The sequence below is a fragment of the Microcoleus sp. LAD1_D3 genome, from assembly GCF_036702135.1.
In the GTDB taxonomy this organism is placed as follows: Bacteria; Cyanobacteriota; Cyanobacteriia; order Cyanobacteriales; family Microcoleaceae; genus Microcoleus.
On record NZ_JAUBSB010000028.1, the window covers coordinates 1 to 57,671 of the forward strand.

The following is a 57,671-nucleotide window of genomic DNA, read 5'->3' on the forward strand; positions in this document are numbered from 1 at the left end:
TACTTGAACGGGTTAATTGGAAATCAGGGAAAAGCTACATAAGTATAATTACTCACTACAAAAGTGACATACTCCCGTTTGTAACTTCCGGTTCCCGGTTGAATCACCACCATTGACGGAGACGGTGACGACCATTCCGGTTCGCGGAGAATGTCAGCCAATTGCTCAACTGTTGGCGATTGGAAAATAGCAGACAGCGGCAGCTTTTTGTCGAAGACTTTTTCAATTTCAGCTAACAGGCGCGCTGCTAGCAGGGAATGTCCTCCCACCTCGAAGAAATTGTCCCTGATTCCCATTGAATTGATGCCTAAAACTTGTTGCCAAATTTCTGTCACTTGGAGCTCTAATTGGTCGCGCGGGGCAACAGCAATTGTTTCATTGGGCGCAGCGTCGCTAGATTGCCACTTTTGAGTTGCCAAAGCGCGGCGGTCAACTTTGCCGTTGGGGTTTAAGGGCAAAGCGTCGAGGAACACAAACCCAGCAGGTATCATATAGTCTGGTAGTCTCTCCTGCAGGAAGCTACGCAGGGTAGCGGCTGCGAGAATTTGACCTGGGCGGGAAACTGCATAAGCTGCGAGACATTTGTTCCCCGAAGCATCTAACTGAACTGCGATCGCCGCTTGGCTGATATCTGGATGTCCGGCGAGCACTGCCTCAATTTCTCCCACTTCTATGCGGAAGCCGCGAATCTTTACCTGATTGTCGGTGCGTCCGAGGTACTCGATGTTACCGTCAGGCAGGTAGCGGGCTAAATCCCCTGTTTTATAAAGGCGATTTGATTTGGGATGATTAGATGCTTCTGGGCTTTGGGCAATCTCTAGTTTCTCACCAGCATTCCCCAATCTAAAATCTAAAATCGGCAATCTAAAATCGTTGAAGGGATTGGGAATGAACCTTTCGGCTGTCAAATCGGGGCGGTTGAGGTAGCCTCTGGCCAAGCCGGCGCCGCCTGTATACAATTCGCCCGGAACGCCGATCGGCACTGGCTGCAAATACTGATCGAGTATGTAAACTTGAGTATTTGCGATCGCCCGCCCGATAGGAACGGAATTGCTAATTTGACTGGCAGAGTCGATCGGCGCGCAGCAAGTAAAAGTCGTATTTTCGGTCGGCCCGTAACCGTTAATTAAGTTGCAGTTTGGAACTTCTCGCAGCAACTTCTGGACGTGGGGAACAGATAAAACGTCACCGCCTGCCAACAGTTGGCGCACACCCTTTAAATCCTCAATGCGATCGTCCACCATCAAGTGAAACAGTCCGGCTGTCAGCCACAATATGGTCACATTGTATAAGCGAATCGCCTCTCCCAACTCTGCCAAAGATGGGCTGCCGTCCGGGAATACCGCCAGTTGCGCGCCGTTGAGCAGCGCTCCCCAAATTTCCAAGGTCGAGGCGTCGAAGGAAATCGGAGCCAGTTGCAGGAAGACTTCTGCTGCGGTGAGGCTGGCATAGTTAGTGTCTTTGACTAACCGCACTACGCCCCGGTGGACGACGCAAACGCCTTTGGGCTTGCCTGTCGAACCTGAAGTATACATTACATAAGCTAGATGGTCGGCATTAGCAAGATTGGTAGGATTTATCTCACTTTGTTCGTCTATTTCCTCCCGCGCCGCCTCCAGGCAAATTACTTTTGCTCCGCAGTCGGGAAGTCTTTCTACTAGATGATTTTGAGTCAAAAGCACCGATATTTGGGCGTCTGACAGCATGAAATCCAGCCGCTCTTTGGGATAAGCTGGGTCTAAGGGCAGGTAAGCCGATCCGGCTTTGAGAACAGCCAAAAGCGAGACGATCGCCTCGATCGAGCGATCCAAACAAATGCCCACTAAAACTTCTGGGCCAGCCCCCAAAGTTTGCAAGTAATGTGCGAGTTGGTTGGCGCGACAATTTAACTGTTGGTAGGTTAATTGTTGCTCTCCAAAAACTACGGCTACAGCGTCGGGAGTTTGTTCTGCTTGAACTTCAAATAGTTGATGAATGCAGGCTGAGTCGGGATAATTTGTTTGAGTGTTGTTCCACTCAACTAATAGCTGTTGCCGTTCCGCTGCCGTCAAAATTGGCAAGTTTTTCAGCGGGCACTGAGGATTAGCAACTATCCCCTCTAACAGCACTTCAAATTCAGCCATGCGGCGGCGGATTGTCGCAGCATCAAATAAGTTGGTATTGTACTGGCACTCCAGCACGAGTTTGGTTTTTGTTTCGCTGGCATTTACTGCCCATTCAAAATTTTCATAAGTTCTCGGATTCGAGAATACTTCTGCTTTAAAACCTTCAAAATTAAGCTGATCTTCCGTAAGTTGCACATCCAAATTAAAAGTTACAGGCACTAGCGGAATGCGGCTGAAATCCCGCGGCACTCCTAGTTTTTTTACCAGAGTACCGAAGGTAATCTGCTGGCAGTCGAGAGCATCTAAAATTGCCGTGCGGCGTGATCGCAAATAATCTATAAAAGATTGTTCCTCGTTAATGCGGGTGCGGAGCGGCAACAAGCTCACGCAGTGTCCCGCAAGCTTGTCTTTTCCCCCAACCAGTTGTCCCGCCGCCGGCATTCCGACAACCAAATCCTCTTGCCCGCACAAGCGGTACATAAAAGCTTCAAATCCAGCAAAGAGAGTTGTAAAAAAACTGCACCCTGCTTTTTTTCCCAGGCGTTTGAGGTGAGCAACCAAATCTGGATTGAGTTCCCAATCTTCCCGCGAACCCTGGTAAGTTCTCAAAGCAGGTCGCGCTCTGTCTGTCGGCAAATCTAGCACCGGAATTGTGCCTGAAAACTGTTCTAACCAATACTTTTCAGCCTCAATATTTTCGGCTGTTGTTGAGTTTTCTTCTTGTGAAATTGCGTATTCTATAAAACTTTCTGGCTGTGGAAGATGGGCAGCTAACCCTTGCTGTCTGGTAGAATAAATAGCACCTAAATCCGGGAATAGTATGCCCCAAGACCAGCCATCGCAAATGATGTGGTGGCCGGTGAGAATAACGATGTGTTCCTGTTCTTGCAGCTTAATAATTTGAGTGCGAAACAGCGGCCCGCGCACTAGATTGAAAGGTCGATCGACTTCTTCACGGCGCAAATAAGCTAATTTCGATTCGCGATGGCGATCGTCCAAAATTGACAAATCTATCAAAGGAATATCAATCTCGAGCGACGACGCAATGCAGAGAGTCGATCCGTCCGGGCTAAATGTTGTCCGCAGCGCCTCGTGCCGCTGCACTAATTCCTGAAGGGAAAATCCGAGAGATTCAATGTCGAGGTTTCCTTGCAACCGCAGACACATCGACTCGTTATAAGCGCAATTTGCCTCGTCTCCCATTTGCACGGCAATCCAGATTTCTTTCTGCGATTCCGTCGCGGGTACGCAAGCAAAAAGTTCTCCGCCGGCGAAAGGATCGAAGTCTACAGCAGTTAGTTTTGGTTGTAAATCTGCGGCTATTTTCATTGGCTATTAACAGTAGTGCAACTAAATAAATTAAATTGTCTTTGTTGTAGGGGAGATTTGTTTGAAAGAGGTAGATTGGGATTTACCGTTGGGTGGGGGCGGGTTTATAAAATTATTGGTCTGAGGCAATTATTGTTTGTAAAACCCGCCCCTACAGGATTTAATTACCAACCCTAACCGTCAATTTGATAAACTATCTCCTACTTGTAAATGTTTTCCCGGCCGCTCTGGATCTGCGATGTACCAAGCTGGATTGCCATTAGGATCTCGCCCTAATTTGGCACCGGGTACGGGAGAATTGTTTGCGAAAGCAATTGACGATTTCAATCCATTGGTATTGCCATTTTTGTTGAAATCGATCGCCTTAACAGTGCTGCCAGACGGAGCGGCCAAAATCCGGCTGACTGCAATTCGGCAATGCTGTTTTTAAATGCTTCCTTTGCAAAAGCAATATCTGCGTCGGAATGCGCTAGCGTCAGAAAACACGGGCGGTGATCCCAAATGTGAATTCCTTTTTCCCGCAGCGAGTAAAACAGCAGTTCTCCATGAGTAAAATCTTGCGGGTAGGTGATTTTGAACAGGGAACCAAAGTTTTTAACAGTGAAAGGTGCTTGCTCTCGATCGAACATGGCGTTCAATTCTGCAACGAATTTGTCGGTTTTGGCATTGAGATCGCGCTGCAATTTCGGCCCGCCGCGCTTCAAATATTCGAGAGATGCCTTGGCGGCTGCTAAAGTCAGCGGGTGGCGCACAAAAGTCCCTGCAAAATAAGTGACGCCAACTTCCGGGAACGAGTCGTCGCCGAACTGCCAAAAACCGCCGTCTAAAGCGTCCATCCAGGCGGACTTGCCCGCGATTACCCCGATCGACATCCCGCCGCCGACTACTTTGCCGTAGGTTCCGATATCCGCTTGTACGCCGAAATATTCTTGGGCCCCGCCCGGTGCAATGCGGAATCCGGTAATCACTTCGTCCATAATGAAGGCGCAACCGGCTTGTTCGGTAATCCGGCGCACTTCGTGGAGGAATTCTCGCGGTTGCCACTCGGGACGGCGACTTTGTACCGGTTCTACCATGATGGCTGCAAACTCGCCCGCCCGCGCTTTTAGGATTTCCAGGGATTCTGGTTCGCCGTAGTCGAGGATCAGGGTATTGTCAACGGCGGATTGGGGAATGCCTGGTGCGGCGGGGAGCGATCGCAGTTTTTTGGTGCCGCGCACGATCACTTCATCGAAAATCCCGTGATAGTCTCCGGTAAACATGACGATCGTACTGTTGCCCGTGACGGTGCGGGCCAGGCGCATTGCGCCCAAAACTGCTTCAGAACCGGTGTTGCAGAAGGCGGCGCGATCGTGTTTTGTCATCTCGCACACGAGTTCGGCAACTTCCCCTGCTAGCGGTGTTTGCGGGCCGATTTCATACCCGCACTGCATTTGAGCTGCGATCGCTTCTGTAATAAATGGAGGCGAATATCCGAAAAAGTTCGATCCGAAACCGTTGGTTAAATCCACGTACTCGTTGCCGTCTTCATCCCAAATTTTAGAACCCGACGATCGCACCGCCACAATTGGATCAACCAACTCTTTCATCGTCCGGTTAAACCCCGAAACTACCCGCGGATCGGCGAGGTGGTGGCGGTGAGTCTGAGTGTACTGTTTGGATTTCTGAGTTCGCGCCGTATATCGCTTGACAAATGTTTCTAAATATGCTGCTTGCGACTGAGTTAATCCATCGCGATCGGATGTGTCGATGCGGGCGGCGGCACCGAACACCTTTTTTGGTTCTGCTGTTGGTTCTGCTTTTGGTGCTGCTGTGGGTGCGATCGTGCTGCCGTTAGTCTGGGATTGCGGGGTATTTTGAGTTGGTGCCGGCGGCTGCGGCATAACTTGACCGTTAGTTGTCGGTGCCGGCTGTGCGGGAACCAAACCAGCGCCGCCTAACAGTTCTAGCTGTCGCGACATAATTTGCAACTGCTGCCCGATCAGGTATTCGAGATTGCCAGACTGTACGGGATTCAAAATTTGAGGCCCAGGGCTGGGTAACGGCAGATTTACAGGGGCGCTGACTGCAACGGGAGTGGCAATGGGCGCAGGAGGTGCTGCTGTCGGTGCGATCGCCGGTGCGGGTGCTGGTACGGGCGCGGCTTGTTGGACGGCAGGAGTTGCAGGCAAAACCTCCGGCGGCAGAGCACCATCGATAAATTCAGATAAAGTGCCGAGAGTGGGGAAAGTTTCTAATAGCTGGCGAAAGGTAATTTTGATGCTAAATTCTTTTTGCAAATTCAGCGCTACTTGAGTTAAAGATAGAGAATCTAAACCCATTTCTAGGAAAGTTAAGTCCTCATCAACACTGCCTAAATCCTCGCCCGAAGTTTCTTCTAGGATGTTTTTTAGTACAGGGATAAGTCTGTACTTGCGCGCTGCCGTTTGGGTTTCAACCTGTGAATTTGGCATCAGTAATTGGGAATTGGTAGTTGGTAATTGGGAATTGGTAATTGGGAATTGAGAAGCGGGCAATTCCTCCACTATTTCAATCTTGCCCTCTGACACTTTCGGTTCGATCCAGAAACGCTTGCTCTCGAAGGGATAAGTCGGCAAGGGAAGGCGATCGCGCGTTTCCTCTTGATAAAAGCTCTGCCAGTCGATCGATACTCCGCAGAGCCAAAGCTGTCCGACGGCACTCAACAAAGCAGTCCATTCAGTTTGATTTTCATGGCTGTCGCTGAGGGAAGAAATGGCAACTTGTTTTTTCAAATCTTTGGCTGGTTTGCGAGCTAAAGTAGCAGCCGTGGTTCTCGGCCCGACTTCCAAAAGTATCCGGTTCGGATCTTGCCAAAGCTCTTTTATCCCGTCGGCAAAACGCACTGTCGCCCGCAAGTGCCGCGCCCAATACATCGGATCAGTTGCTTGTTCCGCTGTTATCCAACTAGCAGTTACAGTCGAAACAAAGGGGATAGTTGGCGCTGACAACTGCACTTTTTTGACATATTCGGCGAAAGGTTCGACGATCGAATCTACCATCGGCGAATGAAAAGCGTGGGAAGTGTGCAGTTGTTTGCAGACAACGCTTTCGCTTTCTAGTTGCTGCTGAAAAAGTGCGATCGCCTCCGTCGGCCCGGAAACCACGCACAAATCAGGCGCATTCACCGCCGCCACTGCCAAATCCGCACTTAACCGCCCTTCTACTTGCGCCGCGGGCAAACGCACCGACAGCATCGAACCCCCCGGCAAATCTTGCATCAAGCGCCCCCTCGCTGCTACCAGCATCAAGGCATCTTCTAGGGAAAACACGCCTGCGATCGTTGCCGCTACAAATTCGCCGATGCTGTGTCCGATCGCACCTTGGGGAATGACGCCCCAACTCTGCCACAGCTTAGAAAGCGCGTATTCTACGGTAAATATCGCAGGCTGAGTCAAGAAAGTTTGGCGGAGGGATTCGGCGGCTGTCGCTTCATCGCTGCCGGGATACAGGACTTTCCGCAAATCTCGGCCGAGGTGCGGCTGCAAAATTTCGGCGCAGCGATCGACTGTTTCGCGGAATAAAGGCTCGGATTCGTACAAATTCAAGCCCATATTGACGTATTGCGACCCTTGTCCCGGAAACATGAAGATTACTGCCGGATTTCTCGATTCGGTGCAGCGGGTTGCAGTACGCAGCGGTGGCAGGGATTCGAGTACCTGCACGGCATCGGTGCGATCGCTGCAAACAGCGAAACGGCGGTAATTGAAGGCTTGCCGTCCGGTTTGCAGGGTGTAAGCAGCATCGGCGAGATCGATCTCCGGGTTTTGGGCGAGGTGCGATCGCAAATTTGCGGTAGCTGCGTCCAAAGCAGATGGAGTTTTCGCCGACAGCAGCAGCAACTGCCGCGGGCGAGAAGGGCTGGACGGTTCCAGTGCGGGCGCTTCTTCGAGGACGACGTGAGCGTTGGTGCCGCCGACACCAAACGAACTGACACCCGCTCTTCTGGGCGTTTTGCCAGCTTTCCATTCCGAGAGTTCCGCGTTGACGTAGAAGGGACTGTTGGCAAAATCAATGGCTGGATTCGGTTGCTCGAAGTGCAGAGTGGCGGGTATTTGCTGGTGTTTGAGGGCTAAAGCTGTTTTGATCAGCCCTGTGACTCCCGCCGCGGCGATCGTGTGTCCGAAGTTGCTTTTGACGGAGCCGATCGCGCAAAATTGTTTGGCTGCGGTTTTTAAGGAAAAAGCCTGAGTCAGCGCTTCTATTTCGATCGGATCGCCCAGGGGGGTTGCCGTGCCGTGGGTTTCGATGTAGGATATCGTTTCGGGATGCACGTCTGCCATCGCGTGGGCCATCGCGATCGCGTCTGCTTGCCCGTCTACGCTGGGTGCCGCAAAGCTGACTTTGGCTGCCCCGTCGTTATTCAAACCGACTCCGCGAATTACGGCATAGATTGTATCTCTGTCCGCTATCGCTTCTTCTAAACGCTTGAGTACAACAGCCCCGGCAGCGTTGCCGAACACGGTTCCTTCAGCCTTGGCGTCGAAAGGTTTGCAGTGTCCGTCGCTTGAGAACATCCCCCCTTCTTGATACAAATAACCGCTATTTTGGGGAACCGTAATTGATATCCCGCCGGCCAGGGCTAAATCGCATTGATAGCTCATCAAAGCATAAAAAGCTTGACAAACTGCAACTAATGATGTAGAGCAAGCGGTATGCACGCTGACGCTCGGCCCTTTGAGATTCAGCTTGTAGGAGGTGCGGGTAGCAATGTAGTCTTTTTCATTGGCTACCATCACCTGAAACTCGCCCGCGCGGGAAATTACATCCGATCGTCCGGCGATGTTGTTGGGAAAATAAGTATTGTTGCCCGTGCCGGCGTAGACTCCGATCGAGCCGTTGAAAGTATTCGGATCGCAGCCTGCATTTTCTAGGGCGGCCCAAGCTATTTCTAAAAAAACGCGCTGCTGCGGGTCTGTAATTTCGGCTTCGCGGGGACTCACGCCGAAAAATGCTGCATCAAAGCGATCGGCACCGTCAATAATTCCTCTAGCTTTGACGTAATTCGGATCTTGTCTGAGATTGGGGTCAATACTGGGGTCTAGTTGCGCGTCGCTGAAAAACGCTGTGGACTCCACCCCGCCGCACAAATTCTGCCACAATTCATCGACACTGGTAGCACCGGGAAAGCGACCCGCCATGCCAATAATCGCAATGCCGTCAAGTTCTGGGTTTTCCTGGGAATTAGTCATTAAGTTAACGTTTTTTGGTAGATGGCTTGTGCCGGTTAAAAGCAGCTTTTTGTCGATCGGCCCTGTCTTGAAATTTGTTGTTGGACGGACTCGCGCTTTTTCCCTCGTTTAAATATTTTGCCAATTGGGCGATCGTCGGGTGCTGGAACAATTTCACCACCGGCAAGTCTTTAGCTAACAGAGTCCGAACTTGGACTGCGACTTGCAGCGTCATCAAAGAATTGCCTCCTATCTCGAAGAAATTGTCGTGAATGCCGACGCGATCGATCTTGAGCAGCTTAGACCAAACACCCGCCAGCAAAAGCTCCAACTCGCTTTGGGGTGCAGCGTAACCCTGGGACTGTTCTTGTCGCTGCGAGTCAGGTGCCGGCAGGGCGCGGCGGTCAATTTTCCCGCTGGGCGTCTTCGGCATCGCCTCAACATTTACAAACACCGCAGGCACCATGTAATCTGGGAGTTGCCCTTGCAGGTAACGGCGGAGGTCGGCTATTGCCAATTGCTCCTCTGGATTCGCCACTATGTATGCAACCAGTCGTTTGTCCCCCGGTGCGTCTTCCCGCGCCAGCACCACAGCTTGTTTGACGGCGCGATGTTTTGCTAGTGCGGTTTCGATTTCTCCTAGCTCTATGCGGAAGCCGCGAATTTTGACTTGGCCGTCAATCCGCCCGATGTACTCGATGTTACCGTCGGGCAGGTAGCGAGCTAAATCTCCTGTTTTGTAAAGACGATCTTCTTCATCCTCGATCGTGAGTATTTTATTTTGTCGAAAAGGATTGGGAATAAATTTTTCAGCAGTCAAGTCCGGGCGGTTGAGATAACCCCGGGCCAAACAGATGCCCCCGATGTACAGTTCACCCGCTACTCCTAAAGGTATAGGCTCACCATCTGTTTGTAACAAATATATCTGCGTGTTGGCAAGAGGGCGGCCGATCGGAGGCAGTGCGGGCCAATCTCCGGGCGGGCCTGCGAGGGTATAAGCTGTTACCACGTGGCTCTCGGAGGGACCGTATTGATTGTGCAGGGTACAATTTTCTAGCTGCTGAAAGAAATTTGCGATGTAACGGTTGACTTGCAACTGTTCGCCGGCGGTGACTACTTCGCGCAGCGATTTGGGTACTAGCTGATAGGTATCGGCTGCTTCGGCTAAGTGTTGCAGAGCGATGAAAGGCAGAAATAGTCTTTGAATCTTTTCTTGGTCGATTAGCTGCAACAAACTCTGGGCATCTCGCCGGATTTCTTCTGTGATGAAAACGAGGGTGCCGCCGGCACACCAAGTACAGAACATTTCTTGAAATGAGACATCGAAGCTGAGAGATGCAAACTGCAGGGTTTTGGCTGGGCCCTCAAGGGTCGAGTTTTGCAGTTGCCACGCAATTAGGTTGACTAGGGCGCGGTGCGGGAGGGGAACTCCTTTGGGTTTGCCTGTGGAACCGGATGTATATATTGTATAAGTTAAATTTAGGGGAGAGACGCTGCTAGCTGGGTTTTCCCTGCTGTGACTGCTGATTGTTTCCCAGTCTGCGTCCAAACAAACGGCGCGGGCTTGATGTGCGGGCAAACCCGATACTAAGTGAGATTGAGTGAGGATAACGGGAGCTTGGGTGTCGGCTAACATGAAGGTCAGCCGTTCTTGGGGGTAGGCTGGATCGAGGGGAACGTAAGCTGCGCCTGCTTTGAGAACGCCTAAAACGGCGATCGCAATTTCTAAGGAACGTTCCATGCAAATAGCTACTAGAACATCGGACCCGACGCCTAATTGCTGCAAGTAATGGGCTAGTTGATTGGCTTTGGAATTGAGTTCCAGGTAGGTGAGTTGCTGTTGGAGATTTTGGGAAAAAACGGCGGCAATGGCATCGGGCGATCGCTCGACTTGTGCTTGAAATAATTGGTGAACGCATTTGTCTTGCGGATAATTTGCTTGAGTTTGATTCCACTCCTGCAACTGAGCAAGTTCGGCTGCTGTCAGCATTGACAATTTGCTGATTTTCTGCTGGGGATTCGCGGCTATACTTTCTAGCAAAGTTTGCAGGTGTCCCAACATTCGGGTAATGGCGATCGGATCGAACCGCTGGCGATCGCCCGCAATTTTCAACAGCAGTTCGGTTCCCCCGTATGCGTAAACTGTTAAGGGAAAACTTGTCTGTTCTAAAAGCTGAAATTCTCGGTTTTGCCAGCTGCCACCGAGAGCTTGCAGGGCAGAATTAATATGATATTTTTCAACTACTAGCAGGCTGTCAAATAAAGCTGTGCCGCGGGGAATCTCGCTCCATTCTTGAGTTTTTGCCAGCGGCACGTTCCCGTATTCTTGAAATGCCGTCCACTGAGTTTGCAGTTGTTTGAGCCAGTCGATCGCTGGTAAATCGGGAGATACAATTACCCGAAATGGCAAAGTATTTATGAATAATCCTACCGCTGATTCTGCGTTTTCTAGGTTCGGCGATCTGCTGTCGCAAATAGTTCCAAATATTACATCTTCCGAACCGGAACAGCGGCTTAAAAGTATAGCCCAGGCTCCTTGCAGCAGGGTATTTAGGGTTAGTTGCTGTTCTTGAATTAGTAAGTTTAAGGCTGCGGTTACGGTGTTAGAAAGCCGGATTTCGGGTTCTGCTGATAAATTTTCTGTTGGTGTCAGGAACAGGCAAGATGCCTGTTCTACAACTGATAAATTTTGTTTAACAGATATATTTTCTGGTGGGGCGGGCAAGATGCCCGCCCTGGAAACATCCGCCGATGCCTGTTCCACAACTGATGAATTTTGTTGTGGGGCGGGCATCTTGCCCGCCCTGGAAAAATCCCCAACCAGAGGGGTAGGACCGCTGAAACCGCTTAAGTATTGTTTCCAAAATGTTTCTGCTTTCGAGATGTCTGGCTGCTGCCTCCACTCGATGCAATCTCGATCGCAACGAGGCGGTTGTAATTCTAATGGTCGATCGGCACACAGGGATTAGTACAAGGTAAAAACTTCTTGCAAAACAGTTATTGCAGAGGTACTGTCAAGCAAAATGTGGTGATAAGTCCAGATGAGTTTGTACTCGGTTTCCGCAACTCGGAACCAAGCCAAACGCATCAGCGGAGGTTGAGTGAGGTCAAAGCCTTGCAGGCGATCGGCTTCCAAATAGGTTTCGAGTTGGTTGGTGCGATCGCCCTCCGACAAATTGCGCCAGTCTTGTTCAACGCTTGGCAGTTCAACTTGTTGGTGTAATGTTTGCAAGGGAACTTCTTCACCTGACCAACAAAAACTCGTTCTCAAGATTGGATGCCGCTGCACTATTTGCTGCCAAGCTTTGAGGAAAGCTGAAACATTCAAATTTTCGCGGATGCTACAGATCGCTTGTTCGATGTCTATCCCTGATTGTTGACCCGAAAGGCTGTCGAACAACATCCCCTGCTGTATCGGTGAAAGTTGATAGGAAGATTCACTATCAGTGGTTGCGGATTGCGGGCGATCGTCTGCTGGCAATGACATATTTATATGTAAGTATTGAGGGAAAAGACTTTTGAGTAACTGTATGTGGATTTTGAAGGCTTTTTTAAGTAACTATTCATCCCCAAGCACGGTAAAATAATCGATGCGTGCATCTGACATAATATTTTGTTTTTGGCTGTAATATTTTATCACCTCAGCCGAGGTTAACTCAAACTCTACCGCCCTGTAAAGTATATATGATACATTTTACGGGTAGCGCCACCTCATAGCATTTCCCGTTCAGCAACCGTGTATTTCCACAGCCTGTAAATATGAAAGTTGCTTAATATTCTGTTGACGATCAACTTTCTTCTCTCAATTATAACTAAAGCCTTCAACATCTGCTATAACAGGCTGACATCCGCACTCAACAGCAATGATTTGCATCCTGTCTGCTGGCAATCGCTGCGCTAGATTAGCTACAGCCAACCTCAACCTTTAAAGAAAGCTATGGGATACTTTATTGCTGCGATCGTCCTCGCAATGTTAATTTTAGCTAGGTTTTAGATTGTCCAAACAATCCGTAATATCAATTCCGGTAGCATCGGAATAGTAAAATCCAGTCAACAGTCAACAATTCCCGATGGTGCAACCGGACTCGATCTAATTCATCTGCGTTAATCTGTGTTTATCTGCCCTCATCTGCGGTTTGAAAAAGAGAATGTATTAACCGCAGATGACAAGGGATTGACGCTGATTCACGCAGAGGTCGAGAATAGAGATAGGAATAATTCCGATGGTAACAGATTTGATATAATTGGGAAACGAATCCTGGAGAAACCACCAGCAAAATTTAAGCTGAAATGATCGAAGAAACATAGGGAGCATCCCGATTTTGCAAAAAGCAAAAATATTAAACTGCAAATTTACCATTCAAGTAGGCACAACGAAGTTGTAAAATTTGAGAAACACTTTCAGATTTCCACGCTTGCTCCTGAAATTTTTAGCCTTCTACCTATTTGCTTGACGGCTAATTCTACCGCTCCCGAACCAATAGAGCCTGGTTGCAATTTTTGACAAGTTTTATCATAGTCCACAAGGCGAAGATGGTGTTTTTTGAGGTAAGCTGTTGCGCATTTAAATTGCATATTCGAGGCGGACGGGACACCCCACTCATTGTTTAATTGTTTTTGGACATACAATTTAAATGCCGCAACAGCTTATTATATGTACATGGAATCTGCTGTATCAAATACGAAAAGTGTACATTGGGATTTATGGTTGGGGGAGGGCGGGTTTTAGAGATTGTCAATGATTGGCAAATATTCTATGTGAAACCCGCCCCTAGCAAATCACTTTTACAAAACTCGCAACGTGCTAGCAATACTATGGACTGCTTCCATCGCGCGAATTTCATCGAGTGCTTGTTGAAAATTACCTTCCCTAACATCGTGAGTCACGACGACAATTTCTGCTAAATCGCCGTGAATTCCCGTCTGCACAACTGATTCTAAACTAACTTTGTGGTTGCCGAAACAAGTGCCGAGTTTGCCAATTACCCCCGGAGTATCGCGCGTCAGAAAACGGGCGTAAAAGCGAGTAACAAGTTCCTGCATCGGAGCAATTTTGCAGTAGTGTTGGTGACTGCAACTCAGCAAAGGATGAGGAGTCGGAACAGCTTGGCTTTTCAGGATGGCCGCCACATTTATAATGTCGGATACTACGGCGCTAGCTGTGGGGCCTGCACCCGCGCCGCGGCCATACAGCATCAATTGCCCGATCGGCTCTCCTTCGACTAAAATTGCATTGTAAACCCCGTTAACACTCGCCAGCGGATGAGTTTTCGGCACAAAACTCGGATGCACTCGAATTGACAGCAGTTCGCTTTCTCCCTCCGCTTGCTTACCATTGTAGCCGGAGGTTTCTTGAGCAATAGCCAACAATTTAATCACAAATCCCAGCTTGTCGGCGTAGTCAATATCCGCCGCACTAACTTTTCTAATACCTTCGCAGTGAACATCGGCTAATTTGATGCGTCCGCCAAAAGCTAGCGAGGCTAAAATAGCAATTTTATCGGCCGCATCTAATCCATCTACATCTGCTGTGGGGTCAGCTTCAGCATAACCTAATTGCTGAGCGTCGGCGAGCACTTCGGCAAAGTCTGCGCCTTCTGTTTGCATCCGCGTCAGGATGTAATTAGTTGTGCCGTTGACGATGCCGGTGACAGTTTGAATGCGGTTTGCACCTAAGGATTGTTTGAGGCTTTGAATGACCGGAATGCCGCCGCCGACAGCAGCTTCTAGCATTACGTAAACGCCTTTTTTGTTGGCGGCCTCGAAGATTTCATTCCCGTAGCGGGCGATAACTGCTTTGTTGGCAGTGACGACGTGCTTGCCGCTGCCAATAGCTTGCAGAATGAGCGATCGCGCCGGTTCCAATCCGCCAATCAATTCTACTACAATATCAATTTCCGGGTCAGTTGCGATCGCTTCTAGGTCAGTTGTCAGCACATTTTCTGGCAATTGTAAAGACCGAGTTCGAGAAATATCGCGCACTCCCACCCGATAGATTTCCAATTCCTGCAACAGTGGATGGCGGCCATCTGGGGAGAGCAAAATCTCTGCTGTTCCCGCGCCAACTGTACCCAAACCTAACAAACCAATTTTGAAAGCCACGACTTTGACCCGTAGAAACTCAATTAAGCCACAACCATTGTAGGCTATTCCCGTACCGGAGCAATCAAAATAGTATTGTAGGGTACGCATTCCCTACCTTATATCAAATCCGTTAGCATCGGAATAGTAAATTCGAGTTCACTGTTCACTGTTGACTGTTGACTGTTCACGGCGTCAACAGTCAACATCATAAGGAGTGTAACCGGAAATGATATTACCAGTCGGATATAATTGCCCTAAAAACAAATGTAGGGCGAGCAATGCCCACCCTACAAATCAGATTAAATCAGGTAACACATTAATAAGTTTCAACGTGCCAACGGTGTTCTTTCTTCAACTGTTTCTGATAGCCAGCCCAGTCAACACCGTACTTGCTAGACGCCGCAGACATTCCTTCATCTATTCCGCCTTCCATACCCTTCAAACCGCAGATATAAGTGTGAGTATTCGGCTTTTGAACCAATTCCCACAATTGCTCAGCGTTTTCTTGAATCCGGTTTTGAATGTACATCTTGCCGCCGTCAGCATTCTTTTGCTCGCGGCTGATGGCATAAGTCAAGCGGAAATTATCGGGGAACTCGCGCTGCAATTGCTCCAACTCTTCCTTATAGAGAATGTTGGGAGTGTAAGCAACTCCCAAGAACAGCCAAGCTAAACCTTTGAATTTGTAATCGGGATTGTTTTCTTTAAACATCCGCCACAAATAAGCCCGGAAAGGAGCAATTCCCGTACCGGTACCCATCATAATAATGGTGGCTTCTTCGTCGTCGGGCAACAGCATTTCCTTGCCTACGGGGCCGGTGATTTTGACATCATCTCCAGGTTGCAAACCGGTGAGAAAAGTTGAACAAACGCCGAACACTTGTTCGCCAGTTTCCGGGCTTTTGTACTCTAGGCGGCGGACGCACAGAGAGACTGTTTTGTCGTCGAGGTGGTCGCCGTGACGGGTGGAGGCGATCGAGTAAAGCCGAATTTTGTGAGGTTTGCCGTTTTTATCCGTCCCATCGGGAATAATCCCGATACTTTGACCTTCGAGATAGTGCAAATTGCCTCCCGAAATGTCAAAAGTGACGTGGCGGACTGTGCCTTCGCCGCCTTCTCTGACTAATTCTTCTGTAGAAATGCACTTACCAATATAGGGATTGGCCGGTTTGTAGAGGTTAACAGGAACCTGAACTTTTTCCTTTGCTTGAGTCATGGGCTTAGTTTTTTCTCCAGATTTCTGACTCTGTAGCCCTGCTTCTGGTGCGACTTTGCCATTAGTTTCGGGAGCGCTGTTTGAGGGGCGGATGCTGACAATTCTTCCACCCATGCGAGCAATCCTACGCATTTCCTGATTCATGCGATCGTAGGGCACGGAGATAAATACGCTGCCGCTACGGCGAATCGGGTTACTTGTTTGGTCAGTTGCTTGGCTCTGACGCATACCCTCTACTTCGTAAACAAAGATGCGGCTGCCTGATTCTGAGTTGGCCGCTACACCAGATATGGTTGGGCTGTACATTTGTTGCTTGTCCTTCACGATACAGAGTTATAAAGAAAGAGAATGTGACGTTAGACTCAATTTACTTTTTTCTTAAGGCCATCTGGACTAATTGGTCGCGCCAATCTTTAGGCCTCGCCTGTAGGTGGGAGTGTCAAGTTGCGATCGCTCGCGTCTGGAATTCCCAATTAGCCGAACGCCGCGCTCGCCGAGCCCGGCTGCGTTCAGGTGTTGACCTATAGCTATTGTTGTCTGCGTACTGGCAATATTTTACCCGATCGGGGGATCGGCCCCGATAAGTCCTTCTGATTTGGGGATTCCGGGAGAGGGTTCGAGGGGGAGGGTTTGAGGGAGAGGGTTCGAGGATTTGACTCTTTGGGGAATACGGGATTGAAATATACAATTTGTTAAAGGCAGTACAGCCTAAAGGAGGATTTCACCAGTTAATGAGGTTGAGCTTGTAGGGGGCGGACGCATTCTGGTAAGATTAACCACTAAAGTTAGTATTAATTACTTGCGTTGAAGATTGATTGGGTCTTGCCGGGCAGGCAGTCAACTGACTGCTGTATGCTGGTGAGAACTCGATCCTCTCGGGGTAGCAAAGCAGCACAAAGCCTGCTTGCCGCTACCTGCGGGCTGAAATTTTGTGGAATCTAGACTTGAGTTAGTTAGTAAACAGTGATTTTGTTAGAGGGAAACTATGACAAGTAAGCCGGATCGCGTGGTTTTAATTGGCGTTGCCGGAGATTCCGGATGCGGAAAATCTACTTTTTTACGCCGATTGACAGATTTGTTCGGGGAAGATTTCGTGACTGTAATCTGCCTTGACGACTATCACAGTCTCGATCGCAAGCAGCGCAAGGAAACAGGGATTACAGCCCTTGACCCTAGAGCCAACAATTTTGACCTGATGGCCGAGCAAATGAAGGCTCTCAAAGAAGGTCATGCGATCGACAAGCCGATCTACAACCACGAAACCGGTATGATCGACCCGCCCGAAAGGGTTGAGCCGAATCACGTGATTGTGATTGAAGGGCTGCATCCGCTGTACGATGAGCGAGTTCGATCGCTCCTCGACTTCAGCGTCTACCTCGACATCAGCGACGAGGTAAAAATTGCTTGGAAAATCCAGCGCGACATGGCGGAACGGGGCCACCGTTACGAAGACGTGCTGTTTGCCATCAATGCTCGCAAACCGGATTTTACAGCCTACATCGACCCGCAAAAGCAATATGCTGATGTGGTAATTCAAGTGTTGCCGACCAACTTGATCAAAGATGACAAGGAGCGGAAGGTTCTGCGTGTGCAGATGATCCAGCGCGAAGGCATCGCCAATTTTGAGCCTGCGTATTTGTTTGACGAAGGTTCAACAATTAACTGGGTTCCTTGCGGCCGCAAGCTGACTTGTTCCTATCCCGGAATTAAGATGTACTACGGGCCCGATGCTTTCTACGGTCACGAAGTCTCGATTTTGGAAGTAGATGGTCAGTTCGAGAATCTCGAAGAAGTTATTTACATCGAAAGCCATTTGAGCAAGACTTCTGCGAAGTATGAAGGCGAGTTAACTCACCTGTTGCTCCAGCACCGCGAGTATCCTGGTTCCAACAATGGAACTGGTTTGTTCCAAGTGTTAGTCGGATTGAAGATGCGGGCGACTTACGAGAAGTTGACCGCAAAAGAAGCGAAAGTGGCTATGAGTGTTTAGAACGCAGACATGAAAGATTTGAGAGGCGCAATTGCGCCTCTTTTTTTGTGGAGAAATGAACCGCAGAGGGCGCAGAGGGCGCAGAGAAGAGTTAGGGGAGGGTGTTTGGAAGTAGAGAGGTTAAGAAGGTTTTTCCGGCTTCATGGAGGTCGCTATCTAGGGAAAAAGTTAGACTGCGAACTCGAATATCATCATTTTTTATATCTAGTGGCTGTTGGAGGTTTTGCGGGTAGACGAGAATTGCATTTTGGCACTTTAAGGCATTGGCGTAAGCAACTATTTGATGAATGTCGTTATTGGCTACTTTATCGGGAGCTTTGTATTTTGTATCGATGACGTATTGGACTTTTTTTGTTTCACTATCGCCTAGGAGTAAGTCAATGCGATCGAAATAGTTTTCGTCATGGGTGACTCGGTGTTGTTGTTTGACAAAAAAGCCTTTTGGTGTATTTGCTTTGAGCCATTCAGCGACAAATTGTTCATATAAATTAGCCATGTCTATGAGAAAAGGGAGCATTTCGCGATCGCCACTTTCGTGACTGGGCCCTGTGTTATCTAAAAAGAATCGGCATAAGGCGTGTAAAAGTTGATAATCTTGATTTAAACGGTGATAATTTCTATCAATACAAGCTTCTGATTTAAAATGTTTTAATGTAACAAATCCTTGGAGTGCATGAAAGGCTTTTCGCACAGTGGATGAAACAGATTCACGGCACAAACCGCTGCGGCCAATGATGAAAAGAGTCCAAGCCAGAATTTGATTATCTTCGATATCGCCTGTTTGTTCGCTATAGTGGCATTTTAGTTTAACATCCCAAGGTTTTTGCAGGGCTGACCGCAAATCGACGCGACCGCGAATGGAGGCGAGTCTTTCGGTTTTTGATAAGTAATCGCGATATAATCCTTTGCGACAGCGTTCTAGAATTTTTTGGGCAAGAATGTTAGCTAATCTCTCGTAACTTTGTTCTAAAAATTGGCACTGAATCGCTCCTTGGGGAAATTTTATCTTAAGTTTGTAGGCATACTCAAGCATTCCGAAGAGGTTGTTTATGGAAACCTTGGGGCGGATGGCGATGTGAAATTCTGGAGTGATTGGAATGTTGCCCACTCTGCCTTTAGATTTTAAGTGCCATTGATATTTTGTTTTAAAGTTGGGAAATTCTATCTCGATTTCCTTTGCATAATTATGGTATATTTTCTGTCCTACTGATTCGGGGATTGAGTCGGGTTCAAACGTTGCTAATTGATATTCTGTAAGTCCGATAATTCGGCGGGATTCTGGTTTCATAATTGTGGTGGATGCAGTAACGCCCTCGTATCGGCGTTAATGACGGCGTTAGATTGTCAATAGCCCAACTTTTTCTTAATTTTATCCCAGATAAACTCATCCATTTTGGCCTGGTTATCAAAGAAGTATTCTTCGAGGTATGGCTCAATTTCCATTTGCCAAATGTCTTTTATAATATCTTCATTTAATGGGTTGGTTAAAAAGAAGGAGATGCCTAGTTCATAATGTTTGTTGTTAATTGCCTGATTGACACCTTCTAGAATGCTAGTTAATTTATCAACTGAAAAACCTGTTTCCTCTCTGTGGTGATACTGTCGCAGCACTTCATAGTTTGGATAGACCGGAATGAATGCGAAGCGGCGGCGGAGTGCGTTATCGACTAAGGCAATAGAACGGTCTGCTGTATTCATTGTGCCGATAATGCGGACATTTTTAGGGATTCTAAATTCTTCGCCACTGGCTAATTTAACGGTGCGATCGCGATCGTCAAGCAAATACATTAACTCTCCAAATACCTGAGATAAATTTGCACGATTAATTTCATCAATAATGAGAACGCAAGTGCCTTGACAAGACTCAGCTTTTTTGCAAAATCCGATGAATCTACCGGGAACTATGGGATAGGTCAATTGCCCATCTTGACTTTGCGGGCGGATGCCTTGAATGAAGTCTTCATAGGTATAAGCTGGATGAAATTGGATAATGCCTGAGAAACCGTCACCACAACCGATTAAATGTTTGGCTAGTTTTTCGGCAATGAAAGTTTTTCCGGTTCCGGGCGGGCCTTGTAATATGGCTTGTTTCTTGCGGTGGATAGCCTGTATCCATATCTTGAGTTCTGTTTCGTTCAAGCCAGTTTCTTCCGCACAGTTGGATAGAGTATATTTTGGATTTAGCTTTGATTCATTGACTAAGGAATACAAGGGGTCATTGATAGCCATCTTTTGAGCGTCTAAAGTTGCTAACAAAATTAGATCTATATGATTTATAAAAAATTGTGCTATTTGATGGCTTAACTGACTGGTAGATAGGTTAATTAATTCATTTTTTGTAATAAAACACTCAGTGTTTGATACATCCAGTATATCATGTTTTTCTTGGTTTTTGATAATAACTTCTTGGAGTTCATCCGGTTTGGTTTGCAAAACATTAAGAAAAATTGAACGATAGATTTCTTTGGAATAGCCAAAGGTAATATAATTACGATTAAGGCGGATATAGCAAAGTTTAAAATAGCCAAATTCTTTTTCTAATTCAGCTTCATTCCATTTTGCATCTCCCGGTAGAGCTGAAAGTTGTAATGGTAGTTTGGCTGACACTAAATAGCAAAGTCTATTGAACGGTTCTTCTACATATTCAACTAATTTAGCGTAATTTATATAAGTTGGAAAAAGCGAGGATTTAGTTTTATCTTCCCACTTTGTTATCCATTCAAAAGTTGACTGTGAAAACAGGTATTTAGGAGATATAGTGTCATATTTCATATTTCTAAATCTGTTTGTTTGAAAATCCTGGTGGTCTTGATTAATCATAGGTTTTATCTCTTCTTCTATATCGATCATTTCACCTTGAAAGTAATGAACTAATGTGAGTGCAGCTTTTCTAACCTCATCACCCTCTATTTCTTCCCATTTTTCAGTAATCATATCTATTTTTATTAGCTCATTTATAGCTTCAGTCTCAGCTTGGCCAAATGTGTCATCATTCTCATATAAATCATAATCTAACTGCATACTTTCAATGCTTTTTTGAATAGAGTCAGATAACCTTAATCTACTCCCAAAATGTTCTATTAAGATTGCTACTACCTCTCGATTCACATTGTCAATCGAGTTAAATGTTTCTCTATTAAATTCATATTCGCAATTATCTGCAGTAGTTTTATTTCTATTATTTTCATCTATTATTTGTTGTAAATTGCATATATGAATTCCGCTGAAATCAGCAATATCCAAAAATAAATCATAACCAACAATGTCTAATCCGCTATATTCAGCATATAAATAAAAAAGAGATATACAGTAAAGTAATGCCTGAAAGTATTCAGTTTGAGTGGAATAATTAACCCTTCCTGATTTCACCAATAATTTCCACGCATTCTTCAGCCATTCTAAGACTCTAAACTTTGCTATTTCTTCGATGTATTCATCAGTTAATCCCCATGTATATTCAGGAATAAGTCGCTCAAATACTTCATAAAAATCCAGAAACTCACCTATCATAGATTTCATTCTATCTTCTATCTCAGACCAGGTAATAACATTTGTATTATTCATATTTAATCCTCGATAATTGAATCCGGCGATCGCGACTAATAACGGGTACATTAAGATACAAAGCAGTAGCAGCAATAATGCGATCGGGCAAATCGGGAATTTGCGATCGGTCAACTTGCCTTAAAGTCAAAGCTATATTGCGATCGAAAGGAATTTTAACCAATAAGGCATCATCGCTCTCAACTACTCTCAATAATAGATCGAGAGTGGTTGAATTAATCCGCCCTCTCTCGCTCAGATAGACAATTTCTGCTAATGTAATTGATGAAAAAGCCACCTGATTCCCCTCGGCAGCTATCTCTTCTATTGTCGTTCTAGCAGTCACCGAAAGTCGTGAATCGGCAAAGATATACCAGATAACAGCATGAGTATCAGCTATAGCACGCAGCATTAGAAATCCTCCCTTGGGAAATTCGCCCATTCTTCGCTGCGAGCTTCATCTATATCAGCGGCAGAAGGTGCAATTCCCAAGTCAGCACATAAACCCCACAATGATTTGCGGGGAGCGGGCCGAACCACTAATTCTCGTTCTATTTCAGGAACAATCCACTTAATCAATCGTAACTTTTCGGCTAGAGACAAGTGCTTAACAAGATTTAAAACCGCCTCAAAAGTCATGTTTTTTATGTTTCAATTTGTGATTGGTGTAATTGTAACATTTTGGCTGCCAAGCACAGCATCACCAGGTTTGGGTTGAGAAGATTCGTTTACCACGGTTCCCGGAAAATTTAAACTTGTGTCGAAATTATCTAAACGTGCTATATTCAACTCCGTAAACCCTGAACTGCGCTTTCAGGTAATGCAAATTTATAAACGAGTCAACTGAATGCTCTCTACTTTCAAGAAACTAGCTTCAATTGCAATCATCTTTGCCGCCCTAGAACTTTTACTTAATTATCCGGCTTTCAGAGAAATACAAAATTATATCGCAAATAGAGACCCAGCAAGTGCTACCTTAGACAATGGAACTCTGCCGCAAAAATCCAGCAGCCCGCCTCCGGTAACTCCCAAAAAATCACCGGAGCAAAAGTTCGATGTAGTAGTGTATGGCGATGAAGTACCGGGGATATGTGCGGCGATATGGGCTAAGAAGACTTTAGGCGCAAAGGGCAAAGTTGCGATCGTGCGATCGAACTACGGAAGAGCACCTTTGGGCGGCTTACTCACCCGCGGCGGTTTAGCTTACATCGATTTAGATAAAATCCCCAATTGGCACCGCCAACCCTACGCCCAATGTTTTAAGGAATTCTTAGATAAAGCGAATGCGCGCGAATCTTGCTTAGACCCAAAAAGGGCAGATCAAGCTCTCAGGCAAATGCTTTCAGCAGCAAAAGTAAGAGTTATTTCCAACTCAACTCTTACTCCCCACGTCGTCGATAAAAAAATCGAATATGCGTCAGTAAAAGGCAGCACCTTAAGAATTAAAGCCAACTCTTTTATTGACGTAACTCAAGACGCGGAATTAGCTCGAAAAGCCGGATTATCTTATTATACAGGATATGAATCTCAAAATATCAAATCCAAAAATGAAACTTTAGCAGTCTCTATAGTTCCGAGAATTACGGGTATAACAATGTCCGAATTCCGCAGCATAGAAGATGACATTCTATACAATCGGCCTTTGGTAAAAAAGATTAAAGAAAGCATTACAAAATCTAAAGATCCGGCTAGTACAAAATTCTGGATGAGGAATTTCTGGAGTACGATTTATCAGCCATATACAGATGGCTACGACATCCGAAGCGTAGCTATAGGTGCAGCATATCACATAGACAGAAACCTGCCCTTTAGCCAAAATAAAGGATTCTTTTTTGATAAGGGCAATGTCTGCGTTTATAACAAAAATGTGCTGTCCTGGAACGGGTTTCTGTTTAAATACCAAGTTCCCCAAATCATGAAGATGGAAGCTAACGGCAGAAAACCGACTCCTGAGATGATTAAAGAAATGTCACATCTCCAACACTGGTTACAAAAGAAGTCTGGTAAAGATGTGAGAGTATTTATTCCAGACGAGATTTATATCAGGCACACTTTGAACGTTCGCGATGTGGTAGATCCGCTGACGGGGAAGGAGATTATCAAAGGGGGAACAGCAGCGTCCAAGTCGATCGGCAGTTTTTCCTACGATTTCGATATGCGGGGCGGAGTCAAGAATTTATCTGCGAGAATTCCGCCGCTGCCAGTCTATAATTTCGGGATAGAAAGCGCTTTAGCTAGCAAAGTGAAGAATTTAGCCATTGTGGGGCGATCGTCCGGTTATGTCGGTATGGCTGTATCCGTCGGGCGAATAGCGACGGTGAATATTTATCAAGGACAAGGTGTGGGCGTGGCGGCTGGTTTGGCTAGCAAGTTCGGCGTGCCACTGAATTCGATTACTTCGGCTGAAACGAAAAAAACTCTGGAGACTTTAACGGGGAAAACGACGTATTTGTCGGGCAGAGATACGAGTTATGGGGTGGATTATAAGGAGGTGAAGTAATGGAGGTATAGCAGTCGCCCGTGTTGCTATACGATGTTAAACCCACCTACAAACTACAAACTTTTGTTTGAGTTTGAGAACAAAAAACGCAATTCCTGGAGTTTGATAACTGTTATTCATTGCGATTCTTAATTATTGCAATTTGTTTTACCAGTAGGACTAATGCAAAAAGAAAACCGGTTTCTCTGCAAAATCGTGGCTTTCTCCGAGAGAAGGCGGGTTTTGGATTAGGGATTTCTGGCAAATAAGATATTAAAAGGATTTAACCACTGAAGATGTCGAAACCTCTTCAATTCCTTCCCACATTTGAGCAACCGAAATGGTTTGCCCAGTCATGGCTTCGTGCCAAGCTTGCCGAAAATCTTGTAGAAGCGCTGCTTTAGATTGGCCCTCTCCGTCAATTTCTGAGGGTTCTGGAATACTAAAAGAATTAGCAGGAGGCATCTCTTGGATTTCTGCTGAGAAAACCTCTGGCAGATTATTTTGCGAAATGATTACCCCCTGACGTTGCTTTTGGCTTAGAAACTCTATAAAACTCGCAACCAATGCCAGATGTTCTGGAGAGAGTCGATCGAGCCATCGATCGATTTGATGTCGAAGTGCTGCTACATTCATAATGCCATCAAACCTTTTAATTTTACCTTCATTTTAACGTAAACCCGCCCCGCCTTGAATATCGCTCTTCCCTCTGCCTCTGACGCGGATGCGGTTCAAAACTCTTCTCCTCCCTTCTATGGCACAATCTTAAATAAGATCAAACTCTCAAGCCACCATGACCGCAAACCTACCCCCCCAATACGACCCCCAAGCCACCGAAGCCAAGTGGCAAAAATACTGGGAAGACAACCAAACCTTCAAAGCTGACCCCGAAAAAGGCGGCGAACCTTACTGCGTAGTTATCCCGCCACCCAACGTCACCGGCAGCCTCCACATGGGACACGCTTTTGAAGAGACGCTGATTGATGTCCTCGTCCGCTATCACCGCATGACTGGACGCAATACCCTGTGGTTGCCGGGAACGGATCATGCTAGCATCGCCGTTCAAACTATTCTCGAAAAGCAACTCAAAGCAGAAGGCAAAACTCGCCACGATTTAGGTAGAGAAAAATTCTTGGAACGGGCCTGGGAGTGGAAAGCTGAATCGGGCAATACTATTACTAATCAATTACGCAGTTTGGGCGTGTCTGTCGATTGGTCGCGTGAACGCTTTACGATGGATGAAGGCTTATCCGCTGCGGTTTTAGAAGCGTTTGTCCGTCTGTACGATGAGGGGCTGATTTATCGCGGCAATTACCTGGTGAATTGGTGTCCGGCTAGTCAGTCTGCTGTGTCGGATTTGGAGGTAGACCAGCAGGAAGTTGAAGGCCATTTGTGGCATTTCCGCTATCCTTTGACGGATGGTTCTGGTTATTTGGAGGTGGCGACGACTCGGCCGGAAACGATGTTGGGCGATACAGGGGTTGCGGTGAATCCCAAGGACGATCGCTACAAACATCTTATCGGTAAAACTGTCACTTTGCCGATCGTAAATCGCGAAATTCCAATCATTGCTGATGAGTTTGTCGATCCGACTTTTGGAACTGGTTGTGTCAAGGTGACTCCCGCCCACGATCCAAATGACTTCGAGATGGGTAAGCGTCACAATTTGCCGTTTATTAACATTATGAATAAGGACGGCACTTTAAATGAAAATGCCGGAGAGTTCCAGGGACAAGACCGATTTGTTGCCAGAAAGAATGTGGTGCAGCGGTTAGAAACAGACGGGGTTTTGGTTAAAATAGAAGATTATAAGCATACAGTTCCCTACAGCGAACGCGGCAAAGTTCCGGTCGAACCTTTGATATCTACGCAATGGTTTGTCAAGATAGATCCTCTTTCTAAACGTGCTTTAGAAGCATTAGATCAAAGTAACTCACCAGTCTTTGTTCCTGAAAGATGGACAAAGGTTTATCGCGATTGGTTGGTGAAGCTGAAGGATTGGTGTATCTCCCGCCAATTGTGGTGGGGACACCAAATCCCGGCTTGGTATGCTGTTAGCGAAACCCAAGGAGAAATTACTGATACAACGCCGTTTGTGGTGGCGAAAACTGAAGCTGAAGCTAGGGAAAAAGCAACGGCTAAATTTGGTAATGACGTGCAGCTAGCAAGAGATCCAGACGTATTGGATACTTGGTTTTCGTCCGGGTTGTGGCCTTTCTCAACTCTGGGATGGCCGGACGAAACTAAAGATTTCGAGTTTTACTATCCGACAACTACCTTGGTTACAGGTTTTGATATCATCTTTTTCTGGGTGGCTAGAATGACGATGATGGCGGGACATTTTACTGAAAAGATGCCTTTTGATACTGTTTACATTCACGGTTTGGTGTTGGATGAAAACGGTCAGAAAATGTCTAAAAGTAAAAACAACGGTATCGATCCGTTGCTGTTGATTGGTAAGTACGGTACTGATGCTTTGCGCTACACTTTGGTTAAGGAAGTGGTAGGGGCCGGTCAAAATATTCGCATGGAGTACGATCGCAAAACTGATGAATCGAAATCAGTGGAAGCTTCCCGGAACTTCACGAATAAGTTGTGGAATGCGGCGCGGTTTGTGATGATGAATTTGGAGGGACAGACGCCCCAGCAGTTGGGAAGTCCTTCTGTGGGAGGTGGTTTGGAATTGTGCGATCGCTGGATTCTGTCTCGCTACAATCAAGTTGTGCAACAAAGCCGCAATTGTTTGGAAAATTACGGTTTGGGGGAAGCGGCGAAGGGACTTTATGAGTTTATTTGGGGCGATTTCTGTGACTGGTATATTGAGTTAGTCAAGTCTCGCTTGCAGCAGGATGCTGAACCAAATTCTAAGAAAGTGGCACAGCAAACTTTTGCTTTTGTTTTGGAAGGGATTCTGAAACTACTGCATCCTTTTATGCCACACATTACTGAGGAGATTTGGCACACTCTGACTCAAACAGGTGACGATCGATGTTTGGCTTTGCAAGCTTATCCTGAAGCGGATGTCTCGCTAATTGATGCTGAATTGGAACAGCAGTTTGAGTTATTGTTTGGTACAATTCGCACTATTCGCAATTTGCGGGCAGATGCTGATATCAAACCCAGTGTGAAGGTGACGGCGATTTTGCAAAGCGAAAGCGAGAAAGAACGCCACATCATCTCAGATGGAGGTGTTTACATTCAGGATTTGGCAAAAGTCGAAAATCTGACAGTTACTGCTAGTGTGGATGCAGATTTGGGACAGACAATTGCTGGGGTAGTCGGTACTGTGCAAGTATTGATTCCTCTGGCTGGGGTGGTTGATTTGGCGGCTTTGCGTGCTAAATTAGAGAAGAAGTTGAGCAAGGTGGAAGCTGAAATTAAGCATACTGCGGCGCGTTTGACTAATCAGAAGTTTGTGGATAAGGCTACTCCTGATGTGGTTCAGGGGGCGAGGGATGCTTTGGCGGAAGCCGAAAAACAAGCGGAGATTTTGCGCGATCGGCTAAAGGTGTTTTAATAGTTGACTGTTGACTGTTGACTGTGGCCAGGGCGGGTTTACGAGATAGTTAGTTTCAGGCATATATTGTTGGTAAAACCCGCCCCTACGAGATCGTAAATCATACAATTACCAATAACCAACAGCACGACACGGAATGCACGGATACACGGATAGCTGTTTTTACCAATTACCAGTTACCAGTTACGAATAACTAATAACTAATAACTAATAACCCTTATGCTATATTTAGCAAAAGTACAAAATCAGGAAAATTTAGGCGAGATAAGTCTGCAATTGCTGGCTTGCCAAAATTCGGATCATACTTGGGCTATTCTTAGTGAAGAAAGTTTTTTGACATTACCGAACGATTTTGCTCAAAATCACATTAACTCTGCAACTAATATTTTAAATGAAGGAATGCTAGTTTTAACAAATGTTGACGAAAATAGCCAGGTTTTGCATATTCAAGCAGCTACAAACTGGGTAGTACAATTAGTAGAGAAATATTTAACAACAGGCTTTACTCCCGATTTTTTGCAGCAAGAAGCGCAAAAAGCAGAAGATTGGAGGCAATCTCTCACTTTGCAGAGTCAAGAATTGTCTCGCCGCTTGATTGAAGTTGAAGCCCGCCGAGAACAAATTCAAAATTTAGAAGCAAAACTCCAGCAGGAAAAGCAATTGTTAGAAAGTTCGATCGCCCAATTGCAAATTCCGCCCGCTACTCCACTAATTTGACTTATAATTTGACTTAAATTAACACACCAAACGTAGGGACACGCCACTACCGCGTCCCCACAAACCTAATATGCAATTTGCTGGACATCATAATAATTTGTAACTTGACAAATACCCCTTACCCGTTGCCGAATCGCCAGCAAAATTGCCTGCGGCTAAAGCACTTTTGACTTCATCCAAGCGGCGGGGAGACACAGCAGTTTCTGAGAATTGCTAACATAAGCCCGCTTCTGAAACACATCGTATTGATTGCGTTCGATCGCATTTAAGATTCTGCTGTACAGCATAGTAGCAGCCCAAACAGTCCAGCGGATATCGGGACTGAGCACTTTAATTCCCGGTTCCGCGCTGGCGTATAATTTGCGAGCTCGCTGAATTTGAAACCGCATCAATTCCCGCCAGCGGTTGTCAATTACACCGTTGAATAAATCTTCTTCGGTGTAGTTAAACAAGGCTAAGTCTTCTAAGGGAATATAAATGCGGCCGCGGCGGGCGTCTTCTCCGACATCGCGCAGAATATTAGTCAACTGCTTAGCAATACCCAGGGCTATCGCTTCTTCTTTGGGAATTCTACTCCCCCAATGCCAATTCCAGTTAGCAGCGGAGCTCGATTCGCCTACACCCATGACAGACATCGACATCAGCCCTACAGTACCCGCTACTCGATAACAGTAAAGATTGAGCTCTTCAAAAGTTTCGTAGCGGCTACGGTACAAGTCCATTTGCTGGCCCGCAATCATCTCTCGAAACGGCTGAATGTCGATCGGGAAACGAGACAGCGTATCCACCAAAGCTACGTCGTAGTCGTCGTGAGGATGGCCGGCAAACACAGATTCTAGGCGTTTTTCCCACAGATTGAGGGTTTCAGGGGTCGTTGCATCAGAACCAGGCCCGTCTACGAGTTCGTCGGTGCGGCGGCACCAGACGTAAATCGCCCAAATCGCCCGACGCTTGGCTTCGGGCATGAGTTGAGTGCCTAAATAAAAATTTTTGGCATAACTCGCCGTGACTTGGCGGCACAGTTCGTAGGAGTCATCCACAGAAGCCAGAGTTCTCATGCACTGGAGTTTTGACAGTTGCAGCATCCGAGAATAAGAAATTTAAAGATTAGAATTGACACTCCCCCGTTTAGAAAACGGGAGATTTTTTACGTCTTTATGAAAAATTCTTAATTTTTCATTGGTTATGGGCCGTTGAAATAGCCTGCGCTGTCAGCTTACCAGAAAGCACGGCACCTTCCATACTTGCAAGATAACGCTGCATCGTATAATCCCCCGTTAGATAGAAATTGCTAATGGGAGTTGTTTGTGTGGGACGGCACTGCTGGCGTCCGGGGGTGGCTTTGTAGACGGAACGAGGGGTTTTGACTACGTGATATTTGAGCAGTTTGGCTGGTTCTGGGATTTGATCGGGAAAGAGTTTTTCTAACTCGACCATTGTCGCTGCGACGATATCTTCGTCCGATTTGCCTATCCAGTCTTTGGCCGGTGCTAAAACCAGTTCCAGCATGGATTTGTCTGGGTTGGCATATTCGCGGCAGGTGTTGCTCATGTCGGCGTAGACGCTTAGCAGGGGCGATCGCGAGAACAGCAAATGGTCGATATCTGTTAATTTGCGATCGAACCACAAGTGTACATTAATGACGGGTACTCCCTCCAAGCCTTCGAGCTGTTTGAAATAATCCATTTCGCCCCAAGGTTTCGGCATCATCAACTTCAGCGGGTCAACCGGCATCGCGGAGACGTAAATATCGGCCGTCAGAATTTCTGACTCTGCCCCTTTTACTCCCCGAATGTGGAAGCCGCGCACCGTGTTGTCATCGTTGAGCAAAAACTCTTTGATGGGTGCATTCAGCCGTAATTCACCGCCGCGCTCAGTTATGTAGTCTACCATCGGCTGACACAACCTCTCTGTGGGGGAACCGTCTAAAAAGGCCATTTTCGAGCCGTTTTTCTCTTGCAAGAAGCGGTTGAGGGCTGTCAGCAGTATGGTTGCGGATATTTCGTGGGGGTCGATGAAGTTGAGCGCCTTGGACATGGCGATAAATACTTCTTTTTCCACTCTGGGGGGGACGTTTTGCTTTTTGAGCCAGTCGGAAAACGAGTATTTGTCCATTGCTTCGACGTATTTTTGACCCTGAAGCATCGCCGGAATCAAACCTATACCGAAGCGGATTTTTTCGGGCCAAGTGAGCATATCGTTGTTGCTCAAGATGGCTGCAACGCCGTTGAAGGGGGCGGGAAGGTCGGGAAAGTCAAAGCGGGAATAGGTTCCGGGGGTTTCCGGCTGATTGAAAATCATCGAGTGTTCTTTCCATTGCAGCCGGTCTTCAATGTCAAGTTCTTTGAAGAGTTGGAGCATATTCGGGTATGCACCGAAGAAGATGTGGAGGCCGGTTTCATACCAGTCGCCATCTGCATCTTTCCAGGCGGCGACTTTGCCGCCGAGTACGTCCCGACTTTCTAGGAGGATGGGGGTGTGGCCCGCGTCGGTAAGATATTTAGCGCAGGAAAGTCCTGCTAAGCCTGCTCCGGCGATCGCAACTCGCATTTGATACTACTTGGCCTCTGTGTTCGCTTCGGTTTAATTATACTTTACAACTCGTTACATTTTTTTGGGAAATGGGGCTGGTGGAGGTGAGGAGTGCGGGGATGATCTGAGTTATTTTTGGCGTAGTTGACTTATGGCAATGCCATATGTGCCATGCGTGCTATAATCTGGTTATCATCCACATAGAGGTAAAAATTATGGGCAGTTTTGTCAGAGACGAGACGTTAGTACACGAAGCTAAAATTGTCTGGCTTGTAGAAGAGGAAGAGATCAGTAAAATGCCTTGGGTGCGAGAGAGCGAAGTAGATTTTTGTAGCAGAAAAGGGGTCTCTAAAGAACGTCTTTCAGAGCTTCAGCAAGAAGGTCAAATCCTGTTGGGCTCTGCAGAATTAAAAGATGGTGCTCCCCCTACTTTTACTGAAGGAAATCAGGAGTATTTTAACAGACGGATTTTCACAATTAGAGAAAAAGACTTTGAAGTTTACAAAGTAAATCACCCACTAGAAGCAGTGGAACCATTAAGTGTAGAACCCAAACTCAAGGGTCTACCTCCGAGTAAAAAATCTCAAATAGCTGTTAGAGTTCCTCCTAGTCTTTTTAGCAAGCTCAAAAGATATGTTCAGCAAACGGGCATATCTCAAACTGATGTCATAGTTAGCGCCCTAGCTAAACACCTAGATTCTGTAGAAGGTGTACCCATGATTCAGAGGATACTAGAACTTGAAAAGAGAGTTGATGCGTTGGAAAGCAAGAGTTAATAGAGGCAGTAATTAGGCCAAGAATCCATTTGTAAGGTGGCAACGCACACCTTACTACACAATTTGTATAGACTTTAAACTTAGTGTAAAACGATGGTACAAACAATTCAAGCTAGAAATATTGCACTGAATGATTTGGAAACCAACTTCAAAATTGAGTGGGTTGAAGATGACCAATTCTTTCGCGAGTGGCAAGATGATTTGCCAGAAATCTCGGAAGCTGAAAAACAGCGGCTGGACAGAGTGAAGGCAAGTTACAGGAATTTGCTCAAACATCCGCCACTTCTAGAAAATACAGTCAAAATGGTTGTGCTGTCTCCGTTTTTGGATTTAGCTGATTTCTATCTCGCTCCTTTTCATGTTACTTCAGAAAAGTCTGTAGAAATTATTGACGAAGATGAAGGAATGATTGTCAGAGGACAGTTGGATGTTTTGGCTTTGTTTCAGGAGTTTTGGGTAGTGGTGATCGAGTCCAAGAAGGCTGCGTTTTCTTTGGAGGTCGGGATTCCGCAGTTACTGGCTTATATGTTAGCTAATCTGACTGCCGATCGACCTACTTACGGATTGTTAATGAATGGGGCAGATTTTCTATTTGTCAAGTTAGTTAAGCGGGAAACACCACAGTACGCTTTTTCTCGGAAGTTTTACCTTTTCAATCCGGGGAATGATTTGTACAGCGTGCTGAGTATTTTGAAGCGCCTCGGTGAGTTGAATGTTGGCAATATAGTTTAGAAAGCGATCGCGCTCTTCTGGGAGCGATCGCTCAGAGACGCGGTTGTAGTTCGTTTAAATAAAAAATCAACAATGAACTAATTAGAATCCCCAATCTTATTTAGACAATTGTTCGCAGTGCCGCTAGCCCTCCCAGGTGTAGTGGGTAAAAATAATAGAAAAATCTTTTTTCTAAAGCCGTTGGTTTTTGGTCTTTAGAGGTATCGTAGTATGCCAGAACTAGCGGTGTCAATATAGCGAAAATTTGAATCCAGCTTTGGCAACTAATGGCATATCCGATATTTGCTATAGTCCAGCAGAACCACCAAAGGCGATCGCCTCCTCCTTTCCACCTAATCATCAATAGCGGGCAAGCCACTGCATACCAGCCGTAACTCACTCCTAAAATTTGAGCGCTTACTAAACCTGTGCTTAAAACTGCAATTTTGCGATCGAAGCGTCGGATGTAGCTCAAAGTTAGTGCTGCTACGGCAAAGCTAAACATGATGTTTAACTGTAAATTGCCAAAAAGTAACATATGAGGTATTTGAGAAAGTACCCCAAATAATATCAGTCGAGTAATTAGAGGATTTTTGTCCCCCGGTCGTTTCCAGTTTTGAGCAAACACCCAACTAAACAACGGAAAACTCAGGCGGCCGATGATACGCATGGGTTCTGCTTCAAGCATCAATCCGATGTGGTCTATTAGCATTAGAGCTGCGGCAAACCATTTAATTTGATTTTGATTCATACAACTTATCCTCCTATTCTGTTATTAAAATTTCGTTTTTTGTACTAATTAAATTTTTTACTTATTGATAAAATATATTTACATAAGCTAGCTATTTTAGTATGTCTGATATGCTATAAAATGCAGTTTTTGAAGTGTTTTTAAATTTCGATATTTCGGGTTTTATCTATTATTCCTGAAAAATTTATTTGTTTTTATTAAAATCCTCAGTACAATTAAATCGACTGTACCCATAATCTATCCTTAAAGCAACACCTAAATTAAATAGAACAAATTCCATTTAATTTAGGTGTTTTAAAAAATCTACGTAAAAACCCTCTTGTGTACTCCTTAAGGTAGATTTACCTTAAATTTATAGATTCGGAGGAAATAATGATTGAGTTAATTTTACTGACCAAGAATTTCTTGATGGTACCCGCCACGTGATTTATCCGTGGAATCAATCCAAAATCGAAAATCGAAAATCCTCAAGCCCCCGCATTTATCCGTGGGGTCGCCTCTAAAATCTAAAATCTAAAATCTAAAATCTAAAATCGATTGACCTCGATCGCGACTACTACACCGACGACGATGCCTCCGCCGCCTCCAGTGAGTGTTCCATCCAGAATTGCTACAGTGAAGAGGGAACAGGCGCTGACGGTAATTTTTGGCTGGGTACAGGTGCGGTAGAGGGAACAGGCGCTGTTGGTAATTTTTGGCTGGGTACAGGTGCGGTAGAGGGAATAGGAACTGGCGGTAATTTTTGGCTGGGTACAGGTAGGGAAGTTGGTTGAGGTTGCGGTTGAGGCAGACCGGGAACACGGATATATCTCCAATTACCAGTAAACAATAGGTACATAACACCCGCAAGCACGACACCGCTAACAACAGCAGCAGTAATTTTCCAAACACTGTAGGGACGTTCGCCTTGAACTTCCGCGGTGCGTGCATTAACCATTACTTGATATCGCTGGTTTTGATAGCGATAGGCACACAACCACACAGGTAGCAAAATATGCTTAAAAGTGATAGCATTGTAATCAGTAGAAATGCTGTGAACCCGCTGCTCGTCGCCACCAATATTCCTACAAACATCGAAGTGAATAGTACCGGCCATGACATTTTTAGCAGATTCAAATCCTTGAGTGAGAGAAACTTGCGATCGCTGCGCTTCAAACCCAGCTAAATAAGATGAATTGTAAGCGCGCAGCGACTCCTTGAGATGCCAAGGTTCTAACGCATCGAGGCGGGGGCGATCGATCGAACTTGTAGCGGGAATCAGAATATCATCAAAAGAGCGATCGACTCTGCCAGAAGCAGGCCACCACCTGGTATGTTGCACTTGGCGAGTTTTAGTTTCAGTTTCGCCCTGCGAGTTTGTTTCCGTATAAGTTTCAGTCACGTAGTAGTGTTCTCCGCGAGAACCCTGATAGTAACTAACCGTATAAGTGTCGTAAGTCCAAAACGGCAAATAAACCCCTTGAATTTTCTCCTGTTGCGCTAGGGATTTCAAAGCAGAAGGAGCAAACCAGCGATTGCTGAGCCACTTCTGAATGCTTTCTCTGGCCTGTTTATCAGTAACTTCAAAAGGAACAATTCCCTCTGGCTGCACGCTAGGGCTAGCCTTTGCAGGTTGGGTCACAATTGGAGAAGCACAAAATGGGCATTTACCCGCTACTTTCGGCGGTTCAAAAGTAACACTTGCTCCGCAATCATTGCATTTTACTTCAAGGGCTGTTGTTGATAAAGTTGTCAGCGTCGTGCGATCGACTTGGAGATATTGTTCGTAAGAGTTCTCCTTTACCTCTTCAGCAGTTTGGGGAATTGCATCTTCCCAGCCGCAGTAAGCACACTTGAGCTTTCCTGCTTGGGGGTTGAACTCTAAATAAGCCCCGCAGCTAGGACAGGGAAAACGTTTAACAGCAGGTTCCGAAGTATTCATAATGGTTAATTGGTGATGTAATTGGTAATCGGTAATCGGGAAAGCATACCAATTACAATTACCAATTAACTAAATATGCAAAATTTTAGGCGGCGGCTGGCGGGGGAGGCGGCGGTACTGTCGCCAACAAAGATGCTAATTCTGGCACTTGCGATGCTAACTTCCAGCCGTCAAAACCCGCACGCCACACCATTACCTGATGTGTCAAACCATTTTGCAGAAGTTGATGCAATTCAAAAGGGCCTAATTGTTGACCGTTCTGGGCAATATACCACTGATGTTGTGTTGGCGGGGGAGGTGGCGGCGGAGTTTGCGATGCTGGTGACTGCATCATATTTGTCATTTGTTGGCCTACTGCCATGCCCATGCCAATTTCTAATGCTTGATTGCCGCCGCTAGGGTTATTTGCTGATGCTTCTATGGCGTTAGCCGCTTGATATTGGGTATATTGCTGCATATTTCCCAGAAGTCCGATTGAGGCTCGTTTGTCGAGTGCTTCTTCAACTTCAGGCGGCATCGAGATATTTTCAATTAATAGCTGAGTTAACTCTAACCCAAACTGCTGGATACTTGGCTCTATGGCAACTCGCACCTGTTCGCCCATGTGGGTGTAGTTGGCTGCAAAGTCTAGCAGGGGAACGCGGGAATTGCCAACCCAATTGGCAAAGGCACTGACTATTGTATTGCGGAGTTGATCGCTGATTTCATCTAGTTGAAATAGTCCGTCAGTGCTGATGAGTTGTTTTAAGAGTTGTTCGGGATGAGAAACTTTAATGTTGTATGTGCCAAAAGCCCGCATTCGCACTGGGCCGAGTTCTGGATCGCGGATAATTACAGGGTTAGAGGTTCCCCATCTCAGGTTGGTAAATATTTTGGTGTTAAAAAAGTAGACTTCTGCTTTGAAGGGAGAGTTGAAACCGTAGGGCCAACCTTTTAAGGTGCTGAGAATGGGTAAGTTGCGGGTGTACAGTTCGTACATTCCCGGATCGAAGACATCGGCCACTTGGCCTTCGCTGACAAAGACTGCTCTTTGTCCTGGTCGTACAGTTAGTTTAGCACCTTGTTTAATTTCGTTTTGGTGACGCTCGAATCGATAGGCAATGGTGTCGCTGGTATTGTCTAACCATTCGATGATATCGACAAATTCGCCGCGAATCTTGTCAAAGAGTCCCATAGATTTATTTTTGGTTGTTGTTCGATTTTAGCTTCAATAGGAGCGATCGATGTTCCGGAGCGAGAGGCATTATGTAACTGTTAGGTGCGGTTGCGGGCTCAATTGCGATCGCCCTTGGAAGGAAATAGACCAGCCGAGTGCGATCGCCCTTAATTTCCTCAGGCAAAAAATCCGATGGTATTTAGTTCTCACTTATTATAATAACTAATCTCACAATTGCTTTTATTCGGGTCGATCGCAATTTGAAACTGCGTTGGTGGCAGTCATTAAGAAGGCAGCGTTAAAATTTTCTGCGACTTATAATATGGTTGCGAATATTTTGTGGGGAGCGATGAAGTTGAGCGCCTTGGACATGGCGATGAATCTTCGGCTGCCGGTCTTTAATATCGAGTTCTTTGAAGAGTTGCAGCATATTTGGGTATGCACCGAAGAAGATGTGGAGGCCGGTTTCGTACCAGTCGCCTCTGCATCTTTCCAGGCGGCAACTTTGCCGCCGAGTACATCCCGACTTTCTAGGAGGATAGGGGTGTGGCCTGCGTCGGTAAGATAAGCGCAGGATAGTCCTACTAAGCCTGCTCCGGCGCAACTCGCATTTGATACTACTTGGCCTCTGTGTTCGCTTCGGTTTAATTATACTTTACAACTCGTTACATTATTTTGGGAAATGGGGGCGGTGGGAGGGTGCGGGGGATTTGAGGTGCGATCGGTTTTGCTGCATGGTATTAAGGGGAATCTTGCACGATGTCCTGAATATTTCAAACGCCTCTGTCAGTTGAAATTTGGCAACTCATAAATACAAAATAATTAGGTACCGGTAGACTCATCTAATTCCAGCAGCAACACGTAATCTTCAATTTGCTTGGCGAGGTGGAGGGGTAGAGGTAGTTTTAGCGCTTCGTCATAGTGCAGTGCTAAATGCCGCAATTCGTGAGTCAGGGCAGCCCAAGGAAATATCTCATCATTAGGCTGAATGCAAGCAACAGTTAGTTCAACTAAACCAGGATTCCAGAAATAACGGTGTGGTGATGCTTCTAATTCCCTACCTTTTGTAGTGGTGGATGAAGATACTTTTGATAAATTGAGAGGAGTTTGAAACTGCTTGGGCTTGTTGTAGGTGCTGGCAAAAACTCGATCGCCCATTTTAAACAGACCCTTAGTCCATCCCTGTTCGTCCCCCTTTGGTGCATACCATTCTGGTGTTTCGTGGCCCTGACTGTCGCGCACGCGCACGATCCGAAGATTTCGATCGACACGGGTTATGTCTAGCGGATTTTCTTTTCCAAAAGCAACTCGATCGGGGGTAATATTTCGATTGTTCAGCCATTGCCAAGCACTTCGCAAATTTTGGGCGTGGCAGATTAAAAGTGTGTCTCCCAGTGCAGTAACTTCCTGTAATTTTGGCTTGACAAATCGCATCATTGCCTCGGACAAACGATTGAATCCTTTCGCTTCACCGCCAGCTATTTTCAGCAGACATTCTCGATAGGACAACCAAGTATTAAAGCCCGGAGCAATGGCTTTTATATCAGTTGTATTCGCTGCCATGTACACCATCACCGGCACGCGCTGAATACTGCCGTCAGCAGATGTAGGCGAATTTTGTTTAATCATCCAAAGACCAACATAGTTGAGCTTTTCTGAAAAATCGTACCTCTGATGAATATTTTTAGTTTTCCCTTTGCTGTCAACCCTCTGTTTCTGCTGTTGAATAATGATATTTGGGGGGGCCGGCTGTACTCCTAGCTGACGCAGCAGATCCAAAAATCCGTTTAAAGCGCGATGGGGTAAGTTTCCAGTACCTTCAGTGCTGATAAATTGCGTTAACCTTTGAGATAAAGCAAATCCCCTGCGGATGGCGTCTTTTGGGTCAGTATTTCCCGAAAAACTTTCTGCAGTGTCAAGCTCAATAAAAGCCACGGTGACTCCCGATGTGCGCGACGCTTTTTTCTGAATTTCTTTCTGAACTTCTTCACCCCGCTGACAGATAGCTTGACGGCGCTGCTCTTTTTTGTCTTTGATACCAGAATCGAGTTTCAATTCATCCCCAACCGCGCCCAAAACCTGCGTACTTATATTTAATGTAAATTCTGAATCGGGAAATTTGTAGGGCAGTGACGCAGATTCTGGAATTCCCAAACATTCACCCATAGCTTTAACTAAAGCATCTTTTGTATCATTTTGCTGGTACCAAATTTCTACGGTTAGCTGCTCGCCAACAGTTTGCTGAATAGCGATACAGCGTTGATTTTGTAATTCGATAGAGGTATGCTTTTGCTTGGCTTGAGAGTTTGGTAAAAAAGGATTTTGCGGAACCGCAGGCTTAAAGTTAACCCTTTGAAGCGGTTCGACAAACTCCCACTCTGGTGCTAATAGTTCAGCGATTTTTTCGGCTAAATAGCGACGGTCTGCTGGACTTAATCCAGGACCAACGCCATGCTCGGGATTTATGCCATTGCGGTAAACCAGTGCAGCACTGGGACTGCCGTTAAGATTGAGGGCTGAAACTGGATTGTTGGCGATATCTTGGGGTGCTGGAAATGGATTTCGAGGCTGGAGTTTGTCAAGTAATGGCGCTAAATTGCTCCCCCATTTCATGCGGTATTTTGATTGACCTTCTTGTTGTTGTGAGGATGGCACTCGTTCCCAGGCGATTGGTGCTACTTGGAAACTATTTGAATTGGGAATTCCTTCCAGCCAAGGCACGCTGGTCAGTAAATAAACGCTAGTTTCTTTGTCTGGTGGTAAAGACTGAATTGGCAAACTGCCCCAACGCCTCACGCTGAGGTCGCAGTGGATGACAGGAAAGTTTTGGAAAGGTACTGTTTGCACTGTAAATGTAATGACAACAGACCAATACCAATTTTTGTACTTCATTGGCGGCCAAGATACTAATTCCGATCCTTGCGTGCCAAGCATAGGTGCGCGCCGAAACCGCAAAACCTCTGAATGCCAGTGAATTGTTACATTATCCTGGCTCAATTTTGCTGCTAAAATATGAGGCAGCAAGATAAAAGTATTGTCGCTTCCTAATTTAGCTGTACCGTTGGGTTCTGTAGTCCACTCATTTACATCGATTGCTGTTGGCTGCCACAGCAAATCATCGGCTTTGAGTTTTTTAAGCAAATTAGTAATGCTTGTCTCAGATGCTTTAGAAAATTGTGTTTTTACCCAAGCATTTAAAATGAGATATAGCGCCTTTGAATCGATAGGTGTTGTACTGTACAGCCAAGATGTCGCGTCACTTTGAGCAGCTTTGGGACTAATATGAATTAGGTCGGGAACTAATGCTCGCATGGCTTTGTTGAGCAAGCCAATAGGCACGTTAGTTTGATCGACTGGGCGATTTTTAATTTCGGCTTGTAAACTTCGGAGTTCGTTCTTCCATGCTTCGGGAAATTTGAGGATGTTAAAAGTATCTTGTCCAACTGTATTCTGGGATGCTAGCCGGAAGGAAAGAGTGCGCAATTCATTATAAGTCATTCAGCAATACCTCCTATTTGTTCAATAGCTGTATAAAAAGGGCCGTAAAGTGCCTGTACAAGTTCCCTGTCTCTCTGTGCAATTTGCGGGTTTGAACCAGGTATGAAATAAGGGCGCAAAACTTCTTTGATACTAACTAAAAGACTGGTCTGCGGTTCTTCACTTTGTTCGTCTTGAAATGCAGTGCGGCGGGCAAAAGCAGCATCACAAAAGAATACGCGCGCTGGACTGCCTCCACGGATCAATCTGCCGATAACCTGCCAGATAGAAACTAATTGATTCCACGTCACAGCTTCTCGTTCATTATCGGGGAGTGTACTGTAAATCATTGGCAACCGCAACAAATAGCGCCAGCGCTTATAAGCGGCATCGCGGAAAGTGTTTCCAACTCTGTCAAGTGTCAGTAAACCATTATCACAATTATCGGTTAGCCATTCAAGATTTGCGTAATGTTCGATCGCCCAACGATTGATAGAATGAATGGCATAGCTGATGTCATCGGGGCGGGGGTGGGGACGAACTAGAAAATAAGCTGCACCAATTGCTGCTTTGTCTTCTTCGTTGAGAATATTGTGTCCGCGTTCAATTGCCATTAGCGGTGCAATCAAAATCCACGATCCTGTCCTGGCAAATTTGTCCACGAGATTCCGCTGTAAACTTGACTCATTGTTGCGCCATTGACTGTCAAATTCGTCATCGTCAGGAACTAAGCGCAAAATTTGACCGCGCCAGTCATAACGGAGAGTTTCTAGGTGTTCTTGTGCTAATTTTGCTTGCTCGTAACTGCCGACAAGTAATAGAACCCGCTGTCTGCCTTCTGGTAGTTGGTTGCGTTCTACTTCTAACCGACTCGGACCTCCTAAACCACTTGGCTGTGATAATTGATTGAGCAGTTCTTTTAGGGCGATCGCGCGCCCGTGTCCTTTGGCACCCGAGACAGTAATTGGACGATTTTCTTTGTCGTACAAAGCCATAAATTCAAAATAGCTGTCTTGAATTGCCTGCAATTCTGCATCGGGAGAATGCAGCACTCCGGCTACTGGTATTTGTACGTGATATCCAGGTGCTTTACCAGCCCAGCTTGTACCTGAGAGCAACAAAACGTGAGGCCCAACTATGCCGTCGCTGGCAAATAGTTCGTGCAGGTGCAGCAGCAGCCAGCGACCAACGCCCAGACATTTAAAAAATCGTAAATCTCCTGACCCGTTTTCTGTTGATTTTACATATTGAAATGCGAGTACGTTTCCCATCGGTGCTGCTGGAATAATTGCTTCGTAATCGCTGGGCGGAGTGTGAAATAAAAGCGAGCTTTCTCCTTCTAATTTTAGCGGTGTTTCAACGTTTTTCCAGTCGCGTAGCAGGGAGTTGAGTCGGTTTGAAAGAACTGCTACTAATAAGGCAAATTCCAGTCGGACGAGAACATTTTTTAGTTCTTGGTCTGTTAGTGTAACGCTAGACTCTTTGTTCTGGTTAATCCATTCGTTTAGATGCTGTCGCACTAAGTCTTCATTAGCGGTTGTGATCAATTGGCGCGTCAGTTCCGAGAGGGGATGAGTGCTGTTGTCGCCCAGCGGGTCGTTGAGATAGAGATCGCACAACTGCCGCAGCCGGAGATAACCAGGATCGGAATCCCGCGTTTCTTTTGAGGCTCCCGAAAGTGCGATCGCGACTTGTTCGAGTATCAGCCAATCTGTGAAGTAGTCGCCTTTCTCGCTCCACTCCCGCAGCGCTGGTTTTTGACTTAATATCAAAGCATAAATTCGACTCGTAACTGTCTGAGCAATATCGTGAACTTTGCACCATCCGTCTACATTTAGATCGGCAAGTTGCCCGCGTCCTTCCTGATTTAGTTGCTGGACAACTTGCTGCTGAATTCGGCTCAACCAAGCCTCCCTGCCCCGACTCATCAACGTTTGGCTGGGACTGAACAAGCTATCCAATTGCACTTGTACTTGGTCGGCTTCATCTACAATGATTATATCGCTGTGGCGAAACACCAATTCCGCAAAACGAATTTGCTCGGAATTTATTTGTTTGGCAACGCGAGTATAAACTAAACTTGCAGGTGTCGCAATCCAAATTTTTGCCTCTACCAAGTCGCGCTGTGCTTGATGAAAGGGACAAGCACTGTAAATAGGACAAACATAAGTTGTGTTGGCGTTAGGTTGTGCTTCGTCTTCGTCAGCAGTAGAATAGAGATTTTGACAGGGATACTTGCTTATTTGAAAGGGATTTGCAACATCTCGACGCAGTTCGCTTAAAGGACAAGCTGTACTCAGCCACCGAAAACCTGGATGTTCTTGATTGAGCGGTTCTAAGGGGTTTTCTGCATTCCACGCGCGGTGCAATCGGTTGGTGTGTCTTTCGCGATTTGAGGCTCCTAAAATGGGAGCAACGCTGATACCTAATTGGGTGAATAGTTTAGCTCTATTTAACGCTCCGATGACATCTCCTATTACTAAAGTAACGTGAAAATTGTTCTTTGCGCCGTAAACTGCTAGCACGTCCATTAAAGTTGATTTCCCGGAAGATACCATACCAATTAGGTGCATTAATCCGTCTACGGTAAAAGTATCAGCGCTACTGAGAGTGACGCCATCTTCACCGAATAACTCTAAACGCACCCTCGATAAACGTTCTTCCCACTTGGCATAAAATTGAGTATCCATCCAGCGCGCTGTTTGAATTAAATCATCCCAGGTAACAGTAATTGCCTGTCTTTCTGTTCTCCCTGCTAAGTTGTGTGCAGGTGGCGGTGGAAATACTAAATCGTCTGGGATTTCAACGCTAATCCGATATCCGCGATCGCTGCACTGATATCGACCTGTGTCGGCCCAGCGCACGCTTTCTTTCCTGTGCGGTAAAGGTTGTTGGAGAGCTTTGGCGTAAATATGCTTGCGGTCAGAACAAAAGCTAATTTCGCGGTCATAAAATGCTTCTAAAGCTTCATCTATATCGTAACCTCGAAGCAGTTCATCGATCTGGCAATAGTGTCCTAAGGCTCGCTTCCAACTGTATTCGCTTCTAAATTGGGTCAAAATATAGCGTGCGTTGCCTAACATTTGATACTGCTGTTTGCTCCAATGCTGTGTTTGGGCGATCGCAAACGGATAGCCAGTTAGCAATGTCCACAGAGCGCGTGCTGGGGTTGCTGGTGCTAGCTGCGACATCAGATAAAGTCCCAGTTCGATGTCGCAAAACATAGCTGGATTTAAACTTGTTTCTGTTGACGGCCAGCGATCGCGTAACCGAACTGTCAGTTTCTGCCGCCATTTACTTGTGTCGCGCATTTACTTATTCCTCCGCAGCTTGTTTCTTACGTCTTTTATGAAGTCGCTCTCAAACTTTGCTTTAATGTATTTGGGAAGTGGACATTGGTTGCTAAATGCTCGCAGATAATCCGATCGCTGTTCTCGGCGATCGTCTGGGAAGACAAAATATCCTTGTTTCCAGGGTGGAGTATTGGGAATTTGCGGGTTTTGCTGCTTAACTTTATTTCCCAATAAAAATGGATCAGCCCAATCTTTTACATCAACTGCCCACGCTTCTCCATCATTAAATACAATTCGCAAATCGTAGCTATCAAAGTTCGGCCACAGTTCCACTTTAAGCCGAGATTTTCCTAACTTTTCGAGGCTTTCTGCCAGCCGCAATTCAGCGCGACCTGGTGCTGCAATAAAGCGCCGCAGTCCTCGTTTCAGCCAAAGAACTTGCTGTTTTTGGGGAAACGCCTTTCCCTGTTCGCTGACACCTTTAGCGCGACAGCGTTCTTCGGCACAAATTAGATTGCCTTTTTCAGTGCGGAACATAATATTTCCGCAGTTTGAGCAGCAGTAAAAGTCACCGTTTACAGCACAGGATTCAGGGGCGGGTTCGTAAGCAGCGCGAATTTGTTCCTCAAGTCTTGTTAGCAGTGGCTCTGCACACTGCTGTAGAAACTCAAATTCGGTGAGTACGGGTTTACTAATGAGCAAATGCCGAAATGCTGCGTAGGAGTCAGGTGCTTCGACTGACTTGCAGATTTGCATGACGTTTAATAATAGCTGTTTCTGGGTTAATTCTGCTTCGACATCTGCGCCTGCAATCGCCCATTCATCGCAAATATTTGTCGGTATTTGTCCGTTTAGTAGTTTGTCCGCTTTACCTGCATTTTCTGGCAGTTGCAGAGGCCATTCTGCTAAGGGTTGGCGACACCAAAAAAGCAAATCGGGAAGGGATTGTGGCGGTGTTTTACCTTGACGCAAGCATAGCAAAACTAACCGATCTAGACTTCTTTGAAGTTCTTTTGGATAAGGTAAAGTTGGCGCTTTGCCATTTTTAATTGTTTCGCACAGTTTGATGATCCCGCTGGCTATTAAGTGCAGCGTCAGTTCGTCTGGTGACAATTCTGGGGTTGTGTAGCTATTAGTCATTGTACTTTCCTGGTATTTTTCCAGAACCCGCTGACAGCTAACATACCGCAGATTGAATAAAAAGTCAAGTAGCGGTTGAGACTTTTTATAAAGCAGTAGATTTTCAATAGCTCTCGCCCTTGATTTGATCGATCGCCAAATCCGCGCCATCTACCTTTATTCCCCCAATCCCCTCCCAGCAATGGTTTCCCTCACAATTCTGGTTCAATTCCAGCCGATCGCAACTGAGCGCGCAATTGCTCTAATTGGTCTTCTGCTTGTTGAGCTCTTTCTTGTTCGCGATCGGCTCTTTCTGCTCCCGATAACAACAGATTCCCTTGACTATCCCACCAGCGCCGCCAAGGTAACTCAACATTTTGATACCTTCCTTGCCAAATTCCCAATTCCACTCCTAACGGTTCAACGGGATAATGCCCGCGCTCATTTGTAGCAACTAATTGATACCTATCTTCGATCAGGTGATAGACTTCAACGCTAGCCTTAGTTACTTCATAAATCCCGTAAAATGCCGGACGGATGACATTTTCATAAATCCAGAATTTACCCGGCTTAGTTTCCTGTTGACCGGAACGCAACAAAGGCGTCCTGTCCCGTTCTTCTGCACCATTGCCCGATACAAATTCTAACACAATTAACGGTGCTACAAATTCTTGCCACATCACATAAGAACGGCGCAATTGACCGTCAATAGTTGGCGGGACATTAGGCACATAAAACCAGTCCGGTGCTTCCGCACCCCGTTCTAGCGGCTCAGTTAATCGCCAATAAATGCCGCTGTCTTGACCGATACAATAGTTACCATCTGGATGAATGCTTTGGAAGACGGGAGTAATTGAATCGGTTAACAGAATGCTTTGGGGATGTTCTTGGAAATTTTTCACAAAAGTGCCGTCGGATTCGGGTAGCTGATTATGGTCTGGCCAGCCTGTAGGGTTGTTTTCTACATCTAGGGTGAATTTCATAATGTTATTTTGATTGGAGGCCTTTTTGAGAGGGAGGGCGATCGCACTTTGAATCTCGATTCTATCTGATGTAAACTGTGTAATTACTCACTCTAGCTCCGCTTCACATCATCCCATTTCAACCAACCGACACGATCGCGATTTCCGCCAGCAGCTTTTAACTCATTTAATGCTTGTTTGGCAATTGGCAAATCTTCTAAATTCTCTAACCATTTGATGAGTGGTTGCCAAGTTTCGACATCTAATACAGCAACTTGTTTGCCTTTTAGATTGAGAAACTCAACTGACTACAATACTTCTAATCCAGGCATTCAGGCTACCTCTATGTTAATGATAGATATAACTTTTGCTCTCCATTCTAATCAATTGGCTTCTCGGTTGCTGCGCCAAACCGTAGGGAAAAAAGGTTGATCGCACCCAGCCACACCCAGCAACCTGAACCGCAGGTGAGGCAATCCCCCTGCAGCCCCCGCTTCTCGACGCGGTACAATAAATGCAATCATACTTAACGCTTATATTGAAAAGGCTACACACAACGCCACAGGAGACAACTGACGCATGGGTAAAGTAGTTGGCATTGACCTCGGAACAACAAACTCAGTAGTAGCCGTCATGGAAGGCGGCAAACCGGTTGTGATTGCCAATGCAGAAGGGATGCGGACAACTCCCTCGGTAGTCGCTTTCACAAAGGAAGGAGAACGCCTTGTGGGACAGATGGCCAGACGCCAAACTGTTCTCAACCCGCAAAACACCTTTTACGCCGTCAAGCGGTACATCGGACGCAAATATACCGAACTGACTCCAGAATCAAAGCGCGTCCCTTACACAACTCGCCGCGACGACAACGGGAACATCAAAATCAAGTGTCCCCGCCTGAAAAAAGATTTTGCCCCAGAGGAAATTTCAGCGATGGTTTTGCGGAAACTAGCCGATGAAGCTAGCCGCTATCTGGGACAAGAGGTGACGGGGGCTGTAATTACTGTTCCCGCTTATTTCAACGACTCGCAGCGACAGGCGACGCGCGATGCGGGACGTATTGCCGGACTTGATGTCAAGCGGATTTTAAATGAGCCGACAGCGGCTTCTTTGGCTTACGGTTTGGAGAGGCGAGAAAGTCAAACTATTTTAGTGTTTGATTTGGGCGGCGGTACTTTTGATGTCTCTATCTTAGACGTGGGAGACGGAGTATTTGAAGTTAAAGCAACTAGCGGCGATACTCAATTGGGTGGCAACGATTTTGACTCCAAAATTGTTGACTGGTTGGCAGAACAATTCTTAGAAAAAGAAGGAATTGATTTGCGGCGCAATCGCCAAGCTCTGCAGCGATTGATCGAAGCGGCAGAAAAAGCCAAGATAGAGCTGTCGGGAGTCGGTGTCACGGAGATTAATTTGCCGTTTATCGATGCGAATGAAGATGGGCCTTTGCATCTGGAAACGCGATTAACTCGCGGTCAATTTGAGGGGCTCTGCACTGATTTGGTGCAGCGGTTGCGGCGGCCGGTCAAACAAGCTTTGGCTGATGCAAGTTTGAGTCCTTCTCGCATTGATGAGGTTGTGTTGGTCGGCGGTTCGACTCGCATTCCTTTGGTGCAGGAAGTGGTTCGCAGTTTGATCGATCGAGAACCCAATCAAAATGTCAATCCCGATGAAGTTGTGGCGGTGGGTGCGGCAATTCAAGCGGGGATTTTGGGTGGCGATGTCCGCGATGTGCTGCTGTTGGATGTGACGCCGCTGTCGCTGGGTTTGGAAACGATCGGCGGGGTGATGAAAAAACTGATTCCGAGGAATACTACTATTCCCGTCAGGCGATCGGACATTTTTTCGACTGCTGAAAACAACCAAACTGTGGTAGAAATTCACGTAATCCAAGGGGAACGGGAATTAGGCAGAGATAATAAGTCTTTGGGACGGTTTAAACTAACTGGAATTCCGCCGGCACCGCGAGGGATTCCGCAAGTACAAGTAGCTTTTGATATTGATGCTAACGGGATGCTGTTGGTGACTGCTTTGGACAAAACTACCGGCAGGGAACAAAGCATTACTGTGCAAGGTGCTTCGACGCTGACTCAGCAGGAAGTGAATCAAATGATTCGCGATGCGGAACAGTTTGCTCAAGCTGATAAGTTGCAGCGGGAAAAGGTGGAAAAACGCAATCGCGCTGAAGCTTTAGCTTATCAAGCCGAGCGGCAGTTGCGAGAAGTTGCGCTCGATCGCGGAATGCAGTTTGCTCAAAGAAGCCGCCAGCGAATTGAAACTTTAATTCGGGAATTGCGAGACAGTTTGGAACGCAATGATGAGCGGGGAGTTGACCAAGTTGGTTCGGATTTGCAGGATGCTCTTTACGATTTGAGCCGGGAAGTTTCCGCGTTTGCTGATGATGACGATGATGATGATTTCTTTGAGTCTGTGAAGCGGACTTTTACGGGCGACGGTACCAAGCGGCGCAGCGATGACAGCAGCTATTATACCAATGCTAAACCGTACAGGCGATCGACTGTCGATCCAATTCCCGATCGTCCATACGATCGTATGGGCGATCGCATGGGCGATCGTATGAACGATCGCATGGGCGATCGCATGGGCGATCGTAGAAGCAGTGCTAATCGCCCCACTCGGCCTTATCAAAATCAAAGCGACGATTGGGATGATGACGACGATTGGTTGTAATTAGTGGTTAGTCATTAGTCCCTAGTCATTAGTCCCTAGTTTGAAGCAGGGAAGCAGCATGACTAATGACTAATGACTAATAATTAATAACTAATGACTAATAACTAATGACTAATGACTAACTATGCAGAATTTTCGCAATTACTATCTAATTTTGGGAGTGCCCAAAGATGCCACGGCTGATGAGATAAAAAAAGCCTATCGACGGTTAGCCAGACAGTTGCACCCTGATGTAAATCCGGGGGACAAATCTGCTGAAGATAGGTTTAAGGATATTAATGAAGCTTATGATATTCTTTCCGATCTCGACAAGCGCGCTCAATACGATCAGTTTAGTAAATTCTGGAAACAAAAGGGATTTCAAGGAAAGCAAGGGGTGCGACTTCCCAATTTCAAAACTTGGGGAAACAGTAAAACTACCCGCAAAAAACCGGCCGAAGATGTCGATTTTAGTGATTACTCGGATTTTAATAAATTTCTCGATCAAGTGCTCGGAAGACGCCGGGAAGTGAGGATGGCGACAGCGAATGATGCACCGGGAGTAGCCTCCTCTGAACCGTGGAGCACGGCTTCTAAGAAAACGAGTTATGTTGCTAATTCTCGCCCACCTAGAAGGGATTTCGACGATCGCGAAATGCGACGAGAAACAGTCGATCGCGAAATGCGACGGGAGATAGTCGATCGCGAAATCAGAAGGGATATAGTCGATCGCGAAATGCGACGGGAAATTAGGGAAACAGTCGATCGCGAAACCAGAAGAGACATTGAGGCCAGGCTAACTCTGCCTTTGGAAAGGGCTTATTCGGGTGGTACTGAGCGAATTCGTCTGGAAGATGGGCGAGCGATCGAGGTGAATCTGCCTCCTGCTATGGTATCAGGCCAGCGGATTCGCTTGCGAAATCAAGGTATGGGCGGCGGGGATTTATATTTGAAAATCACGGTTTCTCCCCATCCATTTTTTCGATTGGAAATGTCGGATATTTGCTGCGAATTGCCACTGACTCCCAGCGAAGCGGTGTTGGGTGGAGATATTGAAGTACCGACGCTGGATGGCCTGGTAAAGATGAAATTGCCGCCGGGAGTAACGTCTGGAAAGCGGTTGCGGCTGGCTAACAAGGGCTATCCGACGGGAAATGGCGATCGGGGCGATCAATTGGTAGAAATTCAGGTGTTAATTCCCAAAGAAATTAGCGAGGAGGAACGGGAATTATACGAAAAGTTGCGGGAGGTTGAGTCTTTTAAACCGCGTCAAGATTTATCTGTTTAATGTAGAGTACGCAATGCGCCCGTTTAATTTTGTAGGGGCGCAATGATACGCGCCTTACTACTCACTGTGTACGAAAAATTAGGAGATGCTTGGCTAAATTTTACTGACATATTACATTTAGCCACTTGGCTGTAAATAGATGATATCAAATCCGTTGGCATCGCAATTATTCATCTCTGGTTGCTATTCCTCAGCGCCCTCTGCATTAAGAGCGGTTTAATCCTTCCGAAACAACAATAAACGATAGGATTTGTCGCCCGAATAGCCGATCGCACTTTTAGCAATCCTGGATCGCATAAGTAAAATTACTGTTGTGATTATTCCTGAACTAGCAGAGAATTAACAATAAGGTAATTTTTCCACAATCAGGAGCAGTCTGCCGCAATGACTCAAATGCCCCCTCAATGCAACAATCTGCAAGAGCAAGTTGACTCCTTACTGCAACTGCTGCGTCAGGAATCGTCTTTGCGACAACAAGATATCACGGCGGTACAAGCTTCTCTGAAAAAGGCAATTTCTCCTGAGTTTGAAATTGTGTTTGCTGGCGCTTTCAGTGCGGGAAAATCTATGTTAATTAATGCTTTGTTGGAGCGGGAATTGCTCTACAGTGCAGAAGGACACGCGACAGGTACGGAATGTTATATCGCTTTTGCCGAGCCGGAAAAAGAGCGCGTTGTTCTCACTTTCTTGAGCGAGTTTGAGATTAGCCAGCAAGCTTCTGTGCTTTGCCATCAGTTAGGTTTAGCTACTGAACTTAATATTAATCAAACAGATGTAGTGTCGCTGTTGTCTCAGGGATGTAACATAATTATTGAAACCGAAGGTGGCGAAAATAAATCCGAGGTAGCCAAAAAAGCTAAGGCTTTGATGCTGCTGTTAGAAGGTTTTGAGGCAAATCGCGATCGCATCCAAACTCTCGAAAACGCTACCTACTCGATGGAACAGTTTAACTTTTCCAATCTCAAGGAAGCTGCTAGTTATGCCCGTCGCGGTAGTAACAGTGCTGTACTCAAGCGAGTTGAATATTACTGTTATCATCCGCTGCTGCAAGATGGCAATATTATTATCGATACGCCGGGAATTGATGCGCCGGTGCAGCGGGATGCAGAATTGACTTATGATAAGATTGAAAGCCCCGATACTTCCGCAGTTGTCTGCGTTTTGAAAGCAGCTTCGTCAGGGGAAATGACGACGGAAGAAACCGAGTTGATGGAAAAAACACGGGGAAATCCGGGAATTCGCGATCGACTGTTTTACATTTTCAACCGCATTGACGAAACTTGGTACAACACGCAACTGCGGCAGCGGTTAGAAAATCTGATTAATTCCGACTTTCGCGATACTGCCAGAGTTTACAAAACTAGCGGATTGTTGGGATTTTACGGGAGTTTGATTCGAGGGACAACAGGGCGCGATCGCTTTGGTTTAAATACAATCTTTGCCACCAGTCAAGAGCGAGTTTTTGGAGACGATAAATTAGATTCAGAGTTTCTCGCTAATAGTGAAGAAACTCCGCAATTTGTTAGTGAATTTAATCGCTACTGTGCGAATTCCGGCAAGCTATCTCCGAGCAAATTTCGCATTTCAGTTAACAGCTACGAAACACCCAATGAAAACTACGTGCGGATTCTTGCAGAGCAAGGACAACCATTAATTGGTCAATTAATTCAAGATAGCGGGATAGAAGATTTTCGCACAGCCATCACCCGTTACCTCACAGAAGAAAAACGCCCGCAACTGTTCAAAAATTTAGCTGACGACTTAGAAGACTTGTGCATTCAACTGCGGAAACATTACCAAACAATTCAGCGGAATTTGGACAGCCAGCCCCGCGAAATTGAAGCGATGAAAGCACAGGAACTTTTGCGACTAAATCAAGAGTTGCAGCAAGTCGGACAGGATTTTCGGGAACATATCGCCGAAGAAGTCAATGAAATGATTATGAACAGATGCGATATTTTCGATATAGACTTTCGGCAACTGCAATCTCGGATGATCCGCCGCTTGGATGAATTGTTAGACGGATTTTCTGTTGAGGCGGCTTACGGACGTACTTTGCGGAATCATCCCCGCAATGCCACAGCACCTTTAATTGCTGTTTTAGTTGAAGCACTTTATTATTTAGCGAATCAGTTGGAAGATATTTTAGTAGAGGCTACTAAGTCACTGGTTGATAATTATTTCCAGTATTTGAAAGATAGCGTTCGCAAGTCGGAATACTATCGATTACTCTATCGGCTGTTGGGGAATGATGGGGGAATTGAACAGCAGTTAGAGGAGTTATCAAAGCGGGTTTCTGATGCTTTGGTAAATGCGGCGGGCGTTGAGTGCGATCGCTACGTGCGAGAAAGTCCCCGTTTTTACGACGAAGGCACATTTTCAATTTATCAATTCCGGGAAACTTTGCAGCAAACTTCTCAAGGTTTCGACTGCGAAAATATGGTGGACGCCCAACCTGCAATTCGGCAATTATTGCGGCTAGATTTTGAGCCGAAAGTATCTAGAACTATTCGGCAAACTTTCCGCCAAACTGTCAACCAAACCCTGAAAGAGCATTTGTTGCCGCTGGCCCAAAAGCAAGCTGATGATATTTTGCAGAAATACAGTCAAGCCCGCGATTATTTGGAGCAAACTTTGGCACAGGAAGCGGAGGAGAAAATTGCCCGCAACCAGCGGCTGCAAGCTGAGAATGAAGAAAAGATCAAAGAGTACGATCGGGCGGTTTCTGGGATTAATAGTTGTTTGCAGGCGATGAAGTTGCACGAGCATTTGTTGCCTGTAATTGGACAAAATGATAGCGTTTCGGTGGATGGTGAATGATTGCAATTTTGGCGATCGGAAATCGGCGAATATAATTCGTGGCTACAGAGACAAAACCCGCCGACGAGGCTTGAAGACATTCTTAGTACGCGGAAGCGGACATCGTTTGTATAGCCACCAATTCTATTCGCCGGGATTATTGCTAAAAGAGAGACACTACTCTAAAATAGTTAGGATGACAGTTTCAAAAAAGTAGAGATTAATATGGAAGATAAATTTGATTTTCACAACTGCGGTAATGAGGATGCTTTATCTTTCGGTAACGCAATGCTTAAAGTAGAAAAACTCAAGGAAACAGTAAATGGAGTTTTGCCTGAATATGGGTTAGGAGAGAGACTCACTCACTTATTGAATCAACAAAAACTCTACATTTATGTAGGTTTAAATAATGACCAACAACCTAATGCTTATGAGAACTGGTTTGGTCAAGGTATAGATTGTGAAATTCTCAGAGTGGGTGCTCAGGGCTGGAAGAAAGGAAAGATGAAGCTCAAACTCAATGTCACTATAGAGTTTTGCCCCGACGAACCAGAATTTGAAGAAACACCAGAAAACAACGAGTCAGAAACTAGCAAACCAGAATCTCCCCTTGACGATTTGCGTCGCCAACTTCTCAATCAAGAAAACTCACCCAGCTAATCCATCAAACATCCGCGTTAATTCGCGTTCATCTGCGGTTAAAAATCATCATGTCTAAAACCCCCAGAATCCCCATTCCCCCCGAAGTCAGAAAATACGTATTCGATCGCAATAAATACCAGTGCCAAAGCTGCGGCCAAACCAAATTAGAAACCCAACTGACGATCGATCATATCATCCCCCTAGCGCGCGGCGGCAGCAACGACATCAGCAACTTGCAAACCCTCTGCGGCACCTGCAACCAAAAGAAAACCGACAAACTAGACCCGCGCTTTCGCCGTCACTTTGACCTTTGATATTTAACAGTATAATAAAATCAGCAATTTAAGATTGAAATTGCTAACCTCTGTTCGATCGCACTTTTAATCCCTAGCTTGGATAACTGCAATGCTGACAAAAACAGTAGACGTGCAAGAAGCACAGACAAATTTAAAAGAGTTATTATCTCTAGCACTTAAAGGCATAGAGGTTGTTCTCACAGAAGGTGGCATTCCCCTTGTCCGTTTAGCGCCGATCGCATCCCCAACTAAGCAGCGTACAGCAGGATTGCACGCAGGAGCAATCTGGACAAGTAATGATTTTGATGAACCGTTACCAGACGAATTTTGGACAGGGAATGTATGAAATTACTGCTGGATACTCATACCTTCATATTGTACTTTTACCTTTAATATCACGCCTCAAATCATTCATAACATCCGCGTTAATCAGCGTTAATCGGCGGTTAAAAACTCCTACCATCGATAATACCGATAAGGATCGTCCCCATTCTCAAAATCCGTTCTGTAATCCCAGTGATAAAACTCCCGACTCGCACCGTTAAACACAGATTCATCCGCCTTAAAACTCGCCCCTAAATTAGCCAAAATCTGAGCATTTGCCCGGGTTTGCCGCCAGCGAGTAAAACGCAAATAAGTCTTAGTATCAGCATTCAAACTGTCCGGTTCAATCTGAGAAAAAATCGCCACACCCTTGCCAACTTTTACCCGACTTAACAAACCGTCAGCGCCGACTTCTCCCCCAGACTTAATCAACCAAGTATCATAAAAAGAGCGCGATCGCAAATCTGAAGCACTAACCCCCTTCACCTCATCCCAACTCGGAACCGCCAGCGAACCCCCAAAATCCTGCGCTTGCTGCAAACCCACGCCCAATCCCGCAACAGGCAGTTGACGTGGCAAGAAAAACGCCTTCCCACCAGCATTCAAATAACCGCGCAAATCTGCATCTTTCAGATTCGCTTCTCTCCCCACAATGACCAAACCAACATCATTAGAAAGGGAACTAGCGCGCTGATAAATTACCCCCAAACTGTCCAACTTTTGGGCATCTTCATCTCCCCCAATTAAAACCACTTTATCCGGCTTTCCAAGTACCGTAGAATTCCTGCCGTAACTCACAATTTTTTGCACTAACTGCGCCGCCCCAGCATCTACAGAATAATGGTCTTCCAAATCCAACTCGTTTAAAATCAGCCGCCCTTTTCCGTAATCCAATTCCATCAGCGGCGAATAAGCTAAATCAAACTCAGATTCCAAAATTGGGCGCCAACCGCTGCGGTGCGGTTTTTCAATAGAAGCGCTACTGACACCGCCACGATTTCCCCAACGCCAGCCGTACCAAGGTTTATTTGCCGGACTCAAATTAGGGCCTGTTTGGATTGTATTTGGATAAGCTTCAAGCAGCGTGCTTTCCCCCGCCCAATCCCGCAAATCTTCACTGTCTAAACCGCTAATTGCGGGATGGTTGCTGTCAACTGGATAAGCGCGGCGGCTGACGTGGGCAGCAACCCGGAAACCTGTATTTTTCAGCCAGTCCCTGCGCTGAGGAAACACCATTACTTTGCCGCCGTTTCGTACAAAACTTTCTAAACTTCCCGGCAAATTTTCCCCGCTAGAAAATGCTTCCCTACCTATAATTAATAGCGATGAAACTTGCGAACCATTCCACGGTACAAGCGGATGACCTAACTGTTTTAACATTGCCGATGTTTTGCCCCCTGGATCGAAGATTGTCAGCGTATCCTTGCTTTTGGCTTGCTTGGCAAAAACCCGGAAAGCAAATGTATCAGAATGCGATCGCTCGCCCACCCGTGCGGTCAAGCGAATTTCGCCGTCAGCCTTGCTAGAAATGGTATTTGGCAATTTTACGTCTATTGGGAAAAACAGGGTTCCTGCCGGAGCAATTTTCCCTTTTCCATCGCCTTGTTTTACCTCTTTCCCCCCCACCAAAACCCGCCAATTAAACGAAAATTCTTGTGGCGCCCGCGTATCGTTAATTAACACTACTTGCTTTGCCAGTTTTCCGCCCACAAACAAATTGTGATCTTTCGCAGTAAAAACCGGGCTCGCACCAGCAATCCAAGCCAAAGTCGAGCTATTATTCTTCATAATTGCCTCGCCCCCAGGATGAACAGTGTAAGCTTCGGGCTGCAAATAATTCAAACGATGATTCGAGACTTGCTTCAAATAAACTCCGCGGCGACCAGGTTGAAATCCCCCAATATCCACCTTTTTTCTGCCAGCCTCGGAAATTTCCCAACCGTGTCCGTCATTCCAAGGAACCATCCCCCCAGACATTCCAAAAGTCCGCCAACTTCGCCAAGTATTTGTACTGAATAACTGCTGCAACTTTTGAAAAGCTGGTGCAAAATCTAACTCTTTTTTACCATGCCAGCTTTGATACTCCTGACCCTTGACAAATTGCTCGCGAATTTTAGCTTTATAAGTGGCAGTTTCCAACTCGTAAGCCTGCTTGCCCAAATAAATTGCTGCAAATTCAGTCATCCAAGGTTCGCTGACAATTACCTGACCAAAACCTTTGCGGTTCCGCATCATCGTTGCGTGCAGAGGAGTCCCAAACTCGACTGCCATGTAGGGCATTTCCCCGGTTTTGGTCCACTCAGAAATCCACTCTTCCCGTTCTTGCAAGGGAATCATATTTAAATAAGTATTCACCCCATAAACATCGCCGAAGTTGGCGCCGTGGTGTACCATCACAGGTCTGGTTGGGTCTGCAGATTTAATCGCAGCTAAAGCGTCATTTCCTGGGGGAGTGTTGGCCCGCACACGCTCGTTTTCCGACGGACTGATAGTTCCTTCTATTTTTATTTTGCCGATGCGACGGGGATTTAGGTCGTCAGCGTTGGCGAAAAAATTAGGACTTGTCGCCCACATTAATACTGATGGATGATTGCGGTAGCGGCGCAGTTCTGTCACCATTAGGGCTTTCCAGCGGTCGTTCCACTGGCGGTTCTTCCACCTGCCGTTCCAAGCCAGAGGAGTAATGTCTAAAGCGGGAGCCATAATTGGAAAACCTTTGAGGTCTGCTCTTTCGGAAAATAACTCTCGGAAGTTCCATCTACCCCGTTCGTCGTGATTCCAAGGCCACATTTCTGTTATGTTAAAACCGGCTTTTACATAGCTGTCAATTAGTCTGTCAGAAACTTCTACTGTCCCGCCTTCCCAAGAATCGGAGTGCATATTTGGTCGCAGCCGCAATTCGGTTCCGTTTAAGAAAAATTTGCGCCCTTCTATCCAAAATTCGCGGAAGCCAAAAGGTTGGTCGTATTGCGTGTTAACGCCGCTGCCTTTTACTTCTAATTTCAGGGTGTAGAGGTTTGGTTTGCCGACATCCCAAAGACGGGGATTTGGCCAATTCCACTGGACTTGTACGGTTTGAATTGGTTTAGCTTGAACCTGGGCAGTTCCGGTAAATTTTTGTTCTACTTTGCCTTTTTCGTCGAGCATTTGCGCGATTAGTTCAACTTGACCTTTTTGGGCAACGTCTTTGAGTTCTACATCTAATTTAATTTGCTTTTGTCTGGTGGAAGTTTGGACGAATAAATCGCTAATTAGCGGGCCTGGGGGAACGCTGAAAACCCGCACTTCGCCGATGATTCCCCGCGATTGCAAGTTGGATTTTTCTCTGTAGATTTCTGTGGAGTCCATGATGACGGCTTTTTCCTTTTCGTCGGATACTGCCACGACTAAAATAGATAGGGTGTTTTGACCTGGTTTTGCTGTTTTAGTAATTTCAATAGTGCCGTAGGGCGATGCGATTTGACCGCAGTTAATGCCGTTGACAAAGATGACTGCATCGGTGCTGACTCTGGCTAAGTCGATAAAGATTCGACGGTTTGTCCAGTCGCGGGGAATGTCTATATTTCTCTGATACCAAGCTTTTGATAGTTGTTTACTGTTGAAGTTTTCCCAATCTTTGCCCCTGCCACGAGTGATGATTCCGGGTACGGATTGGTTTGTTTCTTGTTGCCAGTCTCCGGGCACCGAGATGGAACCCCAACTTGGGGAGAGGGGAGGGGTTTGGGGGTTGCCAACTGCGGGAACAAATTGCCAAGTTCCGTTAAGATAAATTTGGTCGCGTTTGTTGTCGATCGCCCCGACGGCCGCGATAGTAAGATTGGGGAAGCCGATCGATATCGCTGAGTTGCTGGCTGAGTAGGGATTTTGCAGCGCATAACCGATGAATCCAAAAAGGGTGGCGGCTGCGAAAAATAATCCGATAATTTTTGCCAGCTTGTAATTCACTTTAAATTGCTCCCAAAAATTAGATGCTCCAATTTGTCCCTTAATCTATGATAGCAGTTGCTCCAGCACCAATCCCGCAGCCAATCTGTCTCTGGGAAGATGGCATCCTGCCGACAAATGTGGTTTCGTAAAAAAAAATAGATACTTAGTTTTAAGTTAGTTTTCACAGGGTTGTTTCATCGACATAAGCAATAGCGCGATCGCGCCATGGCTACAGGTCAACAAAAATGAGTCGCTTTCAGGTCTGGCCCTTACCCATTAAATCTTACAGCATTGCTACATTTAGCGCCGGCATGGCATTACTGCTGACCACTATGTTACTGTTGGCACTCACGGCAACTCCTACAATCTTCTTACTTTTTGGGGCTGCAATGGTTAGCGCTTGGTATGCTGGCTTAAAGTCCACAGAAAAAAAACTAGAAATAGAACGTAAGATTATTTCAAAAGCAATTGAGACGACGGCTTGCTTGATTGTAGTTCTCGACAGCCAAGGACGGATTGTCCGGTTTAACCAAGCTTGCGAAAAAACTACAGGCTACTCGACAGCAGAAGTGGTCAATAAATATGTTTGGGATTTGTTCTTAATTCCCGAAGAAATAGAGCCAGTTAAAACCGTTTTTGCCAAGCTCAAGGTCGAAAATTTTCACAGCGAATATCAAAACTATTGGCGCACTAAAAATGGGGATAAGCGCTTAATTTCTTGGTCGAATACTGTGACGACCGATGGCAAGGGTTTGGTAGAATATGTGATAGGAACGGGGATCGATATTACTGACCGCAAAGCAGCAGAAATAGCCCTGACCTTATCCTACACTAAGCTAGAAAGCCGCGTCAAACAGCGAA

At 46.1% G+C, this 57,671-nt stretch carries 37 protein-coding genes and 2 pseudogenes (1 of these 39 running past the window's edge); 14 read left to right on the forward strand and 25 right to left on the reverse strand.

Annotation, left to right across the window (positions count from 1 at the left end; all coding sequences use genetic code 11):
• Positions 1-23: 23 nt before the first annotated feature.
• The 8 genes and pseudogenes from QUA74_RS16905 to petH all read right to left on the reverse strand — a co-directional run bounded on the left by QUA74_RS16905 (position 24) and on the right by petH (position 16,229).
• Positions 24-3,434 (reverse strand): amino acid adenylation domain-containing protein, encoded by a 3,411-nt coding sequence (locus QUA74_RS16905; RefSeq protein WP_333331152.1) that lies wholly within the window; start codon positions 3,432-3,434, stop codon positions 24-26.
• Positions 3,435-3,614: 180 nt separating this feature from the next.
• Positions 3,615-3,761, reverse strand: coding sequence for a hypothetical protein (locus QUA74_RS16910; protein ID WP_333331155.1), 147 nt, complete (start codon positions 3,759-3,761; stop codon positions 3,615-3,617).
• On the reverse strand, positions 3,758-8,644 hold the full coding sequence (locus tag QUA74_RS16915) for an aminotransferase class III-fold pyridoxal phosphate-dependent enzyme (protein ID WP_333331158.1): 4,887 nt from the start codon (positions 8,642-8,644) through the stop codon (positions 3,758-3,760). Before QUA74_RS16915 ends, QUA74_RS16910 begins: the two co-directional genes overlap by 4 nt.
• 4 nt (positions 8,645-8,648) lie before the next feature.
• On the reverse strand, positions 8,649-11,417 hold the full coding sequence (locus tag QUA74_RS16920; protein ID WP_333331161.1) for an amino acid adenylation domain-containing protein: 2,769 nt from the start codon (positions 11,415-11,417) through the stop codon (positions 8,649-8,651).
• Positions 11,418-11,588: 171 nt separating this feature from the next.
• Positions 11,589-12,110, reverse strand: coding sequence for a condensation domain-containing protein (locus tag QUA74_RS16925; protein ID WP_333331163.1), 522 nt, complete (start codon positions 12,108-12,110; stop codon positions 11,589-11,591).
• Positions 12,111-12,963: 853 nt separating this feature from the next.
• Positions 12,964-13,195, reverse strand: a pseudogene (locus QUA74_RS16930) (ISKra4 family transposase); the annotation flags it as partial.
• A gap of 213 nt (positions 13,196-13,408) precedes the next feature.
• A complete protein-coding gene (locus QUA74_RS16935) occupies positions 13,409-14,725 on the reverse strand; it encodes a homoserine dehydrogenase (RefSeq protein ID WP_333331281.1) in 1,317 nt (438 codons plus the stop codon).
• 298 nt (positions 14,726-15,023) lie between these two features.
• Positions 15,024-16,229: a ferredoxin--NADP reductase gene (gene petH, locus QUA74_RS16940; RefSeq protein WP_333331166.1), complete on the reverse strand. Its 1,206-nt coding sequence runs from the start codon at positions 16,227-16,229 to the stop codon at positions 15,024-15,026.
• Between the two features lie 44 nt (positions 16,230-16,273).
• Between petH and QUA74_RS16945 the strand changes: the two genes are divergently transcribed.
• Both QUA74_RS16945 and QUA74_RS16950 read left to right on the forward strand, forming a co-directional pair.
• Complete coding sequence (locus QUA74_RS16945; protein WP_333331169.1) at positions 16,274-16,450, forward strand: hypothetical protein; 177 nt, start codon at positions 16,274-16,276, stop codon at positions 16,448-16,450.
• A gap of 458 nt (positions 16,451-16,908) precedes the next feature.
• The gene (locus QUA74_RS16950; protein WP_333056675.1) at positions 16,909-17,913 is read left to right on the forward strand and encodes a phosphoribulokinase; all 1,005 of its coding nucleotides are present in this window, start codon (positions 16,909-16,911) and stop codon (positions 17,911-17,913) included.
• A gap of 91 nt (positions 17,914-18,004) precedes the next feature.
• On the opposite strand, the gene QUA74_RS16955 is transcribed toward QUA74_RS16950, so the two are convergent.
• From QUA74_RS16955 to QUA74_RS16970, 4 genes are read right to left on the reverse strand one after another with little or no spacing between them, the layout of a single operon-like run.
• Entirely contained in the window at positions 18,005-19,201 is a 1,197-nt protein-coding gene (locus QUA74_RS16955) for a 5-methylcytosine restriction system specificity protein McrC (RefSeq protein ID WP_333331172.1), read from the reverse strand.
• A gap of 56 nt (positions 19,202-19,257) precedes the next feature.
• Positions 19,258-21,477: an AAA family ATPase gene (locus QUA74_RS16960; protein WP_333331174.1), complete on the reverse strand. Its 2,220-nt coding sequence runs from the start codon at positions 21,475-21,477 to the stop codon at positions 19,258-19,260.
• Complete coding sequence (locus QUA74_RS16965; RefSeq protein WP_333331177.1) at positions 21,470-21,868, reverse strand: PIN domain-containing protein; 399 nt, start codon at positions 21,866-21,868, stop codon at positions 21,470-21,472. Before QUA74_RS16965 ends, QUA74_RS16960 begins: the two co-directional genes overlap by 8 nt.
• A complete protein-coding gene (locus QUA74_RS16970; protein ID WP_333248209.1) occupies positions 21,868-22,095 on the reverse strand; it encodes a hypothetical protein in 228 nt (75 codons plus the stop codon). The genes QUA74_RS16965 and QUA74_RS16970 overlap by 1 nt, the downstream gene beginning before the upstream one ends.
• Positions 22,096-22,303: 208 nt before the next feature.
• On the opposite strand from QUA74_RS16970, the gene QUA74_RS16975 reads away from it, so the two are divergent.
• Positions 22,304-23,956, forward strand: a complete 1,653-nt coding sequence (locus QUA74_RS16975; protein WP_333331180.1) for an FAD-dependent oxidoreductase — start codon at positions 22,304-22,306, stop codon at positions 23,954-23,956.
• Positions 23,957-24,208: 252 nt separating this feature from the next.
• On the opposite strand, the gene QUA74_RS16980 is transcribed toward QUA74_RS16975, so the two are convergent.
• The gene (locus QUA74_RS16980) at positions 24,209-24,571 is read right to left on the reverse strand and encodes a hypothetical protein (RefSeq protein WP_333068154.1); all 363 of its coding nucleotides are present in this window, start codon (positions 24,569-24,571) and stop codon (positions 24,209-24,211) included.
• A 157-nt stretch (positions 24,572-24,728) separates the two neighbouring features.
• On the opposite strand from QUA74_RS16980, the gene QUA74_RS16985 reads away from it, so the two are divergent.
• Positions 24,729-27,452 (forward strand): valine--tRNA ligase, encoded by a 2,724-nt coding sequence (locus tag QUA74_RS16985; protein ID WP_333331184.1) that lies wholly within the window; start codon positions 24,729-24,731, stop codon positions 27,450-27,452.
• 219 nt (positions 27,453-27,671) lie between these two features.
• The gene (locus tag QUA74_RS16990; protein ID WP_333331187.1) at positions 27,672-28,169 is read left to right on the forward strand and encodes a hypothetical protein; all 498 of its coding nucleotides are present in this window, start codon (positions 27,672-27,674) and stop codon (positions 28,167-28,169) included.
• A 155-nt stretch (positions 28,170-28,324) separates the two neighbouring features.
• Here QUA74_RS16990 and crtB read toward each other — a convergent pair whose 3' ends face one another.
• Together crtB and pds are read right to left on the reverse strand one after the other, a co-directional pair.
• A complete protein-coding gene (gene crtB, locus QUA74_RS16995; protein WP_333331190.1) occupies positions 28,325-29,254 on the reverse strand; it encodes a 15-cis-phytoene synthase CrtB in 930 nt (309 codons plus the stop codon).
• Positions 29,255-29,345: 91 nt separating this feature from the next.
• On the reverse strand, positions 29,346-30,719 hold the full coding sequence (gene pds / locus QUA74_RS17000; RefSeq protein WP_333331193.1) for a 15-cis-phytoene desaturase: 1,374 nt from the start codon (positions 30,717-30,719) through the stop codon (positions 29,346-29,348).
• 197 nt (positions 30,720-30,916) lie between these two features.
• Between pds and QUA74_RS17005 the strand changes: the two genes are divergently transcribed.
• A complete protein-coding gene (locus QUA74_RS17005) occupies positions 30,917-31,477 on the forward strand; it encodes a DUF6009 family protein (RefSeq protein ID WP_333331196.1) in 561 nt (186 codons plus the stop codon).
• 93 nt (positions 31,478-31,570) lie between these two features.
• Entirely contained in the window at positions 31,571-32,209 is a 639-nt protein-coding gene (locus tag QUA74_RS17010) for a restriction endonuclease subunit R (RefSeq protein ID WP_333331198.1), read from the forward strand.
• Between the two features lie 100 nt (positions 32,210-32,309).
• Here QUA74_RS17010 and QUA74_RS17015 read toward each other — a convergent pair whose 3' ends face one another.
• The 9 genes and pseudogenes from QUA74_RS17015 to QUA74_RS17055 all read right to left on the reverse strand — a co-directional run bounded on the left by QUA74_RS17015 (position 32,310) and on the right by QUA74_RS17055 (position 45,391).
• Positions 32,310-32,939, reverse strand: a complete 630-nt coding sequence (locus QUA74_RS17015; protein ID WP_333331201.1) for a TraX family protein — start codon at positions 32,937-32,939, stop codon at positions 32,310-32,312.
• A gap of 610 nt (positions 32,940-33,549) precedes the next feature.
• Positions 33,550-34,860, reverse strand: coding sequence for a hypothetical protein (locus tag QUA74_RS17020; protein ID WP_333331204.1), 1,311 nt, complete (start codon positions 34,858-34,860; stop codon positions 33,550-33,552).
• 85 nt (positions 34,861-34,945) lie between these two features.
• A complete protein-coding gene (locus QUA74_RS17025; RefSeq protein WP_333331207.1) occupies positions 34,946-36,034 on the reverse strand; it encodes an SPFH domain-containing protein in 1,089 nt (362 codons plus the stop codon).
• Between the two features lie 373 nt (positions 36,035-36,407).
• Positions 36,408-36,619: pseudogene (locus QUA74_RS17030) on the reverse strand (FAD-dependent oxidoreductase); the annotation flags it as partial.
• Between the two features lie 219 nt (positions 36,620-36,838).
• Positions 36,839-39,514 carry a pPIWI_RE module domain-containing protein gene (locus tag QUA74_RS17035; RefSeq protein ID WP_333331209.1) on the reverse strand — a complete coding sequence of 892 codons (2,676 nt, stop codon included), beginning with the start codon at positions 39,512-39,514 and terminating at the stop codon, positions 36,839-36,841.
• Positions 39,511-42,804 carry a pPIWI_RE_Z domain-containing protein gene (locus QUA74_RS17040; protein ID WP_333331212.1) on the reverse strand — a complete coding sequence of 1,098 codons (3,294 nt, stop codon included), beginning with the start codon at positions 42,802-42,804 and terminating at the stop codon, positions 39,511-39,513. Before QUA74_RS17040 ends, QUA74_RS17035 begins: the two co-directional genes overlap by 4 nt.
• Positions 42,805-43,926, reverse strand: a complete 1,122-nt coding sequence (locus QUA74_RS17045; protein ID WP_333331215.1) for a pPIWI_RE_Y domain-containing protein — start codon at positions 43,924-43,926, stop codon at positions 42,805-42,807.
• Between the two features lie 191 nt (positions 43,927-44,117).
• Entirely contained in the window at positions 44,118-44,888 is a 771-nt protein-coding gene (locus tag QUA74_RS17050; protein ID WP_333331218.1) for a Uma2 family endonuclease, read from the reverse strand.
• Between the two features lie 362 nt (positions 44,889-45,250).
• The gene (locus QUA74_RS17055) at positions 45,251-45,391 is read right to left on the reverse strand and encodes a hypothetical protein (protein ID WP_333331222.1); all 141 of its coding nucleotides are present in this window, start codon (positions 45,389-45,391) and stop codon (positions 45,251-45,253) included.
• 55 nt (positions 45,392-45,446) lie between these two features.
• Here QUA74_RS17055 and dnaK point away from each other — a divergent pair, with 55 nt between their 5' ends.
• From dnaK to QUA74_RS17085, 6 genes are all read left to right on the forward strand, one after another.
• Positions 45,447-47,555, forward strand: a complete 2,109-nt coding sequence (gene dnaK, locus QUA74_RS17060; protein WP_333331225.1) for a molecular chaperone DnaK — start codon at positions 45,447-45,449, stop codon at positions 47,553-47,555.
• A gap of 124 nt (positions 47,556-47,679) precedes the next feature.
• The gene (locus QUA74_RS17065) at positions 47,680-48,822 is read left to right on the forward strand and encodes a DnaJ C-terminal domain-containing protein (protein WP_333331228.1); all 1,143 of its coding nucleotides are present in this window, start codon (positions 47,680-47,682) and stop codon (positions 48,820-48,822) included.
• A gap of 384 nt (positions 48,823-49,206) precedes the next feature.
• Entirely contained in the window at positions 49,207-51,642 is a 2,436-nt protein-coding gene (locus tag QUA74_RS17070) for a dynamin-like GTPase family protein (RefSeq protein ID WP_333331231.1), read from the forward strand.
• A 204-nt stretch (positions 51,643-51,846) separates the two neighbouring features.
• Complete coding sequence (locus QUA74_RS17075; RefSeq protein ID WP_333331234.1) at positions 51,847-52,281, forward strand: KGK domain-containing protein; 435 nt, start codon at positions 51,847-51,849, stop codon at positions 52,279-52,281.
• A 50-nt stretch (positions 52,282-52,331) separates the two neighbouring features.
• On the forward strand, positions 52,332-52,577 hold the full coding sequence (locus tag QUA74_RS17080; RefSeq protein WP_190745880.1) for an HNH endonuclease: 246 nt from the start codon (positions 52,332-52,334) through the stop codon (positions 52,575-52,577).
• A gap of 91 nt (positions 52,578-52,668) precedes the next feature.
• On the forward strand, positions 52,669-52,905 hold the full coding sequence (locus QUA74_RS17085; RefSeq protein ID WP_333331237.1) for a toxin-antitoxin (TA) system antitoxin: 237 nt from the start codon (positions 52,669-52,671) through the stop codon (positions 52,903-52,905).
• Between the two features lie 110 nt (positions 52,906-53,015).
• Here QUA74_RS17085 and QUA74_RS17090 read toward each other — a convergent pair whose 3' ends face one another.
• Complete coding sequence (locus QUA74_RS17090; RefSeq protein WP_333331240.1) at positions 53,016-56,828, reverse strand: sugar-binding domain-containing protein; 3,813 nt, start codon at positions 56,826-56,828, stop codon at positions 53,016-53,018.
• Positions 56,829-57,055: 227 nt separating this feature from the next.
• Here QUA74_RS17090 and QUA74_RS17095 point away from each other — a divergent pair, with 227 nt between their 5' ends.
• A protein-coding gene (locus QUA74_RS17095; protein ID WP_333331243.1) for a PAS domain S-box protein crosses the window boundary here: on the forward strand, positions 57,056-57,671 show its 5' portion. Its footprint extends 4,928 nt past the window's final position; 616 of the gene's 5,544 nt are visible here — the first part of the coding sequence; its start codon is at positions 57,056-57,058; its stop codon lies off the right edge, out of view.

What these genes read in the sequence shown, in the direction of transcription:
- QUA74_RS16905 (WP_333331152.1), bottom strand. Translation starts at nt 3,434, where the DNA reads ATGAAAATAGCCGCAGATTTACAACCAAAACTAACTGCTGTAGACTTC.
- QUA74_RS16915 (WP_333331158.1), bottom strand. Translation starts at nt 8,644, where the DNA reads ATGACTAATTCCCAGGAAAACCCAGAACTTGACGGCATTGCGATTATT.
- QUA74_RS16920 (WP_333331161.1), bottom strand. Translation starts at nt 11,417, where the DNA reads ATGCCCGCCCCACAACAAAATTCATCAGTTGTGGAACAGGCATCGGCG.
- QUA74_RS16925 (WP_333331163.1), bottom strand. Translation starts at nt 12,110, where the DNA reads ATGTCATTGCCAGCAGACGATCGCCCGCAATCCGCAACCACTGATAGT.
- petH (WP_333331166.1), bottom strand. Translation starts at nt 16,229, where the DNA reads ATGTACAGCCCAACCATATCTGGTGTAGCGGCCAACTCAGAATCAGGC.
- QUA74_RS16950 (WP_333056675.1), top strand. Translation starts at nt 16,909, where the DNA reads ATGACAAGTAAGCCGGATCGCGTGGTTTTAATTGGCGTTGCCGGAGAT.
- QUA74_RS16955 (WP_333331172.1), bottom strand. Translation starts at nt 19,201, where the DNA reads ATGAAACCAGAATCCCGCCGAATTATCGGACTTACAGAATATCAATTA.
- QUA74_RS16960 (WP_333331174.1), bottom strand. Translation starts at nt 21,477, where the DNA reads ATGAATAATACAAATGTTATTACCTGGTCTGAGATAGAAGATAGAATG.
- QUA74_RS16965 (WP_333331177.1), bottom strand. Translation starts at nt 21,868, where the DNA reads ATGCTGCGTGCTATAGCTGATACTCATGCTGTTATCTGGTATATCTTT.
- QUA74_RS16970 (WP_333248209.1), bottom strand. Translation starts at nt 22,095, where the DNA reads ATGACTTTTGAGGCGGTTTTAAATCTTGTTAAGCACTTGTCTCTAGCC.
- QUA74_RS16975 (WP_333331180.1), top strand. Translation starts at nt 22,304, where the DNA reads ATGCTCTCTACTTTCAAGAAACTAGCTTCAATTGCAATCATCTTTGCC.
- QUA74_RS16980 (WP_333068154.1), bottom strand. Translation starts at nt 24,571, where the DNA reads ATGAATGTAGCAGCACTTCGACATCAAATCGATCGATGGCTCGATCGA.
- QUA74_RS16985 (WP_333331184.1), top strand. Translation starts at nt 24,729, where the DNA reads ATGACCGCAAACCTACCCCCCCAATACGACCCCCAAGCCACCGAAGCC.
- QUA74_RS16990 (WP_333331187.1), top strand. Translation starts at nt 27,672, where the DNA reads ATGCTATATTTAGCAAAAGTACAAAATCAGGAAAATTTAGGCGAGATA.
- crtB (WP_333331190.1), bottom strand. Translation starts at nt 29,254, where the DNA reads ATGCTGCAACTGTCAAAACTCCAGTGCATGAGAACTCTGGCTTCTGTG.
- pds (WP_333331193.1), bottom strand. Translation starts at nt 30,719, where the DNA reads ATGCGAGTTGCGATCGCCGGAGCAGGCTTAGCAGGACTTTCCTGCGCT.
- QUA74_RS17005 (WP_333331196.1), top strand. Translation starts at nt 30,917, where the DNA reads ATGGGCAGTTTTGTCAGAGACGAGACGTTAGTACACGAAGCTAAAATT.
- QUA74_RS17010 (WP_333331198.1), top strand. Translation starts at nt 31,571, where the DNA reads ATGGTACAAACAATTCAAGCTAGAAATATTGCACTGAATGATTTGGAA.
- QUA74_RS17015 (WP_333331201.1), bottom strand. Translation starts at nt 32,939, where the DNA reads ATGAATCAAAATCAAATTAAATGGTTTGCCGCAGCTCTAATGCTAATA.
- QUA74_RS17020 (WP_333331204.1), bottom strand. Translation starts at nt 34,860, where the DNA reads ATGAATACTTCGGAACCTGCTGTTAAACGTTTTCCCTGTCCTAGCTGC.
- QUA74_RS17025 (WP_333331207.1), bottom strand. Translation starts at nt 36,034, where the DNA reads ATGGGACTCTTTGACAAGATTCGCGGCGAATTTGTCGATATCATCGAA.
- QUA74_RS17035 (WP_333331209.1), bottom strand. Translation starts at nt 39,514, where the DNA reads ATGACTTATAATGAATTGCGCACTCTTTCCTTCCGGCTAGCATCCCAG.
- QUA74_RS17040 (WP_333331212.1), bottom strand. Translation starts at nt 42,804, where the DNA reads ATGCGCGACACAAGTAAATGGCGGCAGAAACTGACAGTTCGGTTACGC.
- QUA74_RS17045 (WP_333331215.1), bottom strand. Translation starts at nt 43,926, where the DNA reads ATGACTAATAGCTACACAACCCCAGAATTGTCACCAGACGAACTGACG.
- QUA74_RS17050 (WP_333331218.1), bottom strand. Translation starts at nt 44,888, where the DNA reads ATGAAATTCACCCTAGATGTAGAAAACAACCCTACAGGCTGGCCAGAC.
- QUA74_RS17055 (WP_333331222.1), bottom strand. Translation starts at nt 45,391, where the DNA reads ATGATTGCATTTATTGTACCGCGTCGAGAAGCGGGGGCTGCAGGGGGA.
- dnaK (WP_333331225.1), top strand. Translation starts at nt 45,447, where the DNA reads ATGGGTAAAGTAGTTGGCATTGACCTCGGAACAACAAACTCAGTAGTA.
- QUA74_RS17065 (WP_333331228.1), top strand. Translation starts at nt 47,680, where the DNA reads ATGCAGAATTTTCGCAATTACTATCTAATTTTGGGAGTGCCCAAAGAT.
- QUA74_RS17070 (WP_333331231.1), top strand. Translation starts at nt 49,207, where the DNA reads ATGACTCAAATGCCCCCTCAATGCAACAATCTGCAAGAGCAAGTTGAC.
- QUA74_RS17075 (WP_333331234.1), top strand. Translation starts at nt 51,847, where the DNA reads ATGGAAGATAAATTTGATTTTCACAACTGCGGTAATGAGGATGCTTTA.
- QUA74_RS17080 (WP_190745880.1), top strand. Translation starts at nt 52,332, where the DNA reads ATGTCTAAAACCCCCAGAATCCCCATTCCCCCCGAAGTCAGAAAATAC.
- QUA74_RS17085 (WP_333331237.1), top strand. Translation starts at nt 52,669, where the DNA reads ATGCTGACAAAAACAGTAGACGTGCAAGAAGCACAGACAAATTTAAAA.